The 57,671-nt window shown below is 42.9% G+C and carries 50 protein-coding genes and 13 tRNA genes (2 of these 63 running past the window's edge); 26 read left to right on the plus strand and 37 right to left on the minus strand.

Going from position 1 to position 57,671, the window contains the following annotated elements; translation table 11 throughout:
• A protein-coding gene (locus L1271_RS16355; protein WP_174169744.1) for a capsule assembly Wzi family protein crosses the window boundary here: on the minus strand, positions 1–304 show its beginning. Its footprint begins 1,142 nt before the window's first position; the window shows 304 of its 1,446 coding nt (coding positions 1–304); the start codon lies at positions 302–304; its stop codon lies off the left edge, out of view.
• Between the two features lie 145 nt (positions 305–449).
• Between L1271_RS16355 and waaA the strand changes: the two genes are divergently transcribed.
• Together waaA and L1271_RS16365 are read left to right on the plus strand one after the other, a co-directional pair.
• Complete coding sequence (waaA, locus tag L1271_RS16360) at positions 450–1,718, plus strand: lipid IV(A) 3-deoxy-D-manno-octulosonic acid transferase (protein WP_235368304.1); 1,269 nt, start codon at positions 450–452, stop codon at positions 1,716–1,718.
• A 3-nt stretch (positions 1,719–1,721) separates the two neighbouring features.
• On the plus strand, positions 1,722–2,264 hold the full coding sequence (locus tag L1271_RS16365; RefSeq protein ID WP_010607615.1) for a DUF1415 domain-containing protein: 543 nt from the start codon (positions 1,722–1,724) through the stop codon (positions 2,262–2,264).
• 66 nt (positions 2,265–2,330) lie between these two features.
• Here the strand turns inward: L1271_RS16365 and L1271_RS16370 are convergent, their stop codons facing one another.
• The 4 genes from L1271_RS16370 to purL form a co-directional block, all read right to left on the minus strand.
• Positions 2,331–2,651: a YdbL family protein gene (locus tag L1271_RS16370; protein ID WP_010607614.1), complete on the minus strand. Its 321-nt coding sequence runs from the start codon at positions 2,649–2,651 to the stop codon at positions 2,331–2,333.
• 9 nt (positions 2,652–2,660) lie between these two features.
• Complete coding sequence (locus L1271_RS16375; RefSeq protein ID WP_010374602.1) at positions 2,661–2,840, minus strand: YnbE family lipoprotein; 180 nt, start codon at positions 2,838–2,840, stop codon at positions 2,661–2,663.
• A gap of 3 nt (positions 2,841–2,843) precedes the next feature.
• Positions 2,844–5,396 (minus strand): intermembrane phospholipid transport protein YdbH family protein, encoded by a 2,553-nt coding sequence (locus L1271_RS16380; protein WP_235368305.1) that lies wholly within the window; start codon positions 5,394–5,396, stop codon positions 2,844–2,846.
• A gap of 104 nt (positions 5,397–5,500) precedes the next feature.
• The gene (gene purL, locus L1271_RS16385; RefSeq protein WP_235368306.1) at positions 5,501–9,385 is read right to left on the minus strand and encodes a phosphoribosylformylglycinamidine synthase; all 3,885 of its coding nucleotides are present in this window, start codon (positions 9,383–9,385) and stop codon (positions 5,501–5,503) included.
• A 201-nt stretch (positions 9,386–9,586) separates the two neighbouring features.
• Here purL and mltF point away from each other — a divergent pair, with 201 nt between their 5' ends.
• Together mltF and L1271_RS16395 are read left to right on the plus strand one after the other, a co-directional pair.
• On the plus strand, positions 9,587–11,017 hold the full coding sequence (mltF, locus tag L1271_RS16390; protein WP_235368307.1) for a membrane-bound lytic murein transglycosylase MltF: 1,431 nt from the start codon (positions 9,587–9,589) through the stop codon (positions 11,015–11,017).
• A gap of 129 nt (positions 11,018–11,146) precedes the next feature.
• On the plus strand, positions 11,147–11,329 hold the full coding sequence (locus L1271_RS16395) for a hypothetical protein (protein WP_010374594.1): 183 nt from the start codon (positions 11,147–11,149) through the stop codon (positions 11,327–11,329).
• On the opposite strand, the gene tadA is transcribed toward L1271_RS16395, so the two are convergent.
• Positions 11,326–11,826 carry a tRNA adenosine(34) deaminase TadA gene (gene tadA / locus L1271_RS16400; RefSeq protein ID WP_039491405.1) on the minus strand — a complete coding sequence of 167 codons (501 nt, stop codon included), beginning with the start codon at positions 11,824–11,826 and terminating at the stop codon, positions 11,326–11,328. The genes L1271_RS16395 and tadA overlap by 4 nt on opposite strands.
• Positions 11,827–12,085: 259 nt before the next feature.
• Here tadA and L1271_RS16405 point away from each other — a divergent pair, with 259 nt between their 5' ends.
• Complete coding sequence (locus L1271_RS16405; RefSeq protein ID WP_174169738.1) at positions 12,086–13,390, plus strand: inosine/guanosine kinase; 1,305 nt, start codon at positions 12,086–12,088, stop codon at positions 13,388–13,390.
• 83 nt (positions 13,391–13,473) lie between these two features.
• Here the strand turns inward: L1271_RS16405 and glsB are convergent, their stop codons facing one another.
• From glsB to rplU, 7 genes are all read right to left on the minus strand, one after another.
• Entirely contained in the window at positions 13,474–14,391 is a 918-nt protein-coding gene (gene glsB, locus L1271_RS16410) for a glutaminase B (protein ID WP_102057483.1), read from the minus strand.
• 86 nt (positions 14,392–14,477) lie between these two features.
• Positions 14,478–14,834 carry a ribosome hibernation-promoting factor, HPF/YfiA family gene (gene hpf, locus L1271_RS16415; protein WP_010374586.1) on the minus strand — a complete coding sequence of 119 codons (357 nt, stop codon included), beginning with the start codon at positions 14,832–14,834 and terminating at the stop codon, positions 14,478–14,480.
• Between the two features lie 207 nt (positions 14,835–15,041).
• Entirely contained in the window at positions 15,042–15,413 is a 372-nt protein-coding gene (locus tag L1271_RS16420) for a DUF3718 domain-containing protein (RefSeq protein WP_010607605.1), read from the minus strand.
• Positions 15,414–15,492: 79 nt separating this feature from the next.
• Positions 15,493–15,984 carry a type 3 dihydrofolate reductase gene (folA, locus tag L1271_RS16425; RefSeq protein WP_349284480.1) on the minus strand — a complete coding sequence of 164 codons (492 nt, stop codon included), beginning with the start codon at positions 15,982–15,984 and terminating at the stop codon, positions 15,493–15,495.
• A gap of 380 nt (positions 15,985–16,364) precedes the next feature.
• The gene (gene cgtA / locus L1271_RS16430) at positions 16,365–17,522 is read right to left on the minus strand and encodes an Obg family GTPase CgtA (protein WP_235368308.1); all 1,158 of its coding nucleotides are present in this window, start codon (positions 17,520–17,522) and stop codon (positions 16,365–16,367) included.
• A 169-nt stretch (positions 17,523–17,691) separates the two neighbouring features.
• Positions 17,692–17,949 carry a 50S ribosomal protein L27 gene (rpmA, locus tag L1271_RS16435; protein WP_088529763.1) on the minus strand — a complete coding sequence of 86 codons (258 nt, stop codon included), beginning with the start codon at positions 17,947–17,949 and terminating at the stop codon, positions 17,692–17,694.
• Positions 17,950–17,968: 19 nt separating this feature from the next.
• Positions 17,969–18,280 carry a 50S ribosomal protein L21 gene (gene rplU / locus L1271_RS16440; RefSeq protein ID WP_010374575.1) on the minus strand — a complete coding sequence of 104 codons (312 nt, stop codon included), beginning with the start codon at positions 18,278–18,280 and terminating at the stop codon, positions 17,969–17,971.
• Between the two features lie 417 nt (positions 18,281–18,697).
• Here rplU and ispB point away from each other — a divergent pair, with 417 nt between their 5' ends.
• Entirely contained in the window at positions 18,698–19,669 is a 972-nt protein-coding gene (gene ispB / locus L1271_RS16445; protein ID WP_102057486.1) for an octaprenyl diphosphate synthase, read from the plus strand.
• 352 nt (positions 19,670–20,021) lie between these two features.
• On the opposite strand, the gene L1271_RS16450 is transcribed toward ispB, so the two are convergent.
• From L1271_RS16450 to mutY, 3 genes are all read right to left on the minus strand, one after another.
• Complete coding sequence (locus L1271_RS16450; protein ID WP_235368309.1) at positions 20,022–21,509, minus strand: sialidase family protein; 1,488 nt, start codon at positions 21,507–21,509, stop codon at positions 20,022–20,024.
• 1,625 nt (positions 21,510–23,134) lie between these two features.
• Positions 23,135–23,407, minus strand: a complete 273-nt coding sequence (locus tag L1271_RS16455) for an oxidative damage protection protein (RefSeq protein WP_010379401.1) — start codon at positions 23,405–23,407, stop codon at positions 23,135–23,137.
• A gap of 65 nt (positions 23,408–23,472) precedes the next feature.
• Positions 23,473–24,534, minus strand: coding sequence for an A/G-specific adenine glycosylase (mutY, locus tag L1271_RS16460; protein WP_102057488.1), 1,062 nt, complete (start codon positions 24,532–24,534; stop codon positions 23,473–23,475).
• A 143-nt stretch (positions 24,535–24,677) separates the two neighbouring features.
• Between mutY and trmB the strand changes: the two genes are divergently transcribed.
• The 5 genes from trmB (at position 24,678) to arcA (ending at position 29,644) form a co-directional block, all read left to right on the plus strand.
• Positions 24,678–25,403, plus strand: coding sequence for a tRNA (guanosine(46)-N7)-methyltransferase TrmB (trmB, locus tag L1271_RS16465; RefSeq protein WP_010607600.1), 726 nt, complete (start codon positions 24,678–24,680; stop codon positions 25,401–25,403).
• Positions 25,404–25,483: 80 nt separating this feature from the next.
• Entirely contained in the window at positions 25,484–26,512 is a 1,029-nt protein-coding gene (locus L1271_RS16470) for a methyltransferase (protein WP_102057489.1), read from the plus strand.
• A gap of 164 nt (positions 26,513–26,676) precedes the next feature.
• Positions 26,677–28,299, plus strand: a complete 1,623-nt coding sequence (locus tag L1271_RS16475; RefSeq protein ID WP_235368310.1) for a sensor histidine kinase — start codon at positions 26,677–26,679, stop codon at positions 28,297–28,299.
• Entirely contained in the window at positions 28,296–28,817 is a 522-nt protein-coding gene (locus tag L1271_RS16480) for a YfiR family protein (RefSeq protein ID WP_102057491.1), read from the plus strand. The genes L1271_RS16475 and L1271_RS16480 overlap by 4 nt, the downstream gene beginning before the upstream one ends.
• A 107-nt stretch (positions 28,818–28,924) precedes the next feature.
• On the plus strand, positions 28,925–29,644 hold the full coding sequence (arcA, locus tag L1271_RS16485; protein WP_010379411.1) for a two-component system response regulator ArcA: 720 nt from the start codon (positions 28,925–28,927) through the stop codon (positions 29,642–29,644).
• A 6-nt stretch (positions 29,645–29,650) separates the two neighbouring features.
• On the opposite strand, the gene arcB is transcribed toward arcA, so the two are convergent.
• Positions 29,651–31,972: an aerobic respiration two-component sensor histidine kinase ArcB gene (gene arcB / locus L1271_RS16490; RefSeq protein ID WP_235368311.1), complete on the minus strand. Its 2,322-nt coding sequence runs from the start codon at positions 31,970–31,972 to the stop codon at positions 29,651–29,653.
• 321 nt (positions 31,973–32,293) lie between these two features.
• On the opposite strand from arcB, the gene folE2 reads away from it, so the two are divergent.
• Positions 32,294–33,214 (plus strand): GTP cyclohydrolase FolE2, encoded by a 921-nt coding sequence (folE2, locus tag L1271_RS16495; RefSeq protein WP_102057492.1) that lies wholly within the window; start codon positions 32,294–32,296, stop codon positions 33,212–33,214.
• A gap of 121 nt (positions 33,215–33,335) precedes the next feature.
• Here folE2 and L1271_RS16500 read toward each other — a convergent pair whose 3' ends face one another.
• The 8 genes from L1271_RS16500 to L1271_RS16535 form a co-directional block, all read right to left on the minus strand.
• Positions 33,336–34,925, minus strand: coding sequence for a methyl-accepting chemotaxis protein (locus L1271_RS16500; RefSeq protein ID WP_174169731.1), 1,590 nt, complete (start codon positions 34,923–34,925; stop codon positions 33,336–33,338).
• 331 nt (positions 34,926–35,256) lie between these two features.
• Positions 35,257–35,332, minus strand: a tRNA-Glu gene (locus L1271_RS16505).
• A 99-nt stretch (positions 35,333–35,431) separates the two neighbouring features.
• Positions 35,432–35,507 (minus strand) — tRNA-Glu (locus L1271_RS16510).
• Between the two features lie 69 nt (positions 35,508–35,576).
• A tRNA-Glu gene (locus L1271_RS16515) sits at positions 35,577–35,652 on the minus strand.
• A 160-nt stretch (positions 35,653–35,812) separates the two neighbouring features.
• Positions 35,813–35,888 (minus strand) — tRNA-Glu (locus tag L1271_RS16520).
• Between the two features lie 69 nt (positions 35,889–35,957).
• A tRNA-Glu gene (locus tag L1271_RS16525) sits at positions 35,958–36,033 on the minus strand.
• A gap of 99 nt (positions 36,034–36,132) precedes the next feature.
• Positions 36,133–36,208: transfer RNA gene (locus tag L1271_RS16530), tRNA-Glu, on the minus strand.
• Positions 36,209–36,283: 75 nt separating this feature from the next.
• Positions 36,284–36,359: transfer RNA gene (locus tag L1271_RS16535), tRNA-Ala, on the minus strand.
• 524 nt (positions 36,360–36,883) lie between these two features.
• Between L1271_RS16535 and L1271_RS16540 the strand changes: the two genes are divergently transcribed.
• From L1271_RS16540 to L1271_RS16570, 7 genes are all read left to right on the plus strand, one after another.
• Positions 36,884–36,959 (plus strand) — tRNA-Val (locus L1271_RS16540).
• Between the two features lie 36 nt (positions 36,960–36,995).
• Positions 36,996–37,071, plus strand: a tRNA-Val gene (locus tag L1271_RS16545).
• A 36-nt stretch (positions 37,072–37,107) separates the two neighbouring features.
• Positions 37,108–37,183 (plus strand) — tRNA-Val (locus L1271_RS16550).
• 36 nt (positions 37,184–37,219) lie between these two features.
• Positions 37,220–37,295: transfer RNA gene (locus tag L1271_RS16555), tRNA-Val, on the plus strand.
• 65 nt (positions 37,296–37,360) lie between these two features.
• Positions 37,361–37,436 (plus strand) — tRNA-Val (locus tag L1271_RS16560).
• Between the two features lie 131 nt (positions 37,437–37,567).
• Positions 37,568–37,643, plus strand: a tRNA-Val gene (locus L1271_RS16565).
• A gap of 394 nt (positions 37,644–38,037) precedes the next feature.
• Positions 38,038–39,669: a tetratricopeptide repeat-containing response regulator gene (locus L1271_RS16570; protein WP_102057494.1), complete on the plus strand. Its 1,632-nt coding sequence runs from the start codon at positions 38,038–38,040 to the stop codon at positions 39,667–39,669.
• Between the two features lie 22 nt (positions 39,670–39,691).
• Here the strand turns inward: L1271_RS16570 and msrB are convergent, their stop codons facing one another.
• The 6 genes from msrB to L1271_RS16600 all read right to left on the minus strand — a co-directional run bounded on the left by msrB (position 39,692) and on the right by L1271_RS16600 (position 47,668).
• Positions 39,692–40,132, minus strand: a complete 441-nt coding sequence (gene msrB / locus L1271_RS16575; RefSeq protein WP_039491435.1) for a peptide-methionine (R)-S-oxide reductase MsrB — start codon at positions 40,130–40,132, stop codon at positions 39,692–39,694.
• 1 nt (position 40,133) lies between these two features.
• Positions 40,134–40,646 (minus strand): DUF2919 domain-containing protein, encoded by a 513-nt coding sequence (locus L1271_RS16580; protein ID WP_045990300.1) that lies wholly within the window; start codon positions 40,644–40,646, stop codon positions 40,134–40,136.
• Positions 40,647–40,650: 4 nt separating this feature from the next.
• The gene (ligA, locus tag L1271_RS16585; protein ID WP_235368312.1) at positions 40,651–42,669 is read right to left on the minus strand and encodes an NAD-dependent DNA ligase LigA; all 2,019 of its coding nucleotides are present in this window, start codon (positions 42,667–42,669) and stop codon (positions 40,651–40,653) included.
• 66 nt (positions 42,670–42,735) lie between these two features.
• Entirely contained in the window at positions 42,736–43,461 is a 726-nt protein-coding gene (zipA, locus tag L1271_RS16590; RefSeq protein WP_174169728.1) for a cell division protein ZipA, read from the minus strand.
• Between the two features lie 18 nt (positions 43,462–43,479).
• The gene (locus L1271_RS16595; protein ID WP_235368313.1) at positions 43,480–46,869 is read right to left on the minus strand and encodes an AAA family ATPase; all 3,390 of its coding nucleotides are present in this window, start codon (positions 46,867–46,869) and stop codon (positions 43,480–43,482) included.
• Positions 46,870–46,933: 64 nt separating this feature from the next.
• Entirely contained in the window at positions 46,934–47,668 is a 735-nt protein-coding gene (locus L1271_RS16600; protein ID WP_205992050.1) for a TrmH family RNA methyltransferase, read from the minus strand.
• Positions 47,669–47,795: 127 nt separating this feature from the next.
• Here L1271_RS16600 and L1271_RS16605 point away from each other — a divergent pair, with 127 nt between their 5' ends.
• A complete protein-coding gene (locus L1271_RS16605) occupies positions 47,796–48,092 on the plus strand; it encodes a hypothetical protein (protein ID WP_235368314.1) in 297 nt (98 codons plus the stop codon).
• Positions 48,093–48,124: 32 nt separating this feature from the next.
• On the opposite strand, the gene gpsA is transcribed toward L1271_RS16605, so the two are convergent.
• From gpsA to L1271_RS16625, 4 genes are all read right to left on the minus strand, one after another.
• Positions 48,125–49,132, minus strand: a complete 1,008-nt coding sequence (gene gpsA / locus L1271_RS16610) for an NAD(P)H-dependent glycerol-3-phosphate dehydrogenase (RefSeq protein ID WP_010607583.1) — start codon at positions 49,130–49,132, stop codon at positions 48,125–48,127.
• Between the two features lie 3 nt (positions 49,133–49,135).
• Positions 49,136–49,624: a protein-export chaperone SecB gene (secB, locus tag L1271_RS16615; protein ID WP_010607582.1), complete on the minus strand. Its 489-nt coding sequence runs from the start codon at positions 49,622–49,624 to the stop codon at positions 49,136–49,138.
• A gap of 83 nt (positions 49,625–49,707) precedes the next feature.
• A complete protein-coding gene (gene grxC / locus L1271_RS16620) occupies positions 49,708–49,965 on the minus strand; it encodes a glutaredoxin 3 (protein WP_010607581.1) in 258 nt (85 codons plus the stop codon).
• 12 nt (positions 49,966–49,977) lie between these two features.
• A complete protein-coding gene (locus tag L1271_RS16625) occupies positions 49,978–50,409 on the minus strand; it encodes a rhodanese-like domain-containing protein (RefSeq protein WP_010378806.1) in 432 nt (143 codons plus the stop codon).
• 277 nt (positions 50,410–50,686) lie between these two features.
• On the opposite strand from L1271_RS16625, the gene gpmM reads away from it, so the two are divergent.
• The 5 genes from gpmM (at position 50,687) to L1271_RS16650 (ending at position 55,943) form a co-directional block, all read left to right on the plus strand.
• Complete coding sequence (gene gpmM, locus L1271_RS16630) at positions 50,687–52,228, plus strand: 2,3-bisphosphoglycerate-independent phosphoglycerate mutase (RefSeq protein WP_235368315.1); 1,542 nt, start codon at positions 50,687–50,689, stop codon at positions 52,226–52,228.
• Between the two features lie 12 nt (positions 52,229–52,240).
• Entirely contained in the window at positions 52,241–53,386 is a 1,146-nt protein-coding gene (locus tag L1271_RS16635) for a murein hydrolase activator EnvC family protein (RefSeq protein WP_102057500.1), read from the plus strand.
• Between the two features lie 38 nt (positions 53,387–53,424).
• The gene (locus tag L1271_RS16640) at positions 53,425–54,636 is read left to right on the plus strand and encodes a S41 family peptidase (RefSeq protein ID WP_010607577.1); all 1,212 of its coding nucleotides are present in this window, start codon (positions 53,425–53,427) and stop codon (positions 54,634–54,636) included.
• Between the two features lie 80 nt (positions 54,637–54,716).
• On the plus strand, positions 54,717–55,460 hold the full coding sequence (locus tag L1271_RS16645; RefSeq protein ID WP_102057501.1) for a divergent polysaccharide deacetylase family protein: 744 nt from the start codon (positions 54,717–54,719) through the stop codon (positions 55,458–55,460).
• 9 nt (positions 55,461–55,469) lie between these two features.
• Entirely contained in the window at positions 55,470–55,943 is a 474-nt protein-coding gene (locus tag L1271_RS16650; protein WP_102057502.1) for a GNAT family N-acetyltransferase, read from the plus strand.
• A gap of 21 nt (positions 55,944–55,964) precedes the next feature.
• Here L1271_RS16650 and L1271_RS16655 read toward each other — a convergent pair whose 3' ends face one another.
• A complete protein-coding gene (locus L1271_RS16655; RefSeq protein ID WP_235368316.1) occupies positions 55,965–56,618 on the minus strand; it encodes a DUF2987 domain-containing protein in 654 nt (217 codons plus the stop codon).
• A gap of 137 nt (positions 56,619–56,755) precedes the next feature.
• Between L1271_RS16655 and L1271_RS16660 the strand changes: the two genes are divergently transcribed.
• Positions 56,756–57,175, plus strand: coding sequence for a CBS domain-containing protein (locus L1271_RS16660; RefSeq protein WP_010378791.1), 420 nt, complete (start codon positions 56,756–56,758; stop codon positions 57,173–57,175).
• Between the two features lie 60 nt (positions 57,176–57,235).
• Here L1271_RS16660 and pepB read toward each other — a convergent pair whose 3' ends face one another.
• Positions 57,236–57,671: the final stretch of an aminopeptidase PepB gene (gene pepB, locus L1271_RS16665; protein WP_102057504.1), read on the minus strand. Its footprint extends 860 nt past the window's final position; only the last 436 of its 1,296 coding nucleotides appear in the window; the start codon falls outside the window, past its right edge; its stop codon occupies positions 57,236–57,238.

Consider the following 57,671-nt stretch of genomic DNA (forward strand, 5'->3'; position numbering starts at 1 on the left):
CACTATCAACACGCAATGTGACAGATCTTTGCGTTAGTGCGTCATCTTGTAAGTAAGGTGCAATTCCCTGACTAATACTCTGTTGTAATGTGGCGTCAATATGCCTAAGCTTCATCAAATGCATCTTGATTTCACTGATACGGTAAGGCTTTGCCATAGGCGTACCAACGGTCAACGCAAACATTTTATCGATTTGATATTCCAACAGCGGATCTTGCCCAATGGGTAAATAGGCTGTTGGGCTCGCTAAAGCGAGATTCGAAGCTAATAAACTACAGCAAGCGAGTACTCGAGCTAAATTCATTTTGTTATTCCATTACTTTTAATGCGCTAAATACTACCAAACCAAAAGCCCCTAGGCATCTGTTGAACTGTGTAAAATTGTGTTGTTCATTCAATTTCGCCCTGGAACAAGGTAAAATACTGATTTTTGAGCTGAAGCAATTTCTATGGCACGCCATTTATATTCCCTGCTGTTGCTAGTGTTAGCCCCTTTGTTATTGAGCTATCTCTATTTTATTCGAGGTAGAAAAAACCAAGGTTATCGAGTGCATTTTAATGAGCGCTTTGGCCGAAATATTAGCAAGCTGCCACAACACAGTATTATGATCCATTGTGCTTCTGTTGGTGAAGTGCTTGCAGCAACCCCGCTTATAAAGTCAATATTGAATGCTTCTGAGAACACATCAATCATTATCACCTGTAACACCCCAACAGGTAGAGAAGAGATAACAAAAGCTTTTCGCGCTCAGGTTCAGGTACATGTCTGTTATTTACCTATAGATTTTGCTTTTGCGGTCAGAAAATTTTTCAATTCCTTGAAGCCCAAACTCCTTATTGTGATGGAAACTGAGCTGTGGCCTAATCTTTTTTATTACGCCAAACAAAACCAATGTAAAACCTTGGTAGTCAATGCCAGACTCTCTGAAAAATCATACCAAGGTTATAAAAAGCATGCTTGGTTAACGAAAGGCTTGATGAGCAACATAGATCTGCTTGCAGCCCATAATGAAGAAGACGGCAAGCGTTTCATCAAGCTCGGGCTTGTTCAATCTAAGCTTCACATTACTGGCTCAATCAAGTTTGATATCTCAATCACCGAAGAAGAAATTGCAAAGGCAAGACAGTTTCAAGCAAATTACCCCGAGCGGTTAATTTGGCTTGCAGGATCTACGCATCCTAAGGAGCATGAGCAAGTCATTGCTGCTCATCAACGAGTATTAGAGCAGATAAGTAATGCGTTACTTATTATCGCGCCTCGCCATCCCGAGCAGTTTCAAGCGGTTGCTGACTACCTCAGTGAACAAGAGATCGCTTTTACCAGAAAGAGTAGTAACGGTATAGACGCAGAAGCTTCGGTCTTGTTAGCGGATACTTTAGGGGAATTAAAGTGGCTATTTGGTGGTGCTGATATCGCCTATATTGGTGGTAGCTTGATTGAGCGCGGCGGTCATAACCCACTAGAAGCGGCGGCTCATGGTGTGCCAATATTAACCGGCCCACATACCTATAATTTTGCGCATATATACCCTCAACTTATCGCGCAACAAGGTGCCATCGTAGTCGATGATGAGGACAAGCTTGCCGCTCAAATTATTACGCTATTTGAAGATAAATCGCTTCGAACGCAAATCGGTGCTAACGCTCAATCGGTACTAGTTGAAAATACCGGGGCTATTTCTAAAACCATGACACTAATCAATAAGAGCTTGGAATAATTCATGAATACAGTCATCTCTACAATGCAAAACTGGGTTAGCCAAGTCATTGTAAAATACAACTTTTGCCCGTTTGCTCGACAGGAAGTTGAAAGTAACAGCATTCATTATTTCGTGTCTCAAGCGATAAGCCACGACGATGCCGTAATGGATATGTTAGAGCAGTGCTCAGAGTTAAACCATGAGCCAGAGCGAGAAACAACACTAGTTATATTTGATAAGGGTTTTAGTAATTTTGATGACTTTTTGGATCTCGTCGACCTAGCAAACGCTTTATTAGTAGCGCAAGGGTTTGAAGGCACTTATCAAATTGCCACTTTTCATCCAGATTATGTGTTTGCTGATAGCGATGAGCATGACGCAGCAAACTATACTAACCGCGCGCCTTACCCAACACTCCACTTGATCCGCGAAGAAAGTATGGCCCAAGCATTAGAAGACTATAACGATCCTGAACAGATCCCAGAAAATAATATCCGCCTCGCAAGACGTAAAGGGAAAGCGTTTTGGCAGCATTTGCTGCAGCAATGCCACAAGGTTAAATAACCTAAGCTACGGTTAAATAGTCAAAAGGCTGGTTTAGCCAGCCTTTTCTTGTAAGGTTTTGAATTACTACTTTTTCACCCAGCTGCCATTGACTTGAATATAATGACCTGACTGCGTTTTGTTATACGCTTTTTTAGCCGCTAAAGCCTCTACTTGCTCAAGCGTGATACCGTTCTTTTTCGCTAATTGCTGGTATTTCTGTTTGCGCTTTTCATTCACTTCATCAACTAGCTGCTGTACACCTTGGCCATTTTTAACCACGCCAAGATAGCCCGATGTAGTTTCGCCAACTAAACCCTGTGATTTAGCATCGTCAATGGAAATTGCGAATGCGGCGAAGCTCATACTGAGCCCAATAATTAGGGTAGAGATTGCTTTTAGCTTCATAAATCCTCCTTAGAATAGCTCGCTGTCTTCGCTGAATAAATTGTCGAGTTCTTTATCCACTTTCACGCGGATCTCATGATCTACTTTTACATTTAAGTTGATCGTAATAGGCTCTTTGGTTTCTACTTGCACCTTATGAGTACAAGCACTCAATACCAATAAAGCTGATATCACTAGCATCCATTTCATTCACTAACGCTCCTCTTTATTTAACGCATTTTCCACTTCGCGCGTAATCTCGTCGCTCAAGCGTAGGGCTCGTAATAAGGTAAACACATTTTCTGAGTGTGTATAGTTAAAGTTTACTGGTTGTTGTTGGAGTTTGTTAATTCCTGTAATTTTAACATCTAAGTCCAACCAGCCGTCTTCACTTAAATTTACGCCACTACTCAATTGCTCAATGGTCAACTCGTCAAGTACACCAATCACCGTTTGTAAGCTAGGTTGCTGCTCTTTTAGCGCATTAATTGATGCATTGTTTTCAACCTTTAATAGCCCTTCACCAACATTATGGATATGACCAGAATCAATACGCACCCCAGATGAAGATACTTGTACTGGTAACTTGCCTGAGATCAGCCCTCTGAGCTCAACGCCTGCATCATGCCCAGAGGCGGCAATAAGATCTAAACTCAGTTTATCTAGCGATACCTGAACGACCTGCGGCGTTGAGACCAAACTAACTTCATCAATCCCCACGTTACCGGCAAAAACCTGTGCGTTAATATCTTTTAGTTTAGCCACGCCTGCTTCGCTGAATAGTTGGCCTGTTATTGCTTGAACGATAACACCAGCTCTCAACTCTTCAACACTCAGTGTGGTTGGCTTGAGTTGAATATTAGCTGAACTTATTAGACCAAAGACATCAATCGCTGCATTTTGAATAAGCCGTTCATTAAATAACGCAGAGCCGTTTTGAACGCTCCCGTCTAAGGTAAATATGCGCGTGGATAAATCCCCTTCGAGTACTGCATAGAAGTTACCATGGGTAATTTTTAAGTTCGGTAAAAATGCGTCAATATATGGCTGAAGTTGAGTGAGCTGCTGCGTGGGCACTTGTATTTGTGCTGGATGTTTTAAGCTTGAATATTGATGCTCAAGCAACGCCTTTACACCATCAATATTAACCACATGTGACGCCATCAATCCTCGGCTTTGCTGACCTTTACTGTCAATGCTCACGTTTTTCAAACTGAGGTCGGCTAAGTTAACTTCTGCTACCTTAGTATTGCCCGACAAGGTTGAAAAGATTTCTCCGGTCGCGACTGAGCCTTGCCAGTGCAGTGTCTGCGCAAACTCATTCAGTTTATAACTCTGCTGTTGTATCTGTGCACTGGTTAAGGTGAGGTTGATATCAAAATCATGTGTAGGCTCAAGCACAACTCGCCCACTCAACGCACTCTGTTTTGCTGTTACATTCTCAACACTCAGGTTTTGCAGTTTTGAATCAAGCGTTATCGCAAAACTCATTCCTTCAGGTAAGACTCTGTGTAGTAGATGTCCACTTTTGAGTTTTGGCACATCTAGCTGCGCATGTAAGTCAAACGTCAGAGATGGATTATCAATCACCAAATCTGATGTCGATAACTGGGTTGAGAATATGCTCGGCTGAGCCTCAACTGTAATTAGCTTGGTTGGATCACCCAATATTTTGAAGCGGCTATTGAGCTCGAGATTCTCAGCAATAACATCTTGCAGTGTAAGCTTTTGAAGGTCACTTGTGATTTCCCCCCTCATATTAACAAAATTTGGCCGCGCACTAAGCGCTCCCGCCAGTGTATGCGCGCCCCACTTTTCATCGGAAAATTCAAGGCGAATATCACCATTGACGAAAGGCTCAGTTAAGTCGACTGCTAACTCATTAACTTCAAGCTGTAACGGTTTATCTTTACCTGCCACTTCAAGTAAACCTGTCGCGATTGAATCCGCAGAAATAGTGATTTCACTCGGTAAACGAAGCTGCCAAGTGGTCGGTAACAGTTTGCTATATTCAGAAGTAAGACAATCAAGCATTGATTTCGCTGAAATCGGTTCGGCAAGTGCTATCTTCCCCTGCTGCGTGGCAAAATCATACCGCCCAGACACAGCACCTATATACGCAAAGGTACCTTTACACTCAGCCTGTTCAAGCGCCACTAGAGTTTCAAGTTCTAGCTCTGCGTCTATAGCCAGACCATCGAATTCAAGCTGGCTAGTTCCTGAAAGGGCTTGGATCTGAGGAGGTAACAAAGCGCTGAGGTACTCGCCACTAAGGTCAACATTTGCAGCAATACGCTCTGGCTGCAATGTAACTTCAGCAGCGATGTCACCTGAAACTACAAATTGATTCAGCTCGGACTCCGAAATCGACACGACTAATGGCTTTGGTAATGGCTCACCAGATATAGAGAGCTTGGCAACTTGCATTTTGGGTCTGGTGATGTCGAGTGGCAATGCAAGGCGCTGTGGCTGAGTTGCATCTGAATTTTTGGACGGAAGAAGTTGAATGTTCGCTTTTTCAATATTGACTTGGCGCATGCTTAGTTGCGCATCATAAAGCTGGGCATTAAACGCATCTGTTTGCACACATGCTTTTGTAATATGGATACGATTGAAGCCCGACAAGCGCCAGTCAAGACAACTGACCTGAAGTTCATTAACTGGTATAAAATGTTTAATGGCCCAGAGCGACAAAGGAACTCTGGCAAGGTAAACACCCACTAAAACACTGAGTATCAACGCTAAGCTCCAAAGCCATTTTTTCATTCGTATCCCTAAAATATGATTGCTATTTCCCTTCCAGTGTACCCGATAGATAATTATCGAGCCATGAATAAAAAAGGTCACCGAAGTGACCTTTTTCAAATATGTTAGCCTACTAGCTTACGCGCATTGCGGAACATACGCATCCAAGGGCTATCTTCTTGCCACTCATCTGGGTGCCAAGAGTTTGCAACTGCTCTGAATACACGCTCAGGGTGCGGCATCATCACAGTTGCACGACCGTCTGTTGACGTCATGCCTGTAATACCAGCAGGTGAGCCATTCGGGTTAGCTGGATACTGAGTGGTTGGATCACCGTAGTTATCAACAAACTTCACAGCAACTGAACCTGAATTCAGTGCCGTTTGTACCGCCGCTTCGCTTGCAAACTCAGCATGACCTTCACCATGTGATACCGCGATTGGCATGCGAGAGCCAGCCATACCATCAAAGAAGATTGACGGGCTTTGCTGTACTTCAACTAAGCTGAAACGCGCTTCAAAACGCTCTGACTTGTTGGTGACAAAACGTGGCCAGTTTTCCGTGCCTGGGATCAGCTCTTTTAATGTAGAAAGCATCTGACAGCCATTACAAACACCTAAGCTGAAAGTATCTTGGCGTTGGAAGAAGCCTTGGAATTGCTCACGTGCTGAGTCATGGAATAGGATTGATTTAGCCCAGCCTTCACCAGCACCTAATACGTCACCGTATGAGAAGCCACCACATGCCACTAGGCCTTTGAATTGCTCTAGTGTTAAGCGACCTTCAAGGATATCGCTCATGTGTACGTCGATTGCCGCAAAACCAGCACGGTTAAATGCTGCCGCCATTTCGATATGTGAGTTAACGCCTTGCTCACGCAAGATGGCAACTTGAGGCTTCACCCCTTTAGCAATGTAAGGCGCTGCGATATCTTCGTTTAGATCAAAGCTTAGTTTAACGTTAAGGCCTGGATCTTTGTCATCGAACTTAGCGTCAAACTCTTGCTTCGCGCAATCAGGGTTATCACGAAGTGCTTGCATCTGGTAAGTTGTCTCAGCCCAGATAGTGCGAAGCTCAGTGCGAGTGTTTTCAAGTACTGCCTGACCGCCACGAGTAAAGATAACCTTGTCTTCACCGTTTAGCGTACCGATACGATGTGCAATATCAGCAATACCGTGCTCAGCAAATACCGCTTCAACCGCAGCGATATCGTCATTGCGAACTTGCAATACTGCGCCAAGCTCTTCATTGAATAGCACTTCTAAGTCTGTACCTTGCAGCGCATCTAATTCAATGCTCACACCTGTATGGCCTGCAAACGCCATTTCCGCGGCAGTGGTGAATAGACCACCGTCAGAGCGGTCGTGGTAAGCGATAAGCTTGCCAGACTCAACTAATGTTTGTACCGCATTGTAGAAGCCTTTTAACAGCTCAGGGCTGTCAACGTCAGGTGTCTTGTCGCCAAGTTGCTTGTACACTTGCGCTAAGCTTGACGCGCCAAGACGGTTTTGACCAGCACCTAAGTCAAGTAGGAATAGGCTGGTTTCACCCTTATCAGTACGAAGCTCAGGCGTGACTGTTTTGCGAATATCCTCAACACGACCAAATGCAGTGATGATAAGCGATAATGGCGCAGTCACTGACTTTTCTTCGCCATTTTCATCCCACTTTGTCTTCATCGACATTGAGTCTTTACCAACTGGGATTGTAAGGCCTAATGCAGGACATAACTCTTCACCAACTGCTTTAACCGCTTCGTAAAGACCCGCATCTTCGCCTGGGTGACCCGCAGCCGCCATCCAGTTTGCAGAAAGCTTAATGTTGTTTAGGCTACCGATATTAGCACCAGCGATATTGGTTAACGCTTCTGCTACTGCTAGACGCGCTGATGCTCCATAGTTAAGTAGCGCCGCAGGGGTGCGCTCACCCATCGACATCGCTTCACCGTGGTAAGTATCGTAAGTTGCCGCAGTTACCGCGCAGTTAGCGACTGGTACCTGCCAAGGGCCAACCATTTGGTCACGTGCAACCAGACCCGTTACGGTTCTGTCACCAATCGTGATAAGGAATGTTTTCTCAGCAATCGTAGGTAGGCGAAGTAAACGCTTAGCTGCATCTTCAAGTTCAATACCAGCTGTATCTAATGCTGTACCCACTACACGCTTTGACTCAACGTCACGATGCATTTTAGGTGGCTTGCCAAGTAATACGTCTAGTGGCAGGTCCACAGGATTATTATCAAAGTGGCTATCAGCTACTGTTAGATGACGCTCTTCCGTCGCTTCACCGATTACCGCATATTGTGCGCGCTCACGCTTACAAATTGCTTCAAAGCGAGCAAAGTCTTCCGCTGCAACAGCCAATACATAGCGCTCTTGCGACTCGTTACACCAGATTTCGTGTGGTGCCATACCTGGTTCATCGTTCGGGATGTTACGCAGCTGGAATTTACCACCACGGCCGCCGTCGTCGACAAGCTCAGGAAATGCATTTGATAAACCACCCGCGCCCACATCATGAATAAACGCGATTGGGTTATCATCACCAAGCTGCCAACATTTATCGATCACTTCCTGACAACGACGTTCCATTTCAGGGTTTTCACGCTGAACAGAAGCAAAGTCTAAATCTTCGTTTGATTGGCCAGATGCCATTGATGAAGCTGCACCACCGCCAAGACCGATGTTCATTGCAGGACCACCAAGTGCGATTAGCTTAGCGCCTACAGGGATCGAGCCTTTTTGCACGTGATCTTCACGGATATTACCTAAACCACCTGCGATCATGATTGGCTTGTGGTAACCACGTACTTCAGCGCCATTATGGCTTTCTACTTTTTCTTCGTAAGTACGGAAGTAACCCAATAGGTTTGGACGACCAAACTCGTTGTTAAATGCAGCACCACCAAGTGGTCCATCAAGCATGATGTCTAATGCATTAACAATGCGTCCTGGTTTACCAAAGTTAGTTTCCCAAGGTTGCTCAAAACCTGGAATACGAAGGTTAGAAACCGTGAAGCCAACTAAACCTGCTTTTGGCTTAGAACCACGACCGGTTGCACCTTCATCGCGGATTTCGCCACCTGAACCTGTTGATGCGCCAGAAAATGGAGCAATCGCCGTTGGGTGGTTGTGCGTTTCCACTTTCATCAGAATGTGGATATCTTCCTCGTGGTAAGCGTATTCACCGTCAGTATTTGGGAAGAAACGACCCGCTTTAGAGCCAGTCATTACTGCCGCGTTATCCTTATAAGCCGACAATACATTGTCGCTATTGGTTTCGTAGGTGTTCTTAATCATTTTAAACAGCGACTTAGGCTGCTCTACACCATCGATAGTCCAATCAGCGTTGAAAATTTTGTGACGACAGTGCTCAGAGTTTGCTTGAGCGAACATGAACAGTTCGATGTCATTAGGGTTACGGCCTAGCTTTTCAAAGCTTTCGACTAAGTAGTCAATTTCGTCATCAGCTAGTGCAAAGCCCTGCTCAACGTTCGCAACCGCAAGTGCTTCACGGCCGCCGCCAAGAATATCCACTGAAGACATCGGGCGAGGCGTTTCCGTGCGGAATAATTTAGCAGCATCATCAAGCTCTGCATGAACAGATTCGGTCATGCGGTCATGAAGTAACTGTGCAACTTCTTCGAACTGAGCTTGTGTAAGTTCACCCTCAACATAATAAGCAATACCACGCTCAACACGGTGTACTTGCGTAAGACCACAGTTGTTTGCAATATCTGTCGCTTTAGAAGCCCAAGGAGAGATAGTTCCGATCCTTGGTGTTACCAAGATCAGTTTGCCCTCTGGCGTGTGCTCCGTAATAGTCGGTCCATACTTTAACAGGCTGTTTAGCTTAGTTAACTCAGCCTCTGAAAGCTCAGCCGTTAAATCAGCAAAATGCATAAACTCGGCATAAACATTGGTAACTGGTAATTGAGCTACAGCGCAGGTTTTAAGGATCTTTTGGACTTTGAAATCTGAAAGTGCAGGTGCACCACGTAGGATTAACATAGGTATTTTCATCCGGGGTTAAGGATTGAACGATATCTTTGGGCGCTCATTATAGTGGAAATAGCGCGCGGAATTAACACTAATTTGTCAAAACTAGAAAATATCATGCAAATCTATCATTACCTTAAGTTAATTCGGCTTTTGCAATTATGATTTTGCTGCGGTAAGTTGGGATTTCGAGCGCAAAAGAGAACCTAGGTCATGTTTAAATACATCTTTATGTGCTTTGTTGTCATCTGTTTAGTTGGGTGCGACAAAGCCCCTCTTAATCAGTTGCAACATGTAAAACAAAATAAGGTATTACGTGTTGGCACGCTCGCGGGCCCGGGAAACTACTACCAAGGCACCACTGGAGAACAAGGGTTCGAATATGAACTGGCGAGTGAATTTGCCAATGAGCTTGGTGTTGAATTACACATCGTTCCTTACTTTAATCTAGATGAGTTATTTGCAAGGCTAGATGCCGGGGACTTAGATATCGTTGCCTCCGCAGTAAGCTTTCACCCATCAAGAACAGCGCAATATCGTTTTGGCCCGACGTATAGAATGATCAGTCAAAAGCTCGTGTACAAACAAGGGAGAGAATGGCCAAGAGACTTTGATGATATTAAAGCGCCAATTACCGTACTAGCACACAGCAACCATGTTATTGCCCTCGAAGAAGCAAAAACAAGCCATCCTCATTTGAGTTGGGAAGTTGTCTCAGATAAAGGTGAAGAAGAGCTGCTTCAGGCCATCATTGACGGAGAGATTGACTACACCATCACAGACTCACATTCACTGGCCCTATTTAGACGCTACCACCCAACCGTCAGTATTGCGTTTTCAGTTACAAAAGATGAACATGTGGCGTGGATGATGCGTAACGAAAAAGACGATTCGTTATATGCGTTGCTGCCTGCATTTTTCGCCCGAGTACAACAAAACAACTTTTTGGCCACGCTCGAAGAGAAGTATTTTGGTCATATCGAAGAGTTTAACTATGTAAACACCTTAGCCTTTGTCGAAGCTGTACATAGTACCTTACCCACCTATCTCAAGTGGTTTAAAAGTTATTCGAAACAGCACAATATCGATTGGCGTCTACTTGCTGCGGTCAGCTATCAAGAATCGATGTGGGATCCCAGAGCTAAGTCTCCAACTGGGGTTCGTGGCATCATGATGCTAACACAACCCACGGCTAAAAAAGTTGGCGTGACAAACCGCCTCAATGCCCAACAAAATATTGAAGGTGGTGCCAAATACCTACGTATTTTATTCGACCGTATGCCTGAAGAAATACAGCAGCCCGATAGTACCTGGTTTGCCCTTGCTTCCTACAATGTGGGCTGGGGCCATGTGCGAGATGCGCGTAACATTACTGCGGATCAAGGAGGCGATCCGAATAACTGGGCAGACGTTAAAAAACGACTACCACTACTTACTAAAAAGCGCTACTATCGAAATACAAGATATGGATATGCTCGTGGTGATGTTGCGGTAACGTATGTAGATAATATTCGCCGCTATTATGATGCACTTGTATGGTTGGAAGACAACGGTGCACTCCTACCTGACAGCAGTAAAGCCTCTTCGCAAACTACTCCGGTTGATAATCCAGACAAAGCAAGTGAAGTCGAGAAGCAGCAGTAATTTATATTTACTAAACTGGCTTGATAAATGCTTCAAAAGGTCATAAATCTGTCATAGGCATAGCGTATTTATACTAAATTAATATTTGTGGGCGTTACCCCCACCTAATCTCTCACATTCGGAGGTTCTATGTTGAGAAGACGTCGGAATCATCAATTTAAACGTAACACCAAATACACGTCGCCAAATCGCCGTCGTGTCATGATGAAAAATGCACACCGTAAAATGCTCTTGCGCCATCGTATTTTTGCGCTAATTCAAATGGAAGAGCAAAGGGATGCGAAAACAGCCACTGCGGTAGTACAACCCTAAGTACTACCGTTTTTCAACTTTTTTGCTGCTTTAATCTCTTGGCGTCTGCGCTTGAAAAATGCAGACAGCTTTTCGCCACATACTTCACTCAATACGCCCGATGTAACTTCCAATTGGTGGTTGAGCTTTTCATGCTGTAACAAGTTCATTATCGAACCGGCCGCACCCGTTTTTGCGTCAGATGCCCCAAACACCACTCTGCTTAAGCGACTATGGACCAGTAAACCGGCACACATAGGACATGGCTCAAGCGTCACATATAAAGTGCAATCAATCAGCCGATAATTTTCAACGACTTTGCCAGCTTCTCGAATAGCCATCATTTCAGCGTGAGCCGAAGGATCATGACAGGTAATTGAACGGTTCCAACCCGCAGCTATCATTTCACCATCTTTCACTACAACAGCACCGACAGGAATTTCGTTCTCCGCTTCAGCTTTGTCAGCAAATGCTAACGCCACTTTCATCCAATATTGATCATCTTTTACTTCTGACATGGTAATTTTATAGTCGTCCTCACCTAAAATGGAGTATATCACCTCCTGCAGAGCTCTGGTTAAGCTGCTATTCTTAAATAATCACAGTCACCAATACAGCTGCTTTTATAAGCAAACTCAGGATGTTACCAACATCTTTTTAATATTTTGCGGACATTATTGATAATTTTCGCAATTTTGCCGTGGCTCACAGGGTTGGATTTACGCTATAATTCGCCGCTTTTTTTATTTCGTAAGCTCAAAAACACACGGGTAGAATATGAAATTTCCGGGACGCCGTAGGCATAAACACTATTTTCCGGTGGAAGATAAAGATCCGCTTATTAACCAGTTACACGCTGATGATCGGCTAAAAAGGAGCTATATCTGTGGTATAGATCAAATCGTCGTTGATATTGAAGCGAAAGTGGATCAAGCTTTTCTTGATGAATTCCACTTACAGCGTGGTATGTCACAAGTGATAGACAATGATGTCACCAACGCCCTTTATGATAGGCTAAAACGTGATGACATGATCGACTATGAATTTGCCGGCGGTACCATAGGTAACACCATGCACAACTATTCGGTGCTAGCAGATGACCGCTCAGTCCTACTTGGGGTGATGAGTGAAAACATAAAAATTGGCAGCTACGCCTATAAATTTTTATGTAACACCTCAAGCCGAGTTGATCTGGACTACTTGCAGCCAGTTGATGGCCCCATTGGTCGTTGCTTTACACTTATTGATGACAGTGGTGAGCGCACTTTTGCTATCAGCGCAGGATTAATGAATCACCTACGTCCTGAGTCTATTTGCCAAACGCTTATCGAAGAATCATCGGCGTTAGTGATCAGCGCTTATTTGATGCGTACGAGTGGCGACGAAACCATGACACAAGCAACAATGCAGGCGGTTGAGTATGCCAATAATGCCGGCATACCCGTAGTATTGACGCTTGGTACTAAGTTCTTAATTGAACAAGACCCCAAATGGTGGGCTGACTTCGTTGCTAAACATGTTGATATCCTTGCGATGAACGAAGAAGAAGGAGAGGCGATCACAGGCTTTAGCGATCCACTTCTCGCTGCGGATAAAGCACTGGACTGGGTTGATCTGGTCATCTGTACTGCGGGACCTAAAGGGTTGTTTATGGCGGGTTATGTTGATGACTGCTGTAAGCGTGTGACTGAATACCCATTACTTCCCGGTGCTATTCCTGAATTTAATCGCTACGAATTCTCACGCGCAATGAAAAAAGCCCAGTGTGAACAGCCTATCAGAGCATACAGCCATACCGCTCCTTATATGGGTGGACCAGACATCATCAAGAATACTAATGGTGCAGGTGACTGCGCTCTTGCCGCTGTTTTGCATGATATTTGTGCCAATGAATACCATAAACTGAATGTACCAAACTCAGCAAAACATGAGCAAAGTGCAATTACCTATTCATCGCTGGCACAGATAAGCAAGTATGCAAACCGTGCAAGCTACGAGGTACTCGTTCAGCACTCTCCAAGGTTATCTCGAGGCCTACCTGAGCGTGAAGACTCACTAGAGCAATCATACTGGGAACAATAACGGTTCTTAGCTTGTTTAGGATTGGTAAAAATAGCGACTTTGGTCGCTATTTTTATATCATCTAGTTTGTATATAACTTGGCATCAAAAAATAGCAGTACCAAGTTCGTTGGATAGGTATTCTAATGCCGCGATCCCAGCCAAAGAGTTACCAACTTTATCAAGCCCTGGCGACCATACCGAAACCGTAAAACGATTGGGTACGATGGCGATTATCGCCCCCCCGACACCAGACTTGCCAGGCATCCCCACTCGATAACCGAAGTCACCAGCTGCATCGTAAAGACCACTCGTAAACAACAGCGAGTTCATTTGCTTGGTTTGTTTTTTGGTAAGTATCCGCTGTTTTGATAAGTTGCAGTAACCCTGACTAGACAGATAGGAAAATGACTTCGCCAACTCAGTGGTATTCATTTCAATTGCGCAAAAATTGAAATATGACCATAACACATCCTCGACTTCATTATTAAAATTGCCAAATGACTTCATCAAATAAGCCATCGCTGCATTTCTATACCTGTGATCATATTCAGACTGCGCCACAATCTTATTAATACACAGCTTGTCGTTACCAGACATCGCTCTATAGCTTTCTAGCATGGTATGAATTGGAGCAGATAAACGAGAGTACAGCGCATCACAAGTTACAATGGCACCTGCATTTATAAATGGATTTCTTGGAATGCCATTTTCGAACTCAAGCTGAGTTAAGGAGTTAAAAGCTGTACCCGAAGGCTCTTTCCCTACCCGACTCCAAAGCTCGTCACCATAGCGCTGCAGCGCTAACGTCAATGTCATTACTTTGGATACTGATTGAATCGTAAATCTGGCTTCAGTATCTCCGGCACTATAAGTTTCGCCATCTACCGTATGCAGTGAAACAGAAAATTGTTCTAATGGCTGCTCAGCTAAAGCAGGAATATAGTTAGCAACTTTGCCTTGGCGTAACAACGGTTGAACTCGCTGCACAGCCTGTTCTAAAATTTCTTGGTAATTTGGCATATGCTCGTAATTAAGGCTAGCTAGGATGATTGGGGAAGTGTATCAAAAAAGGCCCCGTAGGGCCTGATGTTTATCTGAAACTAAGGTTATTTCAGTTCCATTTCTTGAATGATCTCGTGCGCAATAGGTGGCGTTGTACTCACCGGCTTCTGATGTTTATTGGCTTTTAACTGACCTTTTCGGTGCTTCAAAGCTGCATCCAACTTTTTAGACGCTTTGGCAATAGCAGGATACATCACTTCGTCTTCACCTTTTACCGATATTCGGCTACCAGCGTAGTTTGTACTTATCTCCGTGTAAAATTGTTTGTGTTCTTTGCTGACGATGATGTCTAGGGATAACAACGACGGAAAATGGTTAGCGATCTTGGCAAACTTTTCATGAACGTGGTTTTTAACAGCATCGGTTACATCTACGTGATGGCCAGATAAATTAATCTTCATATGCAATCCTTCTTTTGCGTTTACCCTTAACAATAGTATTGGCACGATTACTCGATTTCTCAAGAGCCTTAGCAAAAATTTATTACAAAAATTGGAAGGAAGCTGATTCTAATCAAAAAAACATTTCTAGAAAAATTACGCGATAATAAATCCAGGCATAAAAAAAGCCCTAGTAAGGGCTCTTTTCATATTGCGTAAACTTTACAATTAAAGGCCTGCACGCTCTTTAATGACAGCAATCAATGCTGAACCACCGTGGTTTGACTCAGCCCATGCTAAATCTTTACCGTCTTCTAACGCGCTTTTTGGAATACTTTTAATAATGTATTCCCCAGCATCGTTTGCGTTGCTAGCAATTGCATGTCTTAGTAAGTTATTACCGTTGCACTGAATTGCATCGTAAACATTACGCATTTTAAGGCGTGATGTTTTCAAAGCGTTACGAATGCGATTTTTATCGTCCGCAGCGATATATTCACATATAGAAAGCGCCAACTGATCGTTTGCACTTACCGGTTTGCTGAAAGAAAAAGCAGCAACAGCGATGGAAGCTGACAGTAGCACGGTAGTTAATTTCATTACACAGACCCTTTAATACTTTATTCGTAGCATATAACTGGCTATATTTTAGCAACCTAAACAATTGTTAGCAAGAAACTCATAGTTTTTTGTTCAGAGTTACGAATTTATAACTATGGTTATTTCTCTCGTCAGGTTCGTTACACTCAGTTTCAAGCACTTCCCATTCAGCAACTTGCTCATAGTCAGGAAATTGAGTATCCCCTTCAACCTCTAAATCGATGAAGGTCAAATAGAGCCGCTGAGCATAAGGCAGAAATATGTCATATATATGACCACCACCAATTATCATAATTTCGTCACACCCTTCAACAGTACTCAATGCGGCTTCAGGCGAAGCGACGACCTCTATACCTTCCTGAGTGTAGTCAATATTTCTGGATATCACTATGTTTCTACGACCCGGCAGAGGCCTACCAATAGACTCAAATGTTTTTCGACCCATGAGCACAGGTTTACCTAGCGTAACCTTTTTGAAATGTTGAAGATCTGCAGGTAAGTGCCACGGCATATCGTTATCTTTTCCGATAACACGGTTATTTGCCATCGCAGCTATCATTGAAATTACCACAACGCACCTTTATAGTATTTTAGTATTAGTTTATACACACAATTAGCATGCAAGATGTTTGATTAACCTGAACTCGGGATAAGAAGTAAGTTAATCCACTAAAATCACTAAGCTCAAAAGCGTAGTATCACTCTAGCCAGAAGTTATTTCTTAATACAAGGCAAATTTGTGCATCAATAGCTGGCCTATTGCAAACAAATTTAACACAGTAGTAAGGGATAACAGCTGCTAGAGAACAAGTTGTTATCCCGAGTTCAGGTTGATTAGTATATCATCTTCAACAGAATTGCGGCGAGAATACTGATTTGAAGTATTACACTGTTCAAATAGGCATAAAAAAGGCCCATATAATGGGCCTCTTAGAGTAAACTCAATGTAACTTAACGCTCGTAAATAACTTCCACATCGTAGTCGTCGTCATCCCAATCATCCCAGTCATCATCATCGTCTTTATCATTTTTAGTTGCATGTCTGTGGTATGTGTCCCACTTAAATTCAACTTCTTCTTGCAGCTCTTCTTCGAATTTATCTTTTGGCATGCTTTCGAGAAGGTTCATGATATCAAAGCACAAAGGTTGCGTATTTAACTTGTTTGCAGCAGAGATCATATAAAAGTTTTCTGCGTCTAGCTCTTCAGCAATACGGGCGCATACTTCTTCTCTTTCTTCTTCAAGCAATAAATCCACTTTATTTAGCACTAACCAGCGAGGCTTTTCCGCTAATTTAGGGCTGTATTGATGCAGTTCGTTAATAATAGCGAAGCCATTCTCGACAGGATCACTACCGTCAACCGGCATCACGTCAATAATGTGTAATAACACCCGACAGCGCTCTAAGTGCTTTAAGAAACGAATGCCAAGACCTGCACCATCCGCAGCACCTTCAATTAGGCCTGGGATATCAGCAATTACAAATGACTTGCTCGCTTCAGGTCTCACAACACCTAAATTAGGTACTAGCGTGGTAAATGGATAGTCAGCGACTTTTGGTTTAGCTGCAGATACGCTACGGATAAACGTAGATTTACCAGCATTTGGCAGACCTAACAAACCGACGTCTGCAAGCAGCATTAATTCTAAGCGAAGGTTACGAACTTCACCTTGAGTACCTAGCGTTTTCTGTCTTGGTGCGCGATTAGTACTTGACTTAAAACGCGTATTACCAAGACCATGATACCCACCTTTCGCTACGATCAGCTTTTGTCCATTTTTGGTCAAATCACCCAAACACTCTTCAGTATCGACATCTGTAACTCTTGTACCAACTGGTACCTTAAGTACTAAGTCCTGGCCTTTTTTACCTGTACAATTACGGCCTTGGCCATTGGTACCACGTTCAGCCCTGTGAAAGCGTTCAAACTGATAGTCGATAAGCGTATTTAAATTTTCATCAGCCTGCAGGAATACACTACCGCCATCGCCACCATCACCACCGTCTGGGCCACCATCTGGCACAAACTTTTCGCGGCGGAATGAAACGACACCACTGCCCCCATCTCCGGCTTCCGCTCTAATCTCTACTTCATCGACAAACTTCATGGTTTAAACTCTTTAACTCTGTCTGAATTCACTACACCATTATAGCAGCAGCGACAAATCGCTCCTAATACCAATTGTATTAATACACCTTGGTATAGCTAATTTGGTAATTGATGTGCTGAAAACAAAAAACCCCGCCTAAGCGGGGTTTTTTAGTATTTAATACCGATTACTCAGCAACGATGCTAACGTATTTACGGTTTAAAGGACCTTTCTGCTCAAAAACAACTTTACCGTCTGCTTTTGCGAAGATTGTGTGGTCTTTACCGATACCTGCGTTAGAACCAGCGTGGAAACGTGTACCACGTTGACGAACGATGATGCTACCCGCTAAAACTGATTCGCCACCAAAACGTTTAACACCTAAGCGTTTACTTTCTGAATCGCGACCGTTACGAGTACTACCAGCTGCCTTCTTATGTGCCATCTCTCTGTACCTCTAAAAATTAAGCGCTAATGCCAGTGATTTTAACTTCAGTGAACCACTGACGGTGGCCCATCTGCTTACGAGAATGCTTACGACGTCTAAATTTAACAATCTTAATCTTCTCGCCACGACCGTGAGATACAACTTCAGCTGTAATTTTACCACCGTTAACAAACGGTGCACCGATCTCGATCTTTTCACCATCAGCAATTAGAAGTACTGAATCAAATTCAACTGCTGCACCAGTTTCAACGTTTAGCTTTTCTAAACGAATTGTTTGACCTTCAGTCACACGGTGCTGTTTACCACCACTTTGGAAAACCGCGTACATAATTAACTCCGTCTGTGCGCCCTCAAATCGACGCAACTTAATATTCTTCAATAGGGCGCGAAGTTTACGCTAATGCGTATCTTGGCGCAAGAGCAAATTTGAAGAAAGTGAATAAAATTTAGCTCGTATGAGGGCAATCAAATATTTTCTCCTATTCTAGTCAAAAAAATGTCAAAGCCAAGCTCTTTTTTCTCTCAATTCATCAGACAAAAGGCGAATCTATAGTTTACCTAATACAGTACCAAATGAGATTTCACCGTACCTATTTCACCCCTTGCGAAACCATTGAAAGCACAAAAAGTAAGCATAAAAACGTTTTTTTATAAGCAACTACGACAATTTATCGAGTCGATGATTTTTTTGTAGTACAATCGCCAAGTTTATTCATTTTCGGTTAATAGATTGGCTCGGAGCGCAATGGATATAAAAACTATCCAAAATTTGGTTAAGCAAGATATGCTTGACGTCAACCAACTTATACATCAACAAATGCAATCTGATGTTGCACTTGTAAAACAGCTAGGTTTATACATTGTAAATAGCGGAGGTAAACGCATCCGCCCAATGTTAGCCCTTTTGGCCGCACGAGCATTAGGTTACGAAGGTGATAAACATATCACGCTAGCAACAATTGTAGAGTTTATTCACACTGCAACGTTACTCCACGATGACGTGGTTGATGAGTCATTACTGCGCCGTGGAGAACCGACAGCAAATGCAGAGTTTGGAAATGCGGCCAGCGTATTGGTTGGTGACTTTATCTACACTCGATCATTCCAGCTGATGGTCGGCCTTGGTAATATGGAAGTCATGCAGATTTTGGCCGATGCGACTAATATCATCGCAGAAGGCGAGGTGTTACAGTTAATGAACTGTAATGACCCAGATACAACTGAAAAGAGTTATATGCAGGTTATCTACAGCAAAACGGCAAAGCTATTTGAAGCTGCGACTTTACTACCCGCTGTAGTGCTAGAGCAATCAGACGAAATTAAAACTGCGCTTAAGCTTTACGGTATGCATTTAGGCACAGCCTTCCAACTTGTAGACGATATTCTTGACTATAGTGCTAACGCAGAATTACTTGGCAAGAATATTGGTGATGATCTCGCTGAGGGTAAACCTACGCTTCCGCTTATTTATGCAATGCAGTATGCAAATGCTCAGCAATCAGCTCAGATCAGAACAGCGATAGAAAGTGGTAATGGACTTGATTATCTTGAAGATATTTTAGCAACACTAGCCGAGACCAAAGCACTTGACTTCACGATGGCTAAAGCCCAAGAAGAAGCCCAAAAAGCAATTGCACAATTAAGCGTTTTACCTGACTCAGTGCATAAAGAGGCACTTATTGGGCTTGCTAAACTTTCTGTGGATAGGAACTACTAACAACGAACTTAAAGGTGCATTCCATATACTGGTATTTAACCAAAAGTTGTGTTCTGCATTTAACGCCACTCGTTTTAAGCTCGAATGGCCTTTTCTTTTTACTTATTCAGAGGCAGTTGGAGCTTGGTTAGTTCAATTCGCGGGCAGGCCTTGTTCTCCAATTCTTCTTTTGGCTTCTGAGCAATTTCAAGACTGAGATCTAATAGTACTCTCTAACTTTAGAGGCTCAGATTTAGAGGCTCAGACATAAAAATAGGCCACAACCTACGTCGCAGCCTATAATAAACACTCTGAAAAATCGTTCAACTAGCTTGAACGCTCCATATTAAGTGTACTACTTGGCATGAGCTAATTAATGCACTCCTTCTCTAGCCGCTCCCAGATTTTCGAAGAAAACGTCATGTTGCTCATTTAATTTTTTTGTATATATCACGCCGAGAGTGCCATCAATTAGATCAGTTACAAGCGGCTCATCAGAAGTACGTATATCAGAATAATCAAACTCCTTTATCAGTTGTGGCTTTGTAAACAACTCTGCTTCACCAAGGCTACTACTGTAAAAATTACCATAATCTGCGGAATAGAACAGACGAGTGGAGCCGTTGTGGTTAATTAATGAAACAGATCTTGGGATAGAGGCGGTGTTAAGCTTCTGGAGTGTATCAAAGTTCTCTCCATCGTTCGAGATCAAAATTGTAATTAACTCTGAATCAAATGGTGTATAACTAAGTAAAACTCTACCATCAGGTAATGCGATTGCATTTACATTGGATTCAGAACGATCAAATCCATTGCCTGCAACTCGCTTCTCCTCGCTCCAATTCACTAAATCATCCGAAATACGAATATATACATCTAGCTCAGCGCTATTTGCTCCCGGAGCAAATAGATAGCTCAGCATATATTTACCGTTTTTCAGTTGAATTAACGAGCCGGGAACTAGACGCGCATTAGAACATGGAAAATCAACCCCACCATCACAGCTGTCATAATTAGAAAAGTCTATTTCTGAAACCTTACTCCAAAGGCTTTCACTATCACTTTTTAATATACACAATGAAGATTCGTTACAATTACCTACAGCCAGTAAGTTGCCACTTTTATCTTCAAACAGTTTTCCTGTTTCAATAGCAAAATCGCCAAGAGTCTCAACATTTAAGCTAGACGTTTGAACCCAGGATTGGCCATTATCAGATGAAATACTAACTCTACTATGTGTATCGGATAGTCCGTGGTTATATAAAGCCACCAGATCGCCATTTTCTAGAGAAATCAGTGAAGTTGCACCAGAATATTCAGTCGTGTTAGTAATATTAACTCTATGCTCCACGACTGCGTTTACTGAATACTCAAAAGTTTGCTCCCACTGTTTGTCCTTATTACTACCTGCTTTGTCAGCACAAAGACCACTTGTAACTGAACAGCCAGCTTGCAATTTTAGTTTAACATCCATAGCGCTTTCGCTTGCAGAAAAAGAAATTTTCCACCGTTGAGTTTGTTGATCAAACATGCCGCCTCTTTCATCTAAGAGTTGCTCAGCCCCTGTGGAGGAAGTTTGATACAACTTATATTTCACAAGCCAACCATCTTTAGAGCTTAGCGGCTTGTCATCGCCTAATAAATTAACGTCTATATCGACTAATTCATTAGTGCTGTATTTGGCTTTTAATCCTTCAACAACACCTGTAACATCATATTTAACTTCCGCAGGAGGCTTCTCCTTCCCTGCATTGTTAATGTCATCTACATCATCGTTAGATGAACCTCCACACGCACTCAATAATGAAAGTGCGACTCCCAAATAGGCTAACCGCATACTTGTATAAACATTACTAAACATTTTATGTTTCCTTACTATTATTGGTATAAGATTCAATGCATCTTATCGAAAGAAATTCTGTCGTTAAAAGGAAAATAGCGGCAAAATACTCATTTTCATGCAAGTGCAATACTAAAGATGCCTAACCTTGGCTACGTGAGAAACATTGACTTTCCCATTCCACTTCACTACGCACTTTGACTAATCAAGTCCTTGACTTACAGTAATATTACTATCTCCACTAAAGCTTCTTAGGTTAAGAACCTTAGGTATATTCAATTAGCTACTCTAATCCTTTTCAGTATTTTAAACTTTAATCGCAACAGCAGTACAGCTAACTTTCAGATAAAATGATACTCTAACACCCCAAATTCATCTTTGAAGTGTAACACTCTCCAAAATTGAACAACTTTCTGCTTTGAAAGACAATCACTGGACGCCTCACCCATCAAGCCACTGAAATCAAATAAAAAATAATCTTTTTATATTTCTATAAGAGGAGTTATGTTTTACCAGCTTGTTATTGCGTTTTCCTTATCTTAGATATACCCAAATAAGGAAATACTGTAATTAACTGCTTCTTTGCACTCATATCCATTTAAACGATGCCACCACTCAAATATTTCCTTATTACACATATAATTAATTTTTGGAAAACTAAATTAAAATGCTTAGTGATCTAAAAAACTAACAAAAAAGCCGTTTGTGAGCTGCAGCGATATCTCTGCTAAGTGCTTGTGGAGGAGGATCATCTGGTGATGATCAAACCTCCCCTCTGGGATTGGAGAAAAACCAACAGATACTTTGAACTATCAGGTTTATGGTGTTGGTGTAAAAGGACCATTGCGGTTTGCAGATGTTAAAATATATCATGTTCTTAGTTACATGGCAGTACCTGAAAAAAGAGACGAAACGGTCATTTTCGTTAAAACGCCTAAAGATTTAATTAGTTAGAGTGAGCAAATAAAGGTTGGTGGATAAGCAGGCTACGATTATAAGATAGATATGTTGTTAGCAGATCAGCGCGTTTTATTGACTTATTATTCTAGTGAGCATAAACCCATCATAGTCTGAAGATGGAGAGAGCTATACTGAAATTCAACGGCTTGCTACTGGAACTATTAAGAACGCTTCATTAGTAGAGTACTATAGGTTAGTTTGGCTACTTTACACAAAGCAAGCAGATCATCTATATAGCCATAGCTTTAACGAAGAAGAGTAGTTTTCCTCACGACGATGGATACAGAGCTTTGAAGACTCTTTTAGTATGACTATTACCGAACTTCCTGATGGCACTTTAGGAGCGATTTACGCAGAGTATCTCAATGGAAAGCAGGAAATCTTTTTGAAAATTTAGGAAAACTAAGTAACTAAGTTTTGTAGCAACTGTATTAAGTAAACACCTATATTAACCTTTCATATTTGATGAAAGGTTAATATAGGTACTTCAGGGCTGGGCAACTTGTTTACTCGGCCTTGGTGGTTATAAGCGTTACCACATCCTGCTATAGCCAATGTACCGACATCCATATAGGTAAAACAAATTGGTATTACTTCCATTTCCTTCAACGAGCTTAAGAAACTCGTTAATGTAGTCCCTTTACCTGAAGCCTCATCCAGTTGATTACTTACCCATTAAAGACGCTTTACTTTTCTGGTGGCCTATAGCCTTCAATTTCGACTTCTTTATCTTCAAACAAAAAGCCGACCATCTGCTCTTCAAGCATTTGCCTGTGCTCAGGATCCATCATATTAAGATGCTTTTCGTTAATTAGCATGGTTTGCTTATGCTGCCATTGCTGCCAAGCTTCTTTGGAGATGTTATTAAATATACGTTCACCAACTTCTCCTGGATACAGTTGAAAATCCAGTCCAGGCGCTTCCTTTTGTAACTTTTGACAAAATACCGTGCGTGCCATGAGTATCTACCTCTTCAATTTTAATCGTGCACTCAATGAGAGTCAGCACCAATGATGGTGTCAGTTTACCCTATTGCGGTTAATACTTTAACCAACTTTTTAGTCGGCGCAGCGAGCCCAACCTCTGGTGGATTATGAGTATCGAACCACAGTAATTGCTGATCATGCACACAATCTGGCATGCTTTTTACTTCTACAACCACGGGGGTAATAGTTAACTCAAAATGCGTAAAAATATGCACAAAAGGTTCAAGTGTATTTGTACATTCAAGTTTAAGTTCTTGCTGCTTAACAAACGCGTCTAATTCATCTTGCTCTGCAAACTCAAAAAAGCCGAACAACCCACCCCATATTCCACTCGAAGGACGCTTCTCCATCAAAACTTTATCATCACATTTAATTATTAAGTGGTGAGTACGTTTTTTTGGCTTCTCCTTTTTGGGTTTAGGGTTTGGAAATTCTTTAACCCGATTATTTTTGAACGCTGAACATTCCTCAGCAAGTGGGCAAACATCACAGTTTGGCTTGCTTCTGGTACATACGCCTGAGCCTAAATCCATCATCGCCTGATTAAATGCTCTTACATCACCGCTTGGCGTGACGGCATCACTCAAAGACCATAACTGATTTTCGACCTTTTTTACTCCGTACCAGCCCTCAACCATATAAAACCTAGCGAGTACCCGCTTAACATTACCATCGAGTATTGGATGATGCTGACCAAGCGCAAGAGAGAGTATCGCGCCTGCGGTAGAGCGACCAATGCCCGGTAAGTCCATCACCGCTTCTAATGTTTGTGGGAATTTACCCTTATAACTATCTCTGATCACCTTTGCAGCTTTATGAAGATTTCTTGCTCTGGCGTAATAACCAAGCCCAGTCCAATGGTGTAACACTTCATCTTCCGGTGCATCGGCCAACGCAATTACCGTTGGGAAGCGCGCCATAAAGCGCTCAAAATAAGGAATAACTGTGGTTACTTGAGTCTGCTGTAACATCACCTCTGAAACCCATACTTTATACGGCGTTTTTCCGAGTTGCCACGGCAGTGTTTTTCTACCATGAAGGTGATACCAAGACACAACTTGCTCACCAAACCACTTAGCTTGTTGCTGGCTAACTTTCATAAACTTGACTAGTACTTGCTACAAAGCCGCCAGTGTAATCACAATCGCTTTAATAGTCACCACGTAAAGTTTCACTCTATACTTGTTTATTGCCAACTGAATGACGATAATATGCGACCATTTTCACGAGCATAGAAATGACCATGAACGAATCAAGCAAAAGTGCGCTCGAACAAGCGCAGGAAGAAGGCAAGTACATCAGAAAAGTGCGTAGCTTTGTTAAGCGTGAAGGACGTCTTACTAAAGGCCAAGCAGCATCGCTAGAAAAATGCTGGCCAACAATGGGACTGGAACACCAACAAGGTTTGCTAGACTTTACTGAAGTATTTGGTAACAGCAATGATGTCGTTCTTGAGATTGGATTTGGTATGGGTAAGTCTCTCGTTGAGATGGCAAGAAATAACCCACAACAAAACTTTATTGGCATAGAAGTACACCGTCCAGGTGTAGGTGCTTGCTTGATGGATGCAGATGAACAAGGCATCACTAACTTACGTGTTTTTGAACATGATGCTGTTGAAATCTTAGCAGATTGTATCGCTGATGGCAGCCTTGCTAAATTACAGTTATTCTTCCCTGATCCGTGGCATAAAAAGCGTCACCACAAACGTCGCATTGTACAACTTGAGTTTGCTGAAAAAATACGCCAAAAGCTTAAAGTCGGTGGTGTGTTCCATATGGCAACTGACTGGGAAAACTATGCCGAGCATATGCTTGAAGTGATGAGTGCAGCACCTGGTTATAAAAACCAGTCGCAAAGCAATGACTATGTTCCTCGTCCAGACTTTAGACCGCTGACTAAGTTTGAGCAACGAGGCCATCGTTTAGGACATGGCGTTTGGGACTTAATGTTCGAGCGTATTAGCTAAACAACCCCTCTTTATAATGGAGCGGCTCAACAGGCTGCTTCATCGCCCAGCTATTTGAGTACATTCATTAGGAGTTAGCGTTGCAGTTTACCAACCCGAGTTTATTACTACTTCGTAATGAAGAAGAGCTTATTGCCAACAATATTCTGGTTATTAACCATCAGCGCGATGGCTTCCTACGTGAATTAAAAGCGCTCAATCCAAGTTCGGCAATTCATGCGTTTAGTTTCGATTTTGCAGACCACCTTCACGCCGATAAAATTGCCGATGTTAAGAGTTATGTAGACCATCAACTACCGCAGTTGCAAGATATTGATTTAGTTATTTATTATTACCCTAAATCAAAACCTGAAGCGCAAATGGTATTTGATAACATCCGCCACTTGAGCACGGCTGAAACTAGGTTACTCGTTGTTGGCGAAAACAAAAGTGGGGTTAAAAGTGCAGAAAAGCAACTTAAAGAGCACGCTGCACACTGTTATAAATTAGAAAGCGCAAAACACTGTGTTTTATATGAGTTTGATCAGCTTACTGCCAACCCAAATTTTGACGTAAGCCATTACATACAGACATTTTCAGTGCGTATCGCCAAGACCGAGTTCACCGCCGCGAGTTTGCCCGGTGTATTTAATCATGGGAAGCTCGACGCTGGGACTCAGCTATTACTGGAAAATGTCATCCTTCCCTATAAAGGCAAAGTGTTAGATTTTGGCTGTGGTGCCGGGCTTATCGCCTGCTACGCCTTATTGAACAGCCCAACACTTAAATTCACCTGTTTAGATGTCAATGCACTTGCGCTATATGCTACGCAGCAAACCTTGGCTTTGAACAACCTCGGTGCAACTTTGCTGCTTAGCGATGGTTTAAGTGAGCTAAACGGTAAATTCAACCTTATATTGAGCAACCCACCATTTCATACGGGCCTTTCAACAGACTATGATATCGCTGAACAATTTCTACATAACATCAAGCGTCATATGGATACCAAGTCTAATATTCAGTTGGTTGCAAATAGCTTCCTAAAATATCCTCCTATTTTAGAAGCTCAATTTGAACAGTTTGAAGTTGTCACTAAAAACACTAAATTTGCCATCTATAAAGCGCAGTAGTTTACTAGCTCTAAGGTTTACTTGCATATATCAAGTAAACCTTCACTCAAACCGACCTTTTATCTTTTCATTTTCAAAGATTTGCTCTACTTTATTATAATGAGTTACTGAATCTCAAAAGCTCTGTAGCCGCAGCCAAGGCTGATCATACAGCTGGAATAAGAATGAGTAAGCAATTAACAAAAACAAGCATTAGAAAAGTATTGATCAGCGCAGTGATGCTTGTAACTGCGCTGTGTCTCTCTTTATCCATTTCTATTTCCACTTACCTTGATGTAAAAGAACAAAAGCAATTAATCATCAATAAGATAGAGATGATAGCTGACATCGTTGCTTTTAATTCTCAGATCACTATTTTGTTCGATGATCGAAAGACCGAAGATGCACGTCTCAAATCTTTTCAGCAAGTAGACATAATTAAAAACATCCATATATATGCTATGGATGACGTAACCAACACCCCTGTATTTTTTACCAGTTACAACGCTAGTCGAACACCACCAGTACCACTAAAAGTTAATCAAATAGAGGAGTTGAAGGCCCCTAAGGTCTCAGAAGATTACATTGAACTAATCAAACCTGTTGTTTATGAAGGCAATATTGAAGGTTATGTGTATGTTCGCGGGGGTCTTGAGCGACTTTCTAACTATATTAATAAAAAAATACTGGTAGATATTGCACTCACCTTATTCGTCCTGCTCCTTGTATTGCTAGTTTCAAGAGGGATCCAAAAGCGTATAGCGACGCCAATTGAAGAACTCTCAACGCTATTGCAAGACGTTTCGAAGAACCATAATTACAGTGCTAGAGCTCCTGGCAGCAATATCGCAGAACTAAACGTGCTGGCGAATAATTTAAATATCATGTTAGCTCGCACCGAGAATCAACTAGAGCGTCATAAAGCTGACAAGCAAGAAATAAAACAACTCAACCAGAGCTTGGAGGAAAAAGTTAATCAACGCACAATTGCGCTAAGAGAGGCTAACCAAGAACTGCTGAACGCTTTAGAGCGTATGCATCAATATCAAAACCAAATCATCGAGAACGAAAAAATGGCTTCGCTGGGGCAGATGGTGGCTGGCGTTGCGCACGAGGTAAATACCCCTATCGGCTTGGGTATTACAGGATCTACGCTATTAAGAGATAAATTATCCGATATTCGCGAAGCGTTTCAAACAAAGTCTTTAACCTCCAAGCAGTTAGAGCGCTTTGTTAAAGATGGAATTGAAAACCTTGATCTCATCTACCGCAACCTAAACCGAGCGGCTGAGTTGGTTTCTAGCTTTAAGCGCCTTGCCGTAAGCCAGGATCTAGAAGTGAACTCACGAATAGATTTGTCAAACCTGCTTACTGAAGTCGTAGCATCTATGCGAGCTGAACTCTCCACGAAACAGCCTGAAGTGACCATTGACTGTGACACTGGACTTGCCATCGAGAGTAAAGCAGGACCATTACAACAAGTGCTAGAGCAGCTTATATCTAATTCCTTACTCCATGGCTTTAAAGACCAACAAAACAACAGTATTTCAATTACAGTAAAGTCATCAATGGGGCAACTCGCGATTGAATATGCAGACAACGGGATGGGTGTTCCCAAAGCAATTAAAAAGCGTATCTTCGATCCGTTTGTAACCACTCGTAGAGGTGAGGGTGGAAGCGGTCTAGGTATGCATTTAGTTTATAACTTAGTAACTCAAGCACTTGGGGGAACAATCACCTTAGATGAAGAATTTAGCCAAGGTGCCAAATTTATTATAACGCTCCCACTTTCAGGTGATCTAAAATGAGGTTGATTAATCTGACTATTTTGCTTTTATTTGTTTCCTTATATTCAGCTGCAAAATCCCCAGATCAGGTTCGCTCAGCTTTTCTCTATCAGATGGCAAAATTCGTCGAGTTTCCCGACGAAAACACAAAGTCCAGTTTCCAATTCTGTTTTTATTCTCTCGAATCAGGACCCGCTTCTGAACTAAAAAGTGCAACAAAGCTGAACGTGCGAGGAAAACCGATTAAACTCGTAGAAGCAAAAAAAACGTGGAACTATAAGGAACTTTCCAGCGCTTGCGATATCACATACATTGATGAAACTAACGAAAATGATATACTGTCCGCTTGGACCGATACAATAGAGTCAAACATGTTGACCGTGGGCGAAAGTATTGAGTTTTTAGAAAGAGGCGGGATTGCTTCTTTGGTCCAAGAAGGGAGCAAAATTCGACTGTATATAAATAAGCAAGCCCTAGAAAAACAGTACTTCATCGTGCGCTCAAGGCTGCTTGCCGTATCCAAGTTTCATCCCAACTGATTTTACTTGTTAACAATTGGATAAGCTCCTATAATCGTAAATATTCGGATTTATTATATAAGTCCGGACACATTGTAAATTATATATTCCGAAAAGGTTAATTAATAATGCAAACGCCAGTCATTCTAATTGTAGAGGATGAAGACGTAACTCGACTGAACCTCGTTAGTTTATTTGAAGCGGAAGGTTACAAAGTAATCGAAGCCATTGATGGCGATGACATGCATGACAAGTTGACATCAAATGATGATGTAAACCTTGTAATCATGGATATCAACCTTCCTGGTAAAAATGGTTTAATTTTGGCGCGTGAATTACGCCAGAAGAAAAACATCGGCCTTATTTTCCTAACAGGTCGTGACAATGATGTTGACCGCATTCTTGGTCTTGAGATTGGTGCTGATGATTACATCACAAAACCATTTAACCCGCGTGAACTAACGATTCGTGCTCGCAACCTGATCTCTCGTACTGGCACGTCTGCAGAAGAGTCAACAATTGATAGCAACGGCGTTATTACTTTTAATGGTTGGGAGCTAGATGAAAACAGTCGCTGTTTAACATCCCCAACAGGTGATTCAAAGCGCCTACCAAAAGGTGAATATCGAGCACTCCGTCTAATGCTAGATTCTCCAGGCCGTATTTTTAGCCGTGAACAGCTTATCAAGCACATGACAGGTCGTGAACTTCGCGCAAATGATCGCACTGTTGACGTTACTATTCGTCGTATTCGTAAGCATTTCGAAACTGATAACAACACGCCTGAATTAATCAGTACAATTCACGGTGAAGGTTACCGTTTCATTGGTAAACTCGACGCTCAATAATCGTTTTTACTGATCTTCAGCGAGTTTTGCAATTAATGGATGAAGGGCTTCTTGCCCTTCTTCTATTTTAACCTCTAACTCAGATACCCAATCCAATAGTGTCACTTCCTCTTTACCCTCTGACTCTAATTCCATTTTCTTTGCTTGTAATTGGGCAAGTTGCAACCCTACAGAGCCAGCAGCACCTTTAACTTTATGTGCAACCGCACCGTATTCCTCAATATCATTTTGTGCAACAGCCTCTCTGAGTTCTTGACAGTACTTAGGATTGAGCTTGGTAAATAGGTCACAGCTTCTTTGGAATGCAGCAGCCCCCATAGACTCAACAAAATCGCAAATGGTCTCTATATCTAAATCTGAGTATTCGGGCTGTGACAATGCTTCTCGAATATCAATGCTTTGTTTGTTTTTTTGTGCCTCAATTCCAAATAATTCTGCGAGCATTTTGTCGAGTTTAGTGGTATTTATTGGTTTGGCCAAAGCCCCCTGAACACTGATCCCCTCTAACTCCTGCTCAGCGCTTCTAACATTCGCGGTTAAGGCTACAATCGGTAAGTGATCGAAGTGACTGTCTTCTCTTATTTGACGCGCGACTACGTCACCATTTATATCTGGTAACTGCATATCCAATAGAATTAGGTCTAGCTCATCCTCAGTCTCAACAAATGAGAGCGCATCCTCGCCAGTTTCAGCCCAAATAACTTCATGTCCACGCTGCTCTAATAGATTTGTCGCAATCTCCGCGTTTAACGGCACATCCTCAACAAGTAAAATGTACAAACTTCTACCAGCATAGCTCTGTTCTTTCGGTGCATTACATAGCTGTAATGGGATCTCAACATCAAAACGACTCCCCTTACCTTCTTGGCTAGTAACCGCTATCGTTCCTTTCATAGCCTGAACGAGAGCTTTAGTAACAGCAAGGCCAATTCCTGAACCAATTGCATTGCTACCAGATGCATCCGGAGCCTTGTAATACATTTCAAAGATCCGCTCAAGCTGATCTCCGGATATTCCCATACCAGTATCTATAACACTAATTGTCAGCCATGGTCCATCATCTCGATTCTCGCGGCGACATTCCAGCGTCACATTACCCTTGTGGGTAAACTTAACCGCATTATTAATTAGATTCCAGAGTACCTGACGCAAACGTGTCGGATCGAGTAATGCGTAAACGTCCAATATTCCAGAGCGATTGATAGTAAACTCTAGGCCCTTTTGATCAGCAATTAGGCCTGCAAAGTTGACCACATCATTTATAAAATCAGAGACATTGATACTGTCCGTTGCTATATCTAGCTGCTCCCTATCAATTTTATCTAAATCAATGATGTCGTTAAAAATATTGCCAAGCGTCTCCGCACTTGAAAACACGGTATTACACCAGCTTTTTTGTTGCGCCGTCAGATCAGTGTCTAACATCATGCGCGTCAGACCAACAATACCATTAAGCGGGGTTCTTAATTCATGACTTAGCGTAGCAATAAACTTTCCTTTATCCTTATACGCAGTTTCTAACGCCTGCTCAGCTTCTTTACGACTAGTAATATCACGGCCAAAGGCCAGCAAGCCTATATATTCGCCGTTATCGTTGATAAATGGCAGCTTACGCATTTCAAACCAACGAGACTCGCCTTCAACAGGATACTCAACGTCAAGTGTTAATGGTTGCTGTGTTTCTGATACCTGGCTATCTGTTTCTAGTACTTTTGGAAGATATTGCTTTGAATATATCTGTTCGACTGACTTACCAATTAGTTCTTCACTGCTTTTGCCCATCACTAATTCAAACATCTTGTTACAACCTGCGAATACACCGTTTTCATCGCGGTAATAGAACAGATCAGGAGATGAATCAACAATACTCCGCAGCAACATACCTTGCTGCGCAAGTTCTTGTTGGGTCTTTTTACGTTCTGCAATTTCTTTTCTTAATTCATCTATCGCGCGGTGTTTAGCATGCAGAGCAATTTTACGCTCGTCAATCTCACTATTTAAACGATTAATATTATCCTTTAGCGTTTGGTTCAGCATCTTTTCTTGTTGTGTTGCCGACTCCAAATAAGCCTTGGATGAATGTACCTCCCGCATTGCTGCGACGGACATCATGATGAGAGCGGGCGCAATAACAGCAGTTAAGAAAAAGAGTGCCGATATATCGACAATTTCAACTACACCTAATGCAACATAGTAAAACATGCAAGATAGAATAACTGCAACGAAGAGCGTAAAAGCATAAGCGATGGCAAACGCCCGCTTGTTGCCGTATTTTTCTACCAAGTTTGATAAAATTCGAGCCCATGAGCCAAACGAATTTTCTGTCATATTATTACTTCACCATTGTTAAACACTTGTCAGGCAAGTTTATATTCTACCGCTTGAGCCTGACTGAATTGCTTTTCAAGCCCTCAAAGTAAATATTATACAAAAGCCCTAGTAATAAGCGAGTATAGAAATTGCAGGGTCAGATCATTCAGTCAATTTCATGTACGCAAAGCAGAATGATAGATAACAGAAATGAGACTCTGTATCACTAAATGCACAAATCATCTAATTTAGTGCGGATAGATTTAAGCTCACCATCCCAACTTAATCTGATTTCGTGTAATATGCCCGTTTTTTAAGTCGTGAGAAAAGAGAACGTCGATGCAAAATAACATGCCAGACATTGCACACAGTGCTAGTGCGTTACAAACGGGAACTTTAGACTGGGTAGGCATGGGTAACATAGAGTTGCCTTTAGTATTAGAAAGCAAAGGCCTAAATCAAGTTACTGTTACAGCCAAAGCCGATGCTTTTGTTAATTTGCAAAAAGAAGACGCAAAAGGCATTCACATGTCACGCCTCTTTCTTGCTCTTGACACGCTTTCTTGTGAGCAAATACTTACACCAAAAACTCTAAAACAGTTGTTAGATAACTTTTTAAGTACGCATAACGACTTAAGTACAGGTGCAAAAGTAACACTACAGTTTGAATTGCCTATCAGACGCCCTTCGCTTTTAAGTAAAAAAATGGGATGGAAATCATACCCAATTACCCTTGATGCGACGTTGATAAACGGTATTTACAAGCTAGAACTGGCGCTTGACGTTGCTTACTCGTCTACTTGCCCCTGTTCAGCTGCACTGTCTCGTCAACTGATCCAAAACGCTTTCCAACAAGCTTTTGATGGTAAACAATTAGATTTCCATAGTGTGCATGACTGGCTAGGTAGCACAGAAGGGATCGTTGCAACCCCCCACTCTCAGCGCTCGATTGCAAATATAAAAGTTAAGCTCACAGATAATAGTAGTGAGTTTGAGATTTTAGATCTGATCGAATTGGTTGAAAACGAGTTAAAAACTCCTGTTCAAGCCGCAGTAAAACGAGAAGATGAACAAGAATTTGCGCGCCTTAACGGCCAAAACCTAATGTTTTGTGAAGATGCAGCGAGGAAGTTAAAAGCATTGCTAAACCAGCAAACTTATTTAGATTTCTACGTTAAAATCAACCATTACGAATCCCTTCACGCCCATGATGCTGTAGCTTATGCCGTGAAAGGGGTTGAAGACGGCTACAACGTTTAATTATAGCAATTGGTATTAGAGCCGCTCCGTTGACTACTATTATTAATCAGAGCTAGATAGCTCTGATTAATCTCCTCCCATACACAACGAAGTAAGTGCTGTATTACCGTAAGTTATCCACTCAACGGTGGGCACGGTTTAATTTGCGAATAAACTGCTCGACGAGCACTTCTTGGTTTTCTAAAGCCTGCTCTGTATTTTTCATCGTTTCATGCGTCTTGCGCGCACTTTTCATAGACTCATCCGCAAGACCTGAAATTGTCACTGCATTTGCGTTCAGCTCATTAGAAACACTCGACATCTCTTCTGTCGATGTCGCAATTTGATAGTTCAAACCTGATATTTCATTTACTATTGTGTTGATCGTTTCAAGGCTCACTTTAGTGCCTTCTGCCTTTACTACACATTCAGAAGAACGCTCTACTCCACTTTGAATTGCAGTAACTGCCCTCTCTGCTCGTTGCCTCAGATCGGCAATAATACCATTAATCTCGGTTGTCGAATCTTGTGTCCTTTGCGCAAGCGCCCTTACCTCATCAGCAACAACCGCAAACCCTCTGCCTTGTTCACCTGCACGTGCAGCCTCGATAGCAGCATTTAAAGCGAGTAAGTTGGTTTGCTCGGAGATCCCACGGATCACGTCGACAACCCCTTCAATGTTAACCGTTTGCGCATTAAGATCTTCTATATCTTTTTGAGTGCGAGATAGCTCTTCCGATAAAGCATAATTATTCTCCATATTGTCATCAACGGCTTTGTTGCCTCTCACAACGGATTCAAGCGCCGCTTCGGATTGCTGCGCTGCATTGTTAGTATTAGAGGCTATTTCACCAATCGAAACAGACATCTGATTAATTGCTGTTGCTAAGGAGCCGGTTTGCGCTTGCTGTCGATTTAAAATATCAGAACTCGTTTTGCATTCTTGCATCGTTTTGGTTGCGTATTCTGAAACGGTGGCACTAGCATCTTTAACACGCCCAAGCACAGCCCGAAGCTCGGATTCTCTAGCGAGTAAAGCAAGCTCTATAGATGCAACATCATTAACCTTATTGAGATACACTTTTTGCATCAGAGGGTTATCGTATACTTTTTTTGCTTTTTCGCTGAGCGACCGCACTGGAGCAAGGCGAGAATAAGTAATAAATAAAACAGCAAGAGTAAGCAGAGTTTCAGCGAGGTAATTCCAAGGTGATGATAAAGCTGAGATCAACATGGTTAAGGCATAGAAAACAATTATTATTGCCATCATTTGAGCTGACAAAGACCAAGAAGCTCGAGTAAATTTACTTGGTGATACACCATTATTTAAATCGGCATAGATGCTCTCTGCGCGGTTGACAACTTCCCGGCTTGGCTTTGTCCTCACTGATTGATATTCGACAATCTTACCGGATGCATCTTTAATAGGAGTGACAAAAGCATTAACCCAATAGTGATCACCATTCTTGCAGCGGTTTTTAACCATTCCCATCCAAGGTTTACCCGCTTCAATATAATCCCATAGGTTCTTGAAAGCGGCTTTAGGCATTGTTGGATGCCTAACGATATTGTGAGGCTTCCCCTCTAACTCGCTAAGTGAAAACCCTGCAACTTCACAAAACTGTGAATTCGCATACTTTATCTGACCTTTTACATTTGTCGTTGAAAGTAGATTATAAGAACTTGGATAATCATTCTCTTTTCCTGTGTAATCAGCTCTGCCTTTTGTCATAGCTTACTCTCGATTTAAAAGGGCAATAAATAATAAATTATCACTTTCTTAAAAATCGTCAGAAATTTCACCAAAAGACAGATTGAGATCATAGTGAAATATGATTTGATACCAATATGCTTATTTAAGTGCTCTATTTTGAGGCGAGAAAATCTTGCCTTATTATCATCAGATTTACTCTTTTAAAGTGAGCAAGTACTAAGGAAAATTGGTATGAATACTTAACGAACAACAGAAAGTTAATATAAAAACTAGCAGAATTCTGAACTTAAACAACAATGAAAGGAAAATATGAACATTTTTATGATGAGAGTAGAATACAGAAAGTAAGTGGCGTCCCCTAGGGGATTCGAACCCCTGTTACCGCCGTGAAAGGGCGGTGTCCTAGGCCTCTAGACGAAGGGGACGCAGAATTTTTTGCAAATCTCAGACTTGCTATTTCTGTGTCACTAGGACTTTATTTAGCTGTTTATTCTCTTGCTAACCGAGTTACTTACCAAAGTAAGTGGCGTCCCCTAGGGGATTCGAACCCCTGTTACCGCCGTGAAAGGGCGGTGTCCTAGGCCTCTAGACGAAGGGGACACAGATGTGTCACTAGGACTTGATTTAGCTGTTTATTCTCTCGCTAACCGAGTTACCTACCAAAGTAAGTGGCGTCCCCTAGGGGATTCGAACCCCTGTTACCGCCGTGAAAGGGCGGTGTCCTAGGCCTCTAGACGAAGGGGACGCAGAAATTGTTTTGCAAATCACCGATTTGCTATTTCTGTGTTAGATGAGACCGAGCCTGCGAGGCGAGTGGCCCTATCAAAAACAGAAAGTTTTCTGTGTCACTAGGACTTGATTTAGCTGTTTATTCTCTCGCTAACCGAGTTACCTACCAAAGTAAGTGGCGTCCCCTAGGGGATTCGAACCCCTGTTACCGCCGTGAAAGGGCGGTGTCCTAGGCCTCTAGACGAAGGGGACACAGATGTGTCACTAGGACTTTATTTAGCTGTTTATTCTCTTGCTAACCGAGTTACTTACCAAAGTAAGTGGCGTCCCCTAGGGGATTCGAACCCCTGTTACCGCCGTGAAAGGGCGGTGTCCTAGGCCTCTAGACGAAGGGGACGCAGAATTTTTTGCAAACCTCAGACTTGCTATTTCTGTGTCACTAGGACTTTATTTAGCTGTTTATTCTCTCGCTAACCGAGTTACTTACCAAAGTAAGTGGCGTCCCCTAGGGGATTCGAACCCCTGTTACCGCCGTGAAAGGGCGGTGTCCTAGGCCTCTAGACGAAGGGGACACAATAACAAACAACTTCGCACTCGAGGCGTTGCCATTTGAATTATGTACTAGGACATATGCACTAACGATAAATTGGTGGAGCTAGACGGGATCGAACCGTCGACCTCTTGCATGCCATGCAAGCGCTCTCCCAGCTGAGCTATAGCCCCATAATAGTCAGACTTGAACTGCTAGCCTGTATCGCTGAGTGCGGGGCGCATTCTATGCAGGAGCAAAAATAAAGTCAACAACTTTTATGAAAGTTTTTTCTAACTGATTCATTTTAAATCAAGAAGCGTAGAATATAACCAAACAGCTCCCCTTTGCAAGCCTAACACCTTGAATTGGATTATTTATTACACAATTTAAAACGCATAGTTACCGCACCTCTGCCTTTTTGTTTTAAATCCAATTAGGCCAGAGTGATTTACGGCTCTTTTCTTACTTCCGCATGGTATCCAACCCTGCTTAATTTCGCGCTATAACATGCAAAGCTCAGCAACTCATTTTCCCCCAAATAAGATGATTCTAGGACCAAAAATATAAGCCCCCTCACCTCTTCTATAATGAAGAGCTTAAAGCATTGAGCATAAAAACATCATACAGTATAGTTTTTTAAAGTTAAGTGTTGACTCTTTTCAAACTAAACCTATAATACCGCCCCACAACGGCAGACGACGTTGTAATACAATTTGGGTTGTTAGCTCAGTTGGGAGAGCATCGCCCTTACAAGGCGAGGGTCACTGGTTCAAGTCCAGTACAACCCACCATAACTCTATTCAAGAGTATAAATTGAAACACAATTTGGGTTGTTAGCTCAGTTGGGAGAGCATCGCCCTTACAAGGCGAGGGTCACTGGTTCAAGTCCAGTACAACCCACCATAACTCTATTCAAGAGCATAAATTGAAACACAATATGGGTTGTTAGCTCAGTTGGGAGAGCATCGCCCTTACAAGGCGAGGGTCACTGGTTCAAGTCCAGTACAACCCACCATAACTCTATTCAAGAGTATAAATTGAAACACAATTTGGGTTGTTAGCTCAGTTGGGAGAGCATCGCCCTTACAAGGCGAGGGTCACTGGTTCAAGTCCAGTACAACCCACCACTTCTACTCTTAGATTAGAATTGGACATTAAACTCTATTCAAGAGTATAAATTGAAATACAATTTGGGTTGTTAGCTCAGTTGGGAGAGCATCGCCCTTACAAGGCGAGGGTCACTGGTTCAAGTCCAGTACAACCCACCACTTTATTCTTTATTAGATAGAGTGGTTGATGTAAAGCATCGCACTAAGCCTGAGCAAGGCAAGGGTCACTGGTTCAAGTCCAGTACAACCCACCATCACTCTATTCAAGAGTATAAATTGAAACACAATTTGGGTTGTTAGCTCAGTTGGGAGAGCATCGCCCTTACAAGGCGAGGGTCACTGGTTCAAGTCCAGTACAACCCACCACTTTATTTTCTAGATAGAGTGGCCGATACAAAACATCACGCTAAGTCTAAGCAAGGCTAAAACCACAACTTTAAATCTAGTACAAGACACTTTTTCACTTTATTTATAGTCATTGTTACTTGTCATATACTCAAACAGCACATCAAACTGAATCAATTTAAAACTGCCATAAAGTCCATAGAAACAACCTCGTTTTTCTCATTTATTAACTAATTAGTTACTCTACTAAGCCTCCCAAATTTTGGTTATACCCTTAACTATTTTGCCACTAACCCCAGTAAATAGTTGGGATAAGCTAAATAGACTAACCTACTAAAAATGAGTTAATTTTTGTTTTCAAAACTACACCTAAGTACTAGACTAGAAGCAAAGCCATTGTCTAAAAATTGTTTCTATGTCAGCTCCATCTATTCAAAATGCCAAAATGTTAATCGTTGAAGATCAACCATTAGCATTGAGCTATATGAAACAATCTTTAGAACAGTTAGATTTCAGAAATTTAAAATTTGCAGAGAGTGCAGACAGTGCAAAGGAGCTTTGTACCATCAATAAGTTTGATCTCATCGTATGCTCTTTTGGTTTAGCAAAAAAGCAAAATGGCTATCAATTTTACGAAGAGCTACGCTCCAAACAGTTAATTCGCTCAAGTACCGCTTTTATTTTTATTTCTTCTGAAACTAGCCCCGAGTTAGTCCATAGTATTATCGAACTTCAACCTGATGACTTTTTAGTTAAGCCCTTTTCAATAAAAGAGCTACAAAACCGTATAGAACGAGTTTTAAAGCGTAAACAAGCTTTAAGGCATATAAACTTGCTTGTAGACGACAAGAACTACTCAAAGGCCTTAAAAGCGCTAGATCTAGAACTAGACAACAAAGATCATAACTACACTTCCCTACTCCTAAAGCTAAAAGGAGAACTTTTACTCAGACTCAATCAATTAGAAGAGGCAAAGTCTTTTTATAAGTCGGTTTTGGCTCTGCAAAAGTTTACATGGGCAAAGCTAGGCTTGGTCGAGGCGCTCATTACCAACAATGAAGATGTTATCGCTCAAAAGATGTTGAAAACCTTAATCGAGCGACCGGAAACTCGTCTTCCTGCGCTCGATTTATTGAGCAAACTCGAAATAAAGCTAAACCAATATGAGAATGCCCAACAATTGTTAGAGCAAGCAATTGAGATGGCACCTAGAAATATAAATAGACAACAGTCACTTGGTCGAGTTGCGCAAATTAATCACGACTATGAAGCCAGCTATAAAGCACATAAAGATATAGCAAGTTTCGCGCGCTACTCGATCCATGACAAACCAGAAGTGTATCTGAACGCCGCACGAGCAGGAATAGACTTTGCTCTAAGTACCGATCAATCAGACCAAGTCACTCGTCTCACAAGGCAAACGCAACAATACCTGAGTGATTTAAAACAGCAATTTCCAAACGCACAAACCCAAGCGCAAATCGATGTCCTCAACGCCCGCGTCCATTATCTAAAAGATGAGCATAAAAAAGCGAAACAACTGCTAGAACAGTTAGAAGATGAACCCGTTATTCGCTCGGTAGATTCCACTTTAGACAAAGCAAAAGCACTACATGAGGTGGGGTTAAACCACAAAGCTCAGGAGCTATTTAGTCAAGTCATTGCACACTGTGAACGCCATAACTCAAGCGCAGATCCCATCACAATGCACTATCTATATCAGCAGCAGCAAGAGAAAAAAGAGATCACCATGGGCCCAAGAGAGCTCAATAACCATGCGGTCACACAGTTTAACAAAGGACAATATGAAACCGCTTTGGAGGCATTCACTCAAGCATTTAGAATTATGCCTAAAAACTTGGGAATAGCGCTGAATTTACTACAATGTATGAGTGATAGTTGCGCTAAGTCAGGAAGTACATTTAATTCCAATTTAGCAAAGCGTTGTACTACCTTGCTAAATCAGTCTGAGTTGGATAGTGAACAGCAGATCCGCTACGGTAAACTCAAAGCTAAACTAAATGAAATGAAACTCGACTTTGAGTAATCACTTGTTTATCGCAATTGAGCTATTTCTTTTCCATCGCAAGGGCATTAACACAATAACGCAGTCCACTTGGCTCAGGGCCGTCGGGGAATACGTGACCTAAGTGGCTATCACACACGTTACAAGTGATTTCGACGCGCGTCATTCCATGACTCTTATCGCCATGATACGCAACCGCTTCCACTGCTGCAGGCTGTGTAAACGAGGGCCAGCCAGAGCCACTATCAAACTTTTCTTCGGCATCGAATAACAACTCGCCACAGCATACACAGTAGTATTTACCAGGTTCAAAAAGCTGACAACTTTGTGAGCTAAACGGGCGTTCAGTCCCCTTTTTCCTGGTGATCATGTAAATTTCTGGAGCAAGCTCTGATTGCCATTGCTGGTCCGATTTTTCAACTCTGCGAGGAGCAACAGGATTACCATTTCTGGCAAAGTTTAGTATATCTAACCACTTTAACATCTCAATTCTCTCTCTTGTTTACTTCTGTCTTTTGCTCTTCAACAGGAAGTGGCCAATCGCCAAAAAAGCAGCTTAGATAGCGACTTTTAATTAAATATAAAAGTACCCAACTCACCAACACAATTTGTACGGCAATATAAGGAGAAAAACTATAATGGGTTTTCCCAGCTTGCAGGATCAACCACGCTAAATCGAGTACCGCTGTTAATATAAGTGGCAAACGCATATAACGCCAGACGGCAGCGAGCTTTGGAGAGCTTGTTGGTCGCCTAAGAGAAAACACAACGGTTGGTATGAGCGCGATACAAGCGATCCCTGTCGCGACAAAAAAGTGAAACTTAGACTCAAAGAATAACGACATCAAATCCAAGTCTGGGCGTCTCGCAAGTGCAGAAAACACCCAAATAAGCAACGGGCGGAGCAACACAACCAGCGCTAAATTAAAAGCGATAGGCGTACGATAAACGCCATATTTATCCCAGTATTCAGGGCCGTATCGTGTTACTGATTTCATTTTACTACTCGTATTTGTTTAACAGTGCAATCAGCGCCTCTTCATCGAACACCTCAACACCTAGCTCTTGTGCCTTAGTTAGCTTAGAGCCTGCTTTTTCGCCGGCATAAACTGCATCCGTATTTTTCGACACACTACCCGCGACCTTAGCACCAAGCGCTTGCAATCTCGCTTTAGCATCGTTGCGGTTCAATTGGCTCAAGGTTCCAGTCAACACATAAGTTAGCCCTGCTAAAGGTTGTGTATCCTCTGACGGTGCTGCCACATCTTGCCAAGTTACACCCACTTCAATCAATGCAGTTACCACCTCTTGATTGTGCTGCTCGGCAAAAAAGCTATGAATGTGCTGCGCAACAACAACACCAACATCACTTACTTGCTGTAGAGTATCAATGGAGGCGGCCATCACTTTTTCAAGCGTCAGGAAGTGATTTGCCAAGTTTTGTGCTGTCGCTTCACCGACTTCTCTGATCCCAAGCGAATACAAAAATTTGGCTAACGTTGTTTGCTTTGCTTCTTCAAGTGCCGCAACCAAGTTTTTAGCAGACTTAGGTCCCATACGTTCAAGAGACTCAAAATGCCCTTGTCTTAAGATAAACAGATCGGCAGGGGTTTTGATTAGCTCGCGCTCAACTAACTGCTCAACTATTTTGTCGCCAAGGCCATCTATGTCGAGGGCCTTTCTCGATGCAAAGTGCTTAATTGCTTCTTTACGTTGTGCACGGCACACTAAACCGCCAGTACAACGCGCAACCGCTTCTCCTTCAACGCGTTCAACATGAGAATCACACACCGGACAAGTATCTGGGAACTCAATCTCTTTGGCATCATCTGGACGCCTATCTAACACGACCTGAGTTACCTGAGGGATCACATCCCCAGCTCGGCGTACAATAACGGTATCACCAATCTTTACACCTAAACGCGCAATTTCATCACCATTATGAAGCGTGGCATTCGATACCGTAACACCACCAACAAAAACAGGCTCTAAGCGTGCGACGGGCGTGATCGCCCCAGTACGACCGACCTGAAACTCAACATCAAGCAGCTGAGTGATCTCTTCTTGTGCAGGGAACTTAAATGCAATCGCCCAGCGCGGCGCACGAGCAACAAAACCAAGCTGCTCTTGCTGCGCTTTATCATTCACTTTGATCACTACGCCATCAATTTCATAGGGAAGCTCAGCACGGCGCGTCATGATATCTTGATAATAAGCCAAAGCTTGCTGTGCATTATCGACAAGCTTTGTCTCAGGGCTCATTGGCAAGCCCCAACCTTGTAATTGCTGTAGCTGCGCATAGTGCTCGTTGGCCAGCTCACCGCCTTCAACTAAACCCATAGAATAAGCATAAAACATCAACGGACGCTTAGCGGTGATTTTTGAGTCTAATTGACGTAAACTTCCCGCTGCCGCATTTCTTGGGTTTGCAAAGGTCTTATCACCTTTCGCTTGTGCCGTTTCATTTAGCTTAATGAAACCCGCAGTATCCATAAAAACTTCACCACGCACTTCTACTTCATGCGGAATATGTTCTCCACGCAGTTTCAGCGGAATATTGCGAATGGTTTTGACGTTCTCAGTGATGTTTTCCCCAACTTGACCATCTCCCCTTGTCGCCGCTTGAACGAGCACACCATCACGATACAAAATAGACACAGCCAAGCCATCGAGCTTTGGTTCACAGCAAAAAGTAACATCTTTACTTGTCAATAGGCGCTCTTTTAAACGGCGATTAAATGCCGTAAATTCACTTTCGTCGAAGGCATTATCGAGCGACAACATAGGTACTCTGTGTGTTACTTGCTCAAACTTGCTAAGCGCTTCACCACCCACTTTCTGCGATGGGGAATCCGGACTTTGTAACTCAGGATGCTGCTGCTCAAGCACCATCAACTGGCGCATTACACGATCATATTCCGCATCAGGCACACTTGGGTTATCTAAAACATAATATTGGTAATTGTAATCTTCGAGTTGCTGCCTCAGAGCAGCAACTTGGCTTTCAATGTTGTCTGACATTTAAACCTCTAAACGTAAAAAGCCACCAGCGGATGCCAGTGGCTTAAAAATAATTCTAAGTAGCGATTAAGCGGCGAATTCACGCACTTTTTCAACATAACCGCGCACGGCTTCAACCGTTAACGGTTCGCGGTCTTTATCAAGTACAGTTGCGCCAAACTCTTCAGCTAGTTTTTTCGATGCACTGTGAAGCATATTAAATGCAGCCAAGTTATCGCCTTCACAAGGTAAGGTCATAAATAGGCTAATGCCAGCGGTGCTAAATTGCTCCATGTTATCGATATCAAACGTACCTGGGTTGTACATGTTTACCAATCTAAATAACACAGGACCGTTTCCGGACGGCTCTAAATGGCGATTGAAGAAGCCCTCATCAGAATATTTAAATCCAAGGCTTAACACGGTTGGTAACAACCTTGAACCTGCCATTTTCAGGCCTTCAGGCATATCAACGTGAAGAATAATAAAGTCTTGTGGCTCTAATGTACTCTCTTCAGGCTCAGCCTCTTCAGATCCACTGCTCTCAGTTTGCACCTCAGTTTCAGACTCTTCCGTCGTTATAATGCCCTCAGTCGCAGGCTCGTCATCTACCGCACTAAAGGTCATCTCTCCAATTTCAGGTTCGTCAGGCTCTTTATCGTGATTCGGCGTTTGCTCTTTGAGTTCATTGGGCTCCTTTTTAGAAGCTTTATCGCTGCTCTTCTTACGAACAGACCAAAGTCCATGTATGAGTAACCCGCCTATGACCAACGCACTGATCACGATTAATGCCCATCTTAACTCTGTGGCCATTGCTCACCTTTTTTGTTGTTATGCCTGTGCCATTTGCACCGCTTGTTCTATATCTACGGCAACCATGCGCGACACCCCGGGTTCTGCCATGGTTACCCCCGTCAGTCTACCCGCCATTTCCATAGCGACCTTGTTATGACTGATATAAATAAATTGCACTGTTTGCGACATTTCTTCAACCAAACGACAAAATCGCCCTACGTTTGCGTCATCAAGCGGTGCATCTACTTCATCCAGCATACAGAATGGGGCTGGATTAAGCCTGAATATTGAAAACACCAATGATAATGCGGTCAGCGCTTTTTCTCCACCACTTAACAGATGAATTGTCGAGTTTTTCTTACCAGGCGGCCTTGCCATGATAGAAACACCACTTTCAAGCAGGTCATCGCTAGTCAATTCTAGATATGCATTCCCCCCACCAAACACTTTAGGAAACAACTCGGCTAAATCTTCATTCACTTGATTAAAGGTGGCACTAAAGCGGGTTTTGGTCTCTTTATCAATTTTTCTGATCACCGCTTCTAACGTTTCTAACGCATTAGTGAGATCATCCAGCTGTGTATCTAAATAGGTTTTACGTGCCTTCGCTTCTTCAAACTCTTCAATTGCGGCTAAGTTTACAGCCCCTAACTTACCAAGATCATTACTGACTCGACTCAAATTGGCTTGATACTGGCCCAAGTTTGCGTCTTCAGGTAATTGCGCCAGCTCCGCTTTTAGCGTCCGACCAAGCTCCTGCAAAGGTTCAAGTGCCGCTTGCGCCTTTATCATCAAGCTTTGCTCTTCAAGTTTCACTTGTTGCAAAGACTCATTGAGTTTACTCACTTCGCCTTGTGCATCTTTTAATGCCTCTTGTTTTTGGGAGAGGTTTTCCTTGGCTTGGTTAAGCGTATCCAACATCGTTTGCTTTTGCGCCTTGGCTTCTAGATGTTGGGAGAGCAATAATTCAATGTCTTCATGTGCCTCCGCGAGCGGCTCTTCACAAAGCAAAATATCTTCTTGTGTTTGCTCAATGCGCTGATTTATTTCATCGCGGCGATGTTGCAAGTGTTCCAACTTAGAATTGCTGAGCTGTAGTTCACTTTCTGCCTGCTGCGACGCAAGTTTAGTGGTATGAACTAATTGCTGCGCATCTTGTAATGCGGCGCGTCGAGATTGACTATGTTGTTTAAACTCAGTCAACTTAGCCTCGGCTAGTTGTTGTGTTTGTTGTGCTTGCGCTAGTAACTCTTCACGTTGTAATTGCTGTTCAGTATAAAGTTCAAGTTGTTCAATGACCTCGCCTCGTTCTTGAGCAATGACATCAAGCTGTTCCTGAATTTTCTGTCCTTGCTCACGCCAAGCGCTCAGATTCTCATCCAGCATTTCAACTTTGGTTTTATGGCTGGCGATTGCTTGGGCCTTTTCGTGAACACATTGCTGTATTTCTAATAAACCAACTTGCGTGTCTTCAAGAGCAATACGCTTTTGTGCTACAACCTGTTCAGCCTCTTCTGCGAGTTGTTGCAAATGAGGAAGTTGAGTATGACATGACTGCAATTGGGCATAGCGTTTTAACGCGCCACTCTCTTCATTGCTTTTCGTCTTGGCCTTAAAGTTATCTCCCACAATAACGCCACCGACCGTCACGCCAAGAAGGAATTGTTCACACGATTTAAAGTCTGTAGATTCAGCACATAATTTTATTTTCGTTAAAAAGCTGGGGAACAGCCCTGAGCTTATTTTTGTCGCAACGGAATCAGCGGGAACTTCGAGTTCAGTGGGCCACAGCGTATTCATTTCGCGTTGCTCAACGACTAAATGCGTCAACCCAAGCAGTGCCGCCTCCACGCACTCTTCATACCCAGACTCAACAACAAGCTGCGATAACATAGTCGTAGCAGAAGTCTCCGACGTTTCCTCTGCCCAGCGTGATAACGCCTTTATTTCAGATTGCACTTCTTGTAACGCCTGAAGCGCTTTTTGAGCATGAGTCTGTGCCTGTAAGATTTCTTCTTTATTGGTTTTCTCTTGACCTTGCAACTTACCAGCTTGGCTTTGTAATTTAGCCATCGCTTGAACTAACTGATGATGTGCATCCTGAGCTTTAGCCAAGTCATTTTCCAACATAGATGCGTGATGCGCGTCAGCCTGTTCCTGCAACTCAGCCTGACGCTTATCTATGTGCAGTTTAGCTTGCTGTTGTTGCGCTAATTGGCTTGCCCCTTGCTGTACCTGAGCATGTATTTGTTGATACTGCTTCTGCGCGTCATTATACTGTGCTTCTAATTGAGTTTGCTCTGTGTCACTTTGCTCATTTGTGAGTTGAATTTCTTCCAATTGCAATAGCGCAATCTCAAGTCGCTCAGAAACTTCAGCGACTTTTTCAGCACTGCTCGCCACATACTCGGCTTGCTCGTCTTGCGCCTCAATCACTTCTTGCTGTTGTGATTTCAGTATTTGGGACTGCTCAATAAGCTGACGCTTTTTTTCAGTTAGATTGACCTTCTGTTGCTCAAGCGTTGCCAACTGGGTTTCAATTCGGTGCACGCTATGTTGTGCTTGCTCATAGCCATCATTGAAATGCTTAATTTCATGTTCTAGCGTCGCCAAAATGCTGTCATGGCCACTGTGAGCTTCATTAAAAAATGCTAATTTTTCGTTGAGTTTGGCAATTTCTTTGGCTTTTATTGCCTGCTTTTGCTCAAGGCTTTGCCACTTTAAAATTGCTATCCACGACTTTAAGTCACGCTCTTGCGACTTTAAAGACTTATATTCGCTCGCCTGTTGTGCTTGAAGTGCCAGTTTATCTAGCTGACTCTGTAGCTCTTGCCTAACATCGAGCAAACGCTCCATGTTTTCGCGGGTACTCTTGATCCGGGTTTGGGTTTCTCGTCGACGCTCTTTATATTTTGAAATTCCGGCGGCTTCTTCTAAAAAAACTCTTAACTCTTGCGGCTTACTTTCGATCAAGCGAGAGATCATCCCTTGCTCAATGATTGCATAACTGCGAGGACCTAGGCCAGTACCTAAAAAGATATCCGTGATATCGCGCTTACGGCACTTACTACCATTTAAAAAATAAAGAGATTGGCCATCTCGCGTCACTAAGCGCTTAATGGCAATTTGGTTACGATCTGCAAACGTGCCGGGCAACCGGCCTTGAGTATTATCAAAAATCAGTTCTACGGAAGCTTGCGAGATAGGTTTACGTTTGGTCGAACCGTTAAAAATAACGTCCGTCATGGCATCGCCACGGAGGTTTTTCGCAGAGCTTTCTCCCAGTACCCAGCGAACTGCATCAATAACATTAGACTTACCACAGCCGTTTGGCCCAACCACACATGTCATCTGGTCAGGAAACGGGATCTTGGTTGGCTCTACGAAAGATTTAAAGCCGGCCAGTTTGATGCTACTCAGTCGCATAGCTTATTATTATTGTTCGCGGTTACTTTTGAGAATAAGACAATTCATTAGTAAGATCTATGAGTTAGCAATGACAGCGTTTAATATTATCCAAAATGATCCCGGTAGCCATCGCCACATTCAATGATTCAGCACCACCAAACGCAGGAATAGTCACCTTTTTATTGATGTGCGCCGCTATGGTATCGCTAATACCATGAGACTCGCTGCCCATGACCAACACGGCATTACGACTAAATTGGCACTGATGTACGCTCTCACCACCAAGGAATGCACCATAGCACTCGCCTTGATATTGTTTTAAAAAGGCCTCGAGATCGGTTCTCACCACATTAACACGCACAAATGAGCCCATAGTGGCACTGATCACTTTAGGGTTAAATTGATCGGCGCAGTTTTCGCTCACCACAAGCTGCGTTAATCCATACCAATCAGCAAGACGAATAATGGTACCGAGATTACCCGGGTCTGAGACTCCATCTAATGCCAACACCAGCCCAGCAGTATTGATTTCTTCTGCTGGCGGCATTGCAACGACCGCTATCGCCGCATTATTTGATACCAAAGTACTCACCTTACTCAGCACATCTTCTTCTGCTTCTACACAGGCAATATTAACGAGTTTGGATTTATACTTTGTCATGAACTCACTGGTCGCGAACAGCTGTTCAACAGCCAACCCAGCATCAACTAACTCAATCACATTCTTCTCGCCTTGTACTAAATACAGGCCATGTTGCTTGCGATATTTTTTTTGCCCTAAAGCACGAAGTAGTTTTTGTTGATTCTTGGAGATCATGTGCACCTCAAAAGTTGGATTTACCATTATACCTGTTCAGTATCAGATAAAAAGCGTTTCCACGAGGCATTAAGCTAAGAAATTATGTTATCTTGTGCCGAATGACACACAAGGCATAGAGGTAATCATGTCACCTGAGCTAACGCTTATTTTACTCAACTTTATTCTCCTTTTTGTGGCCTACGTATTCGTTTACCCAAAGTTAAAAGAGAAAAGCCTCGCCAGTATCAGCAAACAAGATTTATTGGTTACTGCGGTTTCTTTAGTCGTGTCTGGAAGTTTGTACTATGGCAAGGGTATCGAATTTTCGTTAGTGCTTTTTAAGAGTAATTGGGTGGTGTTTACGATTGTCGCATTTAGCGTGATTGAAATCCCATTTTTACTGTGGTTTAAGCGTCGCTATAACATTAAGTTTGGAGAGTAATAGAGAGGTAGCTACGCCTCTCTATTCGATTATCACTCAGCTCGCTTCTCGCGACCAAGTAACGCCATTGCAGCTTCTTTCACATCTTTTTGCTCATAAAGCACTTGATAGATCTGCTCAGTGATCGGCATTTCAATACCAGTGCGTTTGGCAAGTAGATAAACTTCTTTGGTATTGCGATAGCCTTCGACCACCTGACCTATACTCGACATCGCCTCATCGACCGATTTTCCCGAGCCAAGCGCAAGACCAAAGCGGCGATTACGCGACTGGTTATCCGTACAAGTGAGAATGAGATCACCAAGCCCTGCCATACCCATAAAGGTTTCAGAGCGCGCGCCTAACGCACATCCTAAACGACAAAGTTCAGCGAGTCCTCGGGTGATAAGCGCCGTTCTGGCATTCGCACCAAAACCAAAGCCATCAGACATGCCCGCGCCAATTGCGATAACGTTTTTGACCGCACCGCCGAGCTGAATACCAATAAAGTCTTCGTTGCTATACACCCTAAACGAGCGACCGCAATGCAACAGCTCTGCGAGCTCTTCACGAAACTTTGCACAAATCGAAGACACTGAAATAGCAGTAGGTAATCCTGCGGCCATTTCTTTTGCAAAAGTAGGTCCACTTAGCACCGCCAGCGGCACATCGTCACCTAACACATCCAGTGCAACCTCTTGCAATAATCGCCCAGTATTTGGTTCGAGCCCCTTGGTTGCCCAAGCTACTTTTGCATTCTCAAGTAGCATAGGTTTAATCTTCTTTAAGGTGTCTGCAAACGCATGACTTGGCACAACCACCAAAATACGCTCGCTAGACTTAACAGCCGTTTCTAAATCGGCCTCAAGTTCAAGCGTGTTTGGAAACTGGATGTCAGGAAGATAACGTTGGTTTTTGCGCTCAGCTGCTAGCGCCTCAACGTGTTCGCTATTGCGTCCCCATAGTGTCACTTGGTGACCATTTCGGGCGAAACAAATAGCAAGGGCGGTGCCATAAGACCCCGCCCCCAATACAGTTACAGCTGATTTTGCTGTACTCATCAATTATGCGTCAGCAGTTTGCTCAGGCTGTGCTTGAGCCGCACGTTGCTGCATATACTGAGCGAATAATGCGTCAAAGTTAACTGGCGCAAGGTTTAACTGTGGGAAAGTACCACGGTTAACTAGGCTAGCTACCGCTTCACGCGCATATGGGAATAGGATGTTAGGGCAGAATGCGCCTAGCATGTGTGCCATTTGCATTTCTTCAAGATCTGCAATTGCAAAGATACCAGCTTGTTGGATTTCACATAGGAATGCAGTTTCTTCACCAATAGTTGCCGTTACCGTTAGCGCGAGAACAACTTCAAAAACGTTGTCATCAAGCTTTGCTGAACGTGTGTCCATGTCTAGCTTAACTTCTGGTGTCCACTCTTTTTGGAAGATACCTGGTGAGTTTGGCGTTTCAAACGATACATCTTTAGTATAGATACGTTGAATGTTGAACTGAGCGCCTTCTTGTTGTTGTTCTGCTGCTTGGTTTTGTTCTGCCATGATAATTTCCTAAATTCTGTTGTGATCCTGCTAGTTCCTAGCAGTCATTATAAAAAGTAAGCTGAGCCAAAGCTCAATCAATCTTATGCTTGTAATAGCTTATCGAGTTCGCCTTTCGCTTCAAGCGCCATAATATCGTCGCAACCACCAATATGGCGCTCAGCGATAAAGATTTGTGGCACGGTATAGCCACCGTTGGCTTTTTCGATCATCTCGTCACGAAGCTCTGGCTGTGCGCCAATATCATACTCAGTGTATGTGACACCTTTTGCATCTAATAGTGCTTTTGCACGATGACAAAATGGACAATAGTCTTTGGTGTAAATTACGACTTGGCTCATCATAGACCTCAGTTATTTTCCGTTAGAGATTGGTAAACCCGCACTTTGCCATGCGCCAATACCACCTGATAATACGTACACTTGCTCGAATCCAGCTTTGTGCATGTTATCAGCAACAGCAGATGCCGTCATACCTGTGTTACAGACCAATATAATGGGCTTAGATTTATGTTTTTCAAGACCAGCAAAATCTTTTTGCTTGAGTTTTTCCGCATTCACCTGCTCAGAACCTGCAATGTGACCTTGGTTAAACTCTTTTGCTGCACGCATATCGAGTACCTGACCATCTTGGCGGTTAACAAGCATAGTCAACTGCTGGGGGTTAATTTGTCTAATTTTAGAAAACTGACTCTTAAACCAACTACTCACTAACATCGCGGCTAACACAACCCAAATGATGCTAAGTACCGGATGGTTACCTAAAAACGCAACGTATTGTTCCATTAATTTATCAACCAAAAATTATTAAACGATAAAGTGGCAGCAAGTATACCTGCTTTATTCTCGACAAAACAGACTTGTTCAACATGAGCAAATATCAATCTCAAAGTTGATAATTCATCACTGTGGGGCTGAATATTCATACAAAAACAGGTATTCTACTTACCAGCAACCAGAGCAAGCTTATCGAAGCGCTGCAGCCCAAGTTAGTAAATCTAACCTTGTAGCGTTTGCTATAAGACATCAACATCGTGCCTAATTCAGGATTTCAGGAGCGCAAATGACAGCTAAGAAAAAGCCATTGGTATTAATGATTTTAGACGGTTGGGGCTATCGCGAAGAAAGCGAGAGCAATGCTATTTTAGCAGCCAATACCCCAGTATTAGATGAACTATGGCGCTCTGCTCCGCACACCTTGATTTCAGGTTCAGGCCTTGATGTTGGTCTACCGGATGGACAAATGGGGAATTCCGAAGTTGGCCACGTTAACCTCGGTGCAGGACGTGTGGTTTATCAAGACTTCACGCGGATCACTAAAGCGATTGACGATGGTGAGTTTGAGCACAATCCAGCTCTGGTTGAGAATATCGACAAAGCAGTGGCAAAGGGAAAAGCCGTTCACCTAATGGGGTTATTGAGCCCAGGTGGCGTTCACAGCCATGAAGATCACATTGTTGCGGCAATTAAATTAGCAGCTGAGCGCGGTGCAACCGTTTATTTGCACGCATTTTTGGATGGCCGCGATACACCACCTCGCAGCGCACAAGCATCAATTGAAAAAATGGAAGCCTTGATGCTGTCACTCAATTGTGGCCGACTAGCGTCTATTATTGGTCGCTACTATGCTATGGACCGTGACAATCGTTGGGACCGCGTCGAGTCTGCATACAACCTGATGGTAAGTGGCGACGCTGATTTTACTTATAGTAATGGCGTTGAAGCGCTACAAGCAGCTTACGCGCGTGATGAAAATGATGAGTTTGTTAAAGCATCAGTGATCACCGAAGCTGGGCAACCTGCCGCTACTATCAATGATGGTGATACGGTTATCTTTATGAACTTCCGTGCAGACCGAGCACGCCAGATGACCCGTGCTTTTGTCGATGCTGACTTTAACGGCTTCGAAAAACGCAAGGCACCGGACCTAAGTGCGTTTGTTATGATGACTGAGTACGCGGCCGACATTAAAGCCCCTATCGCTTTCGCGCCTGAAGCACTTGTCAATGTGCTAGGTGAATGGCTAGCTAAGCACAACAAAACTCAGCTGCGTATTTCAGAAACGGAAAAATATGCCCATGTCACTTTCTTCTTTAGCGGCGGTCGTGAAGATCTCTTTGAAGGTGAAAAACGTGAACTCATTCCTTCTCCACAAGTCGCCACTTACGACTTGCAGCCAGAGATGAACTCAGAAATGCTAACAGATAAGTTAGTTGAAGCCATTCATAGCGGTGAATTTGACGTCATTATCTGTAACTACCCGAATGGTGATATGGTTGGACACTCTGGCGTATTTGAAGCCGCAGTAAAAGCATGTGAAGCCGTTGATAAGTGTATCGGTCGTGTGGTTGCAGCGTTAAAAGAAACCGGTGGTGAAGCTCTGATCACAGCAGACCACGGCAATGCTGAGCAAATGCAAAACCCGAAAACGGGCCAAGCTCACACAGCACACACCAGTGAGCCTGTACCATTTATTTATGTAGGTCGTGATGCAGAGCCACAAGCAGGAAAAGCACTAAGCGATGTTGCACCAACAATGCTGCATTTACTTGGTATGGAGCAGCCTAGCGAGATGACAGGCACTCCAATTATGCGTTTAAAATAACGGCCTGCCTGTATGCCGTTAAAAACGACATTTCACTATGCCGCACTTCTCGGTGCGGCGTTACTCATGACAACAGCGCCCACTGTTGCCAACGAATCTAGAACCAAACAAGACTTAAGCGAAGTTCAGCAACAGCTTAAAGCTAGCCAACAAGCATTAGAAAAGCAGCGCGGTGAAATTAACAGTCACGAAGCAAAGCTCAAAGCCTTCGAACTTGATATTGCCAAAAGTGCCAAAGCTATCTCACTCACAGAAATCGGGATCAAAGAAAACAAAACCGAGCAGGCTGAACTTAAAAAGCAAGAAAGCACGCTGTTAAACGACAAGAAAAAATTTGAAAAGATCCTTGCGGCTCAGCTAAAAAGTGCCTACATGACGGGCTCTCATGATTATTCTAGAATGTTACTTAATCAAGAGCATGCCACAAAGCTCGAGCGCACCATTGCCTATTATGATTACCTAAATAAAGCACGCATTAAACAACTTGAACAACTCAAATCTATCGGCCAAGAATTGGCACAGACTCAAGCTGAGTTAGCAAGAACACAAGCACGCTTAGAAGCGCTACAAAACCATCAGAATGAACGCTTGGAAGCGCTCAAGAAGGCGCAGCAAGAACGTCAAAACCAGCTTGCAAACCTAAATAACAAACTCAGTGAAACACGCTCTGCTATCGCTTATTTAAAAGAAAATGAACAAACCTTAATCCAAACGTTAGAAGAGCTTGCCAAGGCACAAAGAGAAGCCGAAGTACGTTTAGATGGATTAGCCAAACTCAAAGGCAAAATGAGTTTACCAACCAAAGGTCGAATTAAACATAAATTCGGCCAAAGCAAACATGCAGGCATGAATTGGAAGGGCGTCCTCATTGGTGCAAAAGAAGGGGCTGAAATTGCGAGTGTCGCCCCCGGTCAAGTTGTGTATGCAGATTGGTTAAATGGCTTTGGCTGGGTTATTGTGCTCGATCATGGTCATGGTTTTATGAGTCTATACGGCCACGCACAAACGCTGCTTCGCGATGTTGGCGATCAAGTTCGCAGTGGTGAAGTGATCGCTTTGGTAGGACAAAGCGGCGGACAAAGAGATCCTGGTCTATACTTTGAAATACGGCATAAGGGAAGCGCTGTAGATCCGATAAAATGGTGCAGATCCAGTTAACTGAATAACCCGTGCTGCACCTTGATGAGGAGCAGCACATGAATAGACAAACCCGTTTTTACGCGCTCGCAGCGCGCTATGTTGCATTATTAAGCTTCCTGCTTTTGTTAAGTTTTAGCGCTTTTAGTCACGCGTCTACACAAAAGTTCTCGGCTCAAGAAATCGATGAAATTCTGTATCATATTCACACCTATTATGTTGAAGACTTGCCTCTGAGTCGCTACAACGCGGGCAACTTATCGAGCCTCTTCGATAATTTAGATCCCTACTCTAAATACCTCAATGAGGAAGACTTGGAATCCATCTTCAGTGCAGCAAATGGACGCTACACAGGGCTTGGTATTGAAGTCGAAGAGCAAGATAATTACGTGATTATCTTGGATACCCTGCCCAATTCACCAGCAGCCCAAGCAGGCATAGAGAGCGGTGATAAACTCCATGCAATCAATGGCGCTAATGTTGCGGGCAAATCGATAGAAGAAGTGTCTGCCCTACTCAAAGCTGCAAATAAAAATCTCATCAATTTAGTAGTATTAAGACAAGACGAGCTGGTTGCACTTGAGCTTAAACGTCAAGAGATAGTCATTGAAAGTGTCGCCAGTAAACTCTTAAACGACGGCACCGGCTTTTTAAGCGTCAACAGTTTTAATCATCACACCTACCATGATGTTGCAAGACACATAAGCCGACTACAAGTACAGTTAGGTAGTCCATTGAAAAAGCTGGTTATTGATTTACGTGACAACCCCGGCGGTACACTTAATAGTGCCGTGGCAATCTCAGATCTTTTTTTAGACAGTGGCACAATCGTCACGACCAAAGGCCGCTTCTATGACGCCAATCAGGCTTACATTGCAAAGCGTGGAGATATTTTAAATGGTGCGCCTATTTTGGTATTAATCAACAATAATTCCGCTTCAGCGGCCGAGATTTTAGCCGCCGCACTCAAGGATAATAAACGTGCCTTAGTCGTTGGCTTACGTTCCTATGGTAAAGGTTCAGTGCAATCCTTGATCCCAATTGGCAATGGTACTACTGCATTAAAGTTAACGACAGCGAGATACTACACACCAGCAGGTACATCAATTGAAGGTAAAGGCATAGAGCCCGATGTATATTTTACCAAACAAGCGCTTTCCCTGTTGGATAAAAGCGCTATAATCACTGGTGAAGAATCAATCAAAACAACAGGTATTGAACAACTTGCCTCGCATTGGCCTAAGGCACTGGCGTTAGTTCAATCACAGTAAATAAAAACGGTCCTGTAGGGCTGTAAACTATAATAATAATTTGTGTGCTAAAAAAAATAATCGGGATAATACTGGCCTGCATGACTTTTGCAGTGCCAGCAAAACAGTTTGCCATTGTTATAGACGATATTGGCAATCACCAACGTGACTTAGAGTTGCTGTCCTTACCGGGTGGGATCACCTTTTCGATCCTGCCCCACACCCCTTTTTCTCAACAATTTGCCTTTGCAGCCAGTCGCCAACAACGCGAGCTTTTATTACATGTGCCAATGCAGGCACAAGACACGGAAAAGGCCCTTGGCCCGGGCGCATTAACCACCGATATGGAAAAGTGGCAGTTGCAAATGACACTTGGCAATGCGCTATCGACACTGCCTCAGGTTAAAGGCGTAAACAATCACATGGGCTCAGCATTAACAGAACAAATAGAGCCAATGAAATGGACAATGGAAATACTAAAAAAGCGCGGATTATACTTTTTGGATAGCCGTACCACTAGCCACAGTCAAGCCCAATATGCTGCCAACCTTTACGGCGTAAAAAACGTCGCTCGACAGATCTTTCTAGATAATGATATATCCACTGAGGCGCTCAACAAGCAGTGGCAACATATGCTTAAGCTACTTGATAATCACGAGCATGTTATTATCATTGCGCACCCATATAAGGAAACCGCCGCCTTTCTTGCAGCCAAGTTAGCTGAGCTTGAAAGTATTGATGCCAAACTTGTTCCCGTGTCTCAACTGGTTGAACAAAAATACGTACGACTTGCAGAAATTGCTGAGCAACACGCTATTTCCGGGCAATTAAGGCTCCAAGAATAAAGATTAGCAATGATTATCATCAGACAATTTCAAAGCGGCGAAGAAGCAGTGTTACGCAAGCTTATGTTTGACACAATACGCTCGGTAAATATACAGCATTACTCCAATAGCCAAGTTAATGCATGGGCACATAGCGACGTTGTCGATAAAAGCTGGCAAGACCGATTAAGGAGCAATCAGCCCCTTGTCGCCGTACTAAATGGTAAAATTGTTGGCTTTGCCGATATCCAAGCTGACGGTCTTATTGATCACTTTTTTTGCCATGCAGAACATCAAGGCCAAGGCATAGGTAAAGCACTTATGCTCGCACTCTTAGAACACAGCAAAATAACCAACACAACGCGCTTATTTTCCCATGTTAGTAAAACGGCTAAACCTTTCTTTGAATATTTTGGTTTCCAAGTGATAAAGGAACAACAAGTGAAGGTTCGTGGCGAAGTGTTAACTAATTACCTGATGGAAAAGAGTATGCCTGCCTGCTAGCAGGCATACGAACTTTCTTCCCTAATCTATGGGCGCAAACCGCGTGGGTAAGGCACTAAATTGCAAGGATGGATTTTGCTTCATCCACTTTTTCTTATTAGGGATTTGGATCTTAAATTCATCATCCGTCACAAACTTTTGGGTTTTACCCTTGGCATCCACAAACTGAATTGATGCAGGCTCGGTAAATGTAAACTCTAGTTCATCAAAGCTTGGAGCAAACCAAGACAAGCTACCTGCCATCAACTCAACAAAAGCGTCCATATCCTCTAAAAGAATAAACAAATCGCGATACATAACCTGCTGCTTAGTCAACGGCGCTATATCGGTATTGACCAGAATCGCAACGGCACCTTTTTCTTGATTGATCACTAAATTAACTTGATCTGCACGAGACTGCGGGAGAATAGGTAAATCAATACTGCCGTCTTTGTCTATGATACCGTTGGCAATGATCTTGTCATCTTGCTCCAGCCAAAGTTTAACATCCTCAAGCGCGATATCAGGCTGCTTCACTTCCACTGTAAATTTAGACAAGATATATTGCGACTGCGCTTTGTTGGCGATTAAATCTAGAATTTGATTAATCTCACCATATTCAACACTTCGCTCAGCGGCGAAAACAGAGTTGCAAAGTAAGCTCGCAACAGCACCTAACATCAGTAACTTTTTCATTGGGTTATCCTTTCTTATTGTTGTCTTCATAAGAGGAGCTCTTCGAGAAATAGTTCAAAACTTGATCTCAATTCCATACATGCCAAATAGATCAAGCTAAACTCAACATAAGCATATGGAGTGAAAAGGAGTAGCAGATGACCCAAACCGTAGCTGATTTAATGACCCCAGATCCGTTCGCAGTGATTGCTGAAAATACCTTGCAAGATGCGCACAATTTAATGAAAGAAAAAAATGTTCGTCACATTCCAGTGATTGACGAAGCAGGAGCCTTAGTTGGTATGCTCACGCAAAAGATTATGATCGCCAAGGTAATGGGAATAATGGCAACCTATGGCGCAAATGCGCTTGCCAGAAAAGAAAAGCAAACAAAAGTACAAGATATTATGGCGACCGATTTTGCGAGCGTGCGCCCAAGCCAATCACTACAAGATGTGGTGCGCTTTTTTGTCGATAATCGCCATGGCTGTATGCCTGTGGTAGACGAGCAAAACAAATTGGTTGGAATACTGACTTCATCAGACTTTGTGCGACTCGCTGCTGCACTCTTGTCTTAAACGTGGTAACAAGCGAGTGTATTCCACTGTCTCGCGGAATACACTCAGCTAACTGCATGATTACGCTTTTTCTTGAAGCGTTCTCGCTACGGTTCTCATGCCTAAGGTCGTTGCACCTGCGGCCCATTGACCACTAGCGCTATTTTGGAAAGAAGCCGCAAGGTCGATATGCACCCAACCTTGACCTTCGTTTGGTACAAAGCGAGACAGGAAACCCGCTGCATTTGATGCACCACCAAAGCCGCCACCTTTTTGCGCTCGGCTGTTAGCTGTATCCGCATAAGGCGATGGACAGTTATTTTGGTGCCACTTTTCTAGAGGCAATGGCCACGCGGCTTCAAATTCGTCACTCGCGAACTGCTGTACATCACCGACAAGTGTTTTGTCTAAACCAAATAACGCATTGTACTCTTGGCCTACAGCAACGAGCGCGGCGCCCGTTAATGTCGCGGCATCAATGATAAGCTCTGCGCCTGTTTCACCGGCAGCCATCAAG

It is taken from the genome of Pseudoalteromonas sp. OF5H-5 (genome assembly GCF_021530695.1).
Lineage (GTDB): Bacteria > Pseudomonadota > Gammaproteobacteria > Enterobacterales > Alteromonadaceae > Pseudoalteromonas.

Bases quoted from the DNA above. Each gene is read 5' to 3' on its own strand.
- L1271_RS16625 (WP_010378806.1), bottom strand. From the start codon at position 50,409: ATGGAACAATACGTTGCGTTTTTAGGTAACCATCCGGTACTTAGCATC.
- L1271_RS16365 (WP_010607615.1), top strand. From the start codon at position 1,722: ATGAATACAGTCATCTCTACAATGCAAAACTGGGTTAGCCAAGTCATT.
- L1271_RS16640 (WP_010607577.1), top strand. From the start codon at position 53,425: ATGAATAGACAAACCCGTTTTTACGCGCTCGCAGCGCGCTATGTTGCA.
- secB (WP_010607582.1), bottom strand. From the start codon at position 49,624: ATGGCAGAACAAAACCAAGCAGCAGAACAACAACAAGAAGGCGCTCAG.
- L1271_RS16450 (WP_235368309.1), bottom strand. From the start codon at position 21,509: ATGTTTAGTAATGTTTATACAAGTATGCGGTTAGCCTATTTGGGAGTC.
- L1271_RS16420 (WP_010607605.1), bottom strand. From the start codon at position 15,413: ATGAAATTAACTACCGTGCTACTGTCAGCTTCCATCGCTGTTGCTGCT.
- L1271_RS16655 (WP_235368316.1), bottom strand. From the start codon at position 56,618: ATGAAAAAGTTACTGATGTTAGGTGCTGTTGCGAGCTTACTTTGCAAC.
- L1271_RS16605 (WP_235368314.1), top strand. From the start codon at position 47,796: ATGTCACCTGAGCTAACGCTTATTTTACTCAACTTTATTCTCCTTTTT.
- msrB (WP_039491435.1), bottom strand. From the start codon at position 40,132: ATGTTAAAGTGGTTAGATATACTAAACTTTGCCAGAAATGGTAATCCT.
- mltF (WP_235368307.1), top strand. From the start codon at position 9,587: ATGTTTAAATACATCTTTATGTGCTTTGTTGTCATCTGTTTAGTTGGG.
- L1271_RS16475 (WP_235368310.1), top strand. From the start codon at position 26,677: ATGAGTAAGCAATTAACAAAAACAAGCATTAGAAAAGTATTGATCAGC.
- waaA (WP_235368304.1), top strand. From the start codon at position 450: ATGGCACGCCATTTATATTCCCTGCTGTTGCTAGTGTTAGCCCCTTTG.
- rplU (WP_010374575.1), bottom strand. From the start codon at position 18,280: ATGTACGCGGTTTTCCAAAGTGGTGGTAAACAGCACCGTGTGACTGAA.
- L1271_RS16600 (WP_205992050.1), bottom strand. From the start codon at position 47,668: ATGATCTCCAAGAATCAACAAAAACTACTTCGTGCTTTAGGGCAAAAA.
- grxC (WP_010607581.1), bottom strand. From the start codon at position 49,965: ATGAGCCAAGTCGTAATTTACACCAAAGACTATTGTCCATTTTGTCAT.
- folE2 (WP_102057492.1), top strand. From the start codon at position 32,294: ATGCAAAATAACATGCCAGACATTGCACACAGTGCTAGTGCGTTACAA.
- ligA (WP_235368312.1), bottom strand. From the start codon at position 42,669: ATGTCAGACAACATTGAAAGCCAAGTTGCTGCTCTGAGGCAGCAACTC.
- L1271_RS16370 (WP_010607614.1), bottom strand. From the start codon at position 2,651: ATGAAGCTAAAAGCAATCTCTACCCTAATTATTGGGCTCAGTATGAGC.
- L1271_RS16645 (WP_102057501.1), top strand. From the start codon at position 54,717: ATGACTTTTGCAGTGCCAGCAAAACAGTTTGCCATTGTTATAGACGAT.
- gpsA (WP_010607583.1), bottom strand. From the start codon at position 49,132: ATGAGTACAGCAAAATCAGCTGTAACTGTATTGGGGGCGGGGTCTTAT.
- L1271_RS16595 (WP_235368313.1), bottom strand. From the start codon at position 46,869: ATGCGACTGAGTAGCATCAAACTGGCCGGCTTTAAATCTTTCGTAGAG.
- rpmA (WP_088529763.1), bottom strand. From the start codon at position 17,949: ATGGCACATAAGAAGGCAGCTGGTAGTACTCGTAACGGTCGCGATTCA.
- L1271_RS16580 (WP_045990300.1), bottom strand. From the start codon at position 40,646: ATGAAATCAGTAACACGATACGGCCCTGAATACTGGGATAAATATGGC.
- gpmM (WP_235368315.1), top strand. From the start codon at position 50,687: ATGACAGCTAAGAAAAAGCCATTGGTATTAATGATTTTAGACGGTTGG.
- L1271_RS16480 (WP_102057491.1), top strand. From the start codon at position 28,296: ATGAGGTTGATTAATCTGACTATTTTGCTTTTATTTGTTTCCTTATAT.
- L1271_RS16405 (WP_174169738.1), top strand. From the start codon at position 12,086: ATGAAATTTCCGGGACGCCGTAGGCATAAACACTATTTTCCGGTGGAA.
- arcB (WP_235368311.1), bottom strand. From the start codon at position 31,972: ATGACAGAAAATTCGTTTGGCTCATGGGCTCGAATTTTATCAAACTTG.
- L1271_RS16455 (WP_010379401.1), bottom strand. From the start codon at position 23,407: ATGGCACGCACGGTATTTTGTCAAAAGTTACAAAAGGAAGCGCCTGGA.
- L1271_RS16650 (WP_102057502.1), top strand. From the start codon at position 55,470: ATGATTATCATCAGACAATTTCAAAGCGGCGAAGAAGCAGTGTTACGC.
- arcA (WP_010379411.1), top strand. From the start codon at position 28,925: ATGCAAACGCCAGTCATTCTAATTGTAGAGGATGAAGACGTAACTCGA.
- L1271_RS16635 (WP_102057500.1), top strand. From the start codon at position 52,241: ATGCCGTTAAAAACGACATTTCACTATGCCGCACTTCTCGGTGCGGCG.
- trmB (WP_010607600.1), top strand. From the start codon at position 24,678: ATGAACGAATCAAGCAAAAGTGCGCTCGAACAAGCGCAGGAAGAAGGC.
- purL (WP_235368306.1), bottom strand. From the start codon at position 9,385: ATGTTAATCCTACGTGGTGCACCTGCACTTTCAGATTTCAAAGTCCAA.
- tadA (WP_039491405.1), bottom strand. From the start codon at position 11,826: ATGTCAGAAGTAAAAGATGATCAATATTGGATGAAAGTGGCGTTAGCA.
- mutY (WP_102057488.1), bottom strand. From the start codon at position 24,534: ATGAAAGTTAGCCAGCAACAAGCTAAGTGGTTTGGTGAGCAAGTTGTG.
- cgtA (WP_235368308.1), bottom strand. From the start codon at position 17,522: ATGAAGTTTGTCGATGAAGTAGAGATTAGAGCGGAAGCCGGAGATGGG.
- L1271_RS16500 (WP_174169731.1), bottom strand. From the start codon at position 34,925: ATGACAAAAGGCAGAGCTGATTACACAGGAAAAGAGAATGATTATCCA.
- L1271_RS16395 (WP_010374594.1), top strand. From the start codon at position 11,147: ATGTTGAGAAGACGTCGGAATCATCAATTTAAACGTAACACCAAATAC.
- glsB (WP_102057483.1), bottom strand. From the start codon at position 14,391: ATGCCAAATTACCAAGAAATTTTAGAACAGGCTGTGCAGCGAGTTCAA.
- L1271_RS16380 (WP_235368305.1), bottom strand. From the start codon at position 5,396: ATGAAAAAATGGCTTTGGAGCTTAGCGTTGATACTCAGTGTTTTAGTG.
- L1271_RS16570 (WP_102057494.1), top strand. From the start codon at position 38,038: ATGTCAGCTCCATCTATTCAAAATGCCAAAATGTTAATCGTTGAAGAT.
- L1271_RS16660 (WP_010378791.1), top strand. From the start codon at position 56,756: ATGACCCAAACCGTAGCTGATTTAATGACCCCAGATCCGTTCGCAGTG.
- L1271_RS16375 (WP_010374602.1), bottom strand. From the start codon at position 2,840: ATGAAATGGATGCTAGTGATATCAGCTTTATTGGTATTGAGTGCTTGT.
- ispB (WP_102057486.1), top strand. From the start codon at position 18,698: ATGGATATAAAAACTATCCAAAATTTGGTTAAGCAAGATATGCTTGAC.
- hpf (WP_010374586.1), bottom strand. From the start codon at position 14,834: ATGAAGATTAATTTATCTGGCCATCACGTAGATGTAACCGATGCTGTT.
- zipA (WP_174169728.1), bottom strand. From the start codon at position 43,461: ATGGCCACAGAGTTAAGATGGGCATTAATCGTGATCAGTGCGTTGGTC.